Raw genomic sequence first — 53,285 nt, 5'->3', positions numbered from 1 at the left:
TGGGTTTGAACGTTCATCTTCCCTGTTCTTCTTGTCGTTGGTTTTGTCAGCAAAACGCCAGAACCCCGGGTTCTGGCGTTGTCGTCTTCCGATTACACTTCGCGGCGGCTCAGGAACGCCAGCCGCTCGAACAGATGCACGTCCTGCTCGTTCTTCAGGAGCGCGCCGTGCAACGGCGGGATCAGCTTGCGCGGATCGCGCTCCCGCAGCATTTCCGGGGTGATGTCCTCGTTGAGCAGCAGCTTGAGCCAGTCGAGCAGCTCCGACGTCGAGGGCTTCTTCTTCAGCCCCGGCACCTCGCGCACCTCGAAGAAGATCCGCAAGGCTTCCTCGACCAGGCGCTTCTTGATGTTGGGGAAGTGCACGTCGACGATCCGGCCCATGGTGTCGGCGTCGGGGAACTTGATGTAGTGGAAGAAGCAGCGGCGCAGGAACGCGTCCGGCAATTCCTTCTCGTTGTTCGAGGTGATCATCACGATCGGGCGCAGGCTCGCCTTGATGTTCTCGCCGGTCTCGTAGACGAAGAACTCCATGCGATCGAGTTCGAGCAGGAGGTCGTTGGGGAATTCGATGTCGGCCTTGTCGATTTCGTCGATCAGCAGCACCGGGCGCTTGTCATGGGTGAAGGCTTCCCACAGCTTGCCGCGCTTGATGTAGTTGGAGATGTCGGAGACCCTGGCGTCGCCGAGTTGGCTGTCGCGCAGCCGCGATACCGCGTCGTATTCGTAAAGGCCCTGCTGCGCCTTGGTGGTGGACTTGATGTGCCAGGTCAACAGCGGCGCGCCGAGCGCCTTGGCGACTTCCTCGGCCAGCACGGTCTTGCCGGTACCGGGCTCGCCCTTGATCAGCAGCGGGCGCTCGAGCACGATCGAGGCGTTGACCGCGACCTTGAGGTCTTCGGTGGCGACGTAGTCCTTGGTGCCGGTAAATTTCATCTATCTCTTTGCCTTGTTGTTCGTTCTTGCGCCGTTTCCGGCCTGAACAGTAAACGACCGCCGGCTCGGCGGTCGCGATTGGAGGTGATGCGCGCCTCTCAGCGTTTGACCAGCGAGAGGATCACCAGGATGATCACGCCGCCGATGGTGGCGTTGATGATCTCGCGGATCCAGCCGCCGCCGAGGTTGACGCCCAGTTGCGGCAACAGCCAGCCCGCGAGAAGCGCGCCGATGATGCCGATCACGATGTTGCCGATCAGCCCGAAGCCTGCGCCCCGCACGATCTTCCCGGCCAGCCAGCCCGCAATCGCGCCGATGATCAGCGCAGCTATGATCCCCATTGAATTTCCCCTGCCGGAATAAGCCCTTTATGGCTCAATTCTAGAGGAAAAACCCTCCCGGTCTAGGCCTGTCTGGTATGCGCTGGCCTTCCCCGTCGGGAATCCGCCAGCCCTTGACGTCAGCGGCCCGGCGGGCAATCTGTATTCCATGTTCTTGCAATTCTTCACATCGCTGCGCGACGCACAGGTCCCGGTGACCCTGCGCGAATATTTGACGCTGATGGAGGCGCTCGACGCCGACCTCGCCGATCAAACGGTGGAGAATTTCTATTACCTCTCCCGCGCCGCTTTGGTGAAGGACGAACGCAACCTCGACAAGTTCGACCGTGTGTTCGGCTCCGTGTTCAAGGGGCTGGAGAACCTGCTCGACGCCATGGAGAAGGCGGACATTCCCGCCGAATGGCTGAAGAAGCTCGCGGAGAAATACCTCACCGAGGAAGAGAAGAAGCAGATCGAGGCGATGGGCTGGGACAAGCTCATGGAGACGCTTCGCAAGCGGCTTGAGGAACAGAAGGGCCGCCACCAGGGCGGCAGCAAGTGGATCGGCACGGCAGGAACCTCGCCGTTCGGCGCCCACGGCTACAATCCCGAAGGGGTGCGGATCGGCCAGGAAAAGAACCGCAACAACCGCGCCGTGAAAGTGTGGGACAAGCGCGAGTTCAAGGATCTCGACGGCAACGTCGAGCTTGGCATCCGCAACATCAAGATCGCGCTGCGGCGGTTGCGCAAATTCGCCCGCACCGGCGCGCCCGATGAACTCGACCTCGACACCACGATCAAGGAGACCGCCAATCACGGCTATCTCGACGTGCATATGCGCCCCGAGCGGCGCAACGCGGTCAAGGTGCTGGTGTTCTTCGACATCGGCGGGTCGATGGATTCGCATATCGAGCAGGTCGAGGAGTTGTTCTCGGCGGCGAAGACCGAATTCAAGCACATGGAATATTTCTACTTCCACAACTGCCTCTATGAAGGCGTCTGGAAGCAGAACAAGCGGCGCTTCACCGATCGCACGCCGACCTGGGACGTGCTGCATAAGTACCCGCACGACTACAAGGTGGTGTTCGTCGGCGACGCCTCGATGTCGCCTTACGAGATCATGGTCCCCGGCGGCTCGGTCGAGCACGTCAACGAGGAGGCCGGCTCGGTCTGGCTCGATCGCATCACGCGCACCTATCCGCACGCGGTGTGGCTCAATCCGGTGGCGAAGAAGCACTGGGACTATTCGGAATCCACCACCATCATTCGCCGGCTGTTCTCGGAGCGGATGTACCCGATCACGATCGAAGGCCTCGAAGGCGCGATGAAGGAATTGGTGCGGTAAAAGGATGTCGTCGTTCCGGGGCGCGCGTAGCGCGAACCCGGAACCTCGAGATTCCGGGTTCGATGCTTCGCATCGCCCCGGAATGACGGCAGCAAACAACAGCAGTCGGATAACAACAAAGGTGCAATCAATGCCCCAGACCATCCACCGCGGTATCAAATCCCTGATCGACGAAGCCAATGCCGAGATCGAAACTCTGAGCGCTGCGGATTCGATCAAGGCGGCTGCCAGCGACGACGTGGTCATCGTCGATATCCGCGATCCCCGCGAGATCGAGCGCGACGGCCGCATTCCCGGCGCGTTCTCCTGCACCCGCGGCATGCTGGAATTCTGGATCGATCCGGAAAGCCCATACGCCAAGCCGGTGTTCCAGCAGGACAAGAAATTCATCTTCCACTGTGCCGGCGGCATGCGTTCGGCGCTGGCGGCCAAGACCGCGAAAGACATGGGCCTGAAGCCGGTCGCGCACATGGCCGGCGGTTTCGCCGCCTGGCGCGACGCCGGCGGCCCGGTCGAGAAGTGGGAGCCGAAGAAGAAGGGCTGAAGGTCGTCAGCCACAACCACCGCCGTCATGCCCGGGCTTGACCCGGGCATCCACGTCTTACGTAGTTGCAACACCAAAGGCGTGGATGGCCGGGACAAGCCCGGCCATGACGAACACCATAGGGATTTCGTGCATGTCTTCCACCGACGATCCGCTTGTCTCCACCGACTGGCTCGCCGAGCATTCCGACGACCCAACAACCAAGATCATCGACGCGTCGTTCAAGATGCCGGGCATCCTGCCGCTGCCGAAGGACGATTATCTCGCTTCCCACCTTCCGGGGGCGGTCTTCTTCGACGTCGATGCGGTGTCCGATCATTCCAATCCGCTGCCGCACATGTTTCCGAGCGCCGAGCAGTTCGGCCGCGATGTCGGCGGGCTTGGAATAGGCAACGGCGATAAGGTCGTGCTCTACGATTCCGGCGGATGGGTCGCAGCGCCGCGCGTGTGGTGGATGTTCCTGTCGTTCGGACACCAGAACGTCCGGATCCTGAATGGCGGCCTGAAGAAGTGGCGTGCCGAAGGCCGCAAGGTTGAGGGCGGTGAGATCACGCCGAAGCCGGCGACGTTCAAGGCGACCTTCGATGCGCGGTACACGCGCAACATCCAGCAGATGGTCGACAATCTCACCAGCCGCACTGAGCAGGTGCTCGATGCGCGCGCCAACGAACGTTACCAGGGCAAGGTGCCCGAGCCGCGGCCGGGCCTGCGTTCGGGGCATATTCCCGGCAGCCTCAGCGTGCCCTACAACCAGCTGTTCGACGCCTCGACCGGTGCGATGAAGTCGCTCGAGGAGTTGCGCGCGGTGTTTGTCGGCGCCGGCATCAAGCTCGACGCGCCGATCGTGACGAGTTGCGGCTCCGGCGTCTCCGCGCTGGTGCTGACGCTGGCGCTTTATCGCCTCGGCGTCCGCGGCAGTGCGCTATATGACGGCTCATGGACCGAATGGGGTGAGCAGGACGGGCCGCCGGTTGCGACCGGCCCCACCTGAGCGGCGCGGGTTTTATTATCTGCCGCGCGAGGTTAGTTGCGCAAACGGGTCGGCCGCTTGCTGAGCCACCTGCCGCGCCTGCAGCGCGCGTCGCGCCGCGATGATGCGCCGGCGCTCTTTGGCGCGCTGCGCCCGCTTCCGGTTGACGCTGCGCTCTGGTTTCGCGGCCGCCGGTTTCACCGAAGCCGTTTCCTGGATAGCGACGGCAGGACCGCCCAGCGTGGCGATCTTCAGCGCGGCGAGGTTGCCTTCCAGGGAGGGCGTCTCCACCACCGGTGCTGTCACGGTCGACGTGGCTGATGTCGCCGGCGGCGGCGTTTCCGCGATCGCCGCGAGCTTCACTTCCTCATTTGCAGCAGGCATCTTGGCCGCAGGCGCCTCGACCTCTTTGGCAGCAGGCGTCTCGGCGGCCGGCATCTCGGCCTGAACAGCCGGTATTGTTTCTGCCGTCGGGATTTCCGCTTTCACCGTCTCGGCCGGCGCGGCCTCGTTCAGCTTCACGGGCTCGTCCAGTTTCAGCGCAGCCGTCTTTTCCGGTTCAGCCGGCGGCGCTTCCGGAGCTTGAGCCGCAGGGGTAGCCGTCTCGATATTCGTCGCCGCGACATTGTCAGGCACCTTCTCCGCGACATCGGGCTCGACGCGCAGCAGGGCCAGCGTCGGCACCGGTGCCTCGTTCTGCCTGACAAAAACGGGTTCGGGCGGCGGCCGCCGCGACGGGAGGCTGGCAAATTGCTCATGCGAGGCACGCAGCAGCGCTGCCGCTCCAAGCCCAAAGACCAGAACCGACATCGACAGCACGATCGCGGCGAACAGAAAGCGAAAACCGGGGAGCATGGACGCGAGTTCCGCCTTGCCGGGAGCATGCAGGGCTGTTGATGCCAAGGGAACGCGGTGACCACTGGGAAGCGGCTGGATTCGCACCGCGAATCAGGCCGATTCGAGAGTATCTCAACGTCTCTAACCTGTTTGTTACAAAATTGGCGGCCAATGGCGGCACTAGAGCGTTTTCCAGCGAAGTGGGCACCCGGTTCGCGTCAAGAAAACGCGTCAAATCAAGAATCTAGAGCCCGTTCCGATTCAATCGGAACGGAAAAGGCTCTACGCCGGTAATCAATGTTTTTCGCGCCGTGCGGCATCTTTGCCGCAGCGTTCACGGCCCATCACAAAATGACCGATTTGGGCCGAATTTGACGGATTTGTCTTGAATGCGCCGCTATCTTCCGTCATCTGCCGTTAACGGTCCGGTGTGGCTTGGGGACTATACAAGAGCGATGATGATTAACCGTATTCTGACGATCTGCGCTGCCGTCGCTGCTGCCTCGGCAGGAATTTCGCTTGCCCAGGCACAGCAGGGCTATCCCGCTGGCTCGACCTATTCGGCAGCTCCGGGACCGTATGTTCCCGGTGGTTATGGCATCGATCAGCGCCGCGGACCCGGCACGCCCGATTTCGATGCCTTGGACGACGAAGACGACGAGGCGCCGAACGCCCGGAGTTCGACCGCGCTGCCGCCGCCTGGTCCGGTGCTGTCGCCGAACGACCCGCGCTACGGCCGGCCGATGTATTCCGACCGCGGCCCGCCGATGCCCACGGGTCCCGTCCTTTCGCCGGATGATCCGCGTTACGGCCGTCCTGCCGGTCCTCCCCCGGTGATCTACTCCGATCGCGGCGATGGCCGTGTTCCCGCTGCAGGCGTGGTCTATCCGAGCGACGACCGCTTGCGGCCGCCGGAAGCCGTCGGCGGCGGACCCGCCGTCACCGGCGCCGTGCAACCGCAGCAGCAGCCCGCTGTTGGCGCTGACGGCAGGCCGATGGTGCTGTCAGCACTGCCACCGGAAGAACAGCCGGAAGCGGCGCCCGTGCAGCTTCCGCCGCATCTGCGCCGTCAGGAAGTTTCGTTCGCGACCAAGGAGCCCGCCGGCACGCTGGTCGTCGATACGCCGAATACCTACCTCTATTACGTGCTCGGCGGTGGCCGCGCGATCCGCTACGGCGTCCGCGTCGGCCGCGATGGCTTCACCTGGACCGGCGTGCAGAAGGTCAGCCGCAAGGCCGAGTGGCCGGATTGGCATCCGCCGTCGGAGATGATCGAGCGTCAGCCCTACCTGCCGCGCTTCATGGCCGGCGGCCCCGGCAACCCGATGGGTGCCCGCGCGATGTATCTGGGTTCGACTGTCTATCGCATCCACGGCACCAACCAGCCGTCGACGATCGGCAAGTTCGTCTCGTCGGGTTGCATCGGCATGCTGAACGAGGACGTGTCCGACCTGTTCGAACGCGTCAAAGTCGGCACCCGCGTCGTCGTGATGCCCGGTGGTCCGCCGCCTGGAACTGCAACCGCTTCGGCCGCGCCTGCACAAGGCTTGGCACCTGCACAAGGCTTGCCGCCGGCAAGTGCTCAGGGCGCGCCGGCTCAGGCGCAGCTCGCTCCGGTTCCCGGCATGCAGCCGACCGTGGTGCCCCCGCTGCCCGCGCCGGTGACGGTGCGCTAGGGTCAGAGGTTTGCACGACCGTTATTGAAAAAGGCCCGCAACGCGGGCCTTTTTTTCGTCATTGCCTGCGACAAACGCGAAGCGTTTGCGCAAGGGAACGAAGCGACGAAGCAATCCACACTTGCTTTGCCGGACCATGGATTGCTTCGCTTCGCTCGCAATGACGGCTGTGCGTCGTTCGGCGTCGTACGCAAGCTTTCGGCGCCGCGCCTTGTCCGGCTGCCACTTGAATTCACATTTCTTCCGACTATTTGCCGCCGACGTCAGAAGCTGGGCGGCAAGCAGAAGGATCTCAGCATGCGAATTTTCGTTGCGGGCGCCACCGGCGCCGTTGGCCGCGAACTCGTTCCTGCATTGGTTGCGGCCGGTCACTCCGTCACCGGCATGACGCGGACGGCGGCGAAGGCCGATGCCGTCAAACGGCTGGGGGCTGAACCAGTCGTGGCCGACGGCCTCGACGCACCGGCCGTTCATGCCGCCGTGATGTCAGCGAAGCCCGATGTCGTGATCGACGAGATGACCGATCTTGCCGCGGTGACGGATCTGCGCCGTTTCGATCGCGCCTTCGCCACCACCAATCAGCTGCGGACGCGCGGCACCGATTTTCTGCTGATTGCCGCGCGCGATGCCGGCGCGAAACGTTTCATCGCCCAGAGTTTCTGCGGCTGGACCTATGGCAGCGGTGGCGGGCCGGTCAAAACCGAAGCCGACGAACTCGATCCCGATCCGCCGCAGGAATTGCGCCCCACGCTCGAAGCGATCCAGCATCTGGAGCGTGCCGTGACCGCGTCGGCCGCGCCCGAAGGCATCGTGCTGCGCTACGAATCGTTCTACGGACCCGATACCGGCATGCTGTCGTCAGCCATGATCGGCCAGCTGCGCCATCGCCGCGTGCCGCTGATCGGCGACGGCGGCGGCTGGTGGTCGTTCGTGCATGTCGAGGACGCGGCCTCCGCAACCGTTGCCGCTATTGAGCATGGCAGGCCCGGCAGCATCTACAACATCGTCGACGATGAACCGGCGCAAGTCAGGGATTGGCTCCCGGCGCTATCAGGCATTCTCGGTGCCAAGCCGCCATTTCACGTACCGGCCTGGCTCGGCCGGCTGCTGGCGGGTGAGCACATGGTCTCGATGATGACCGAGGTGCGGGCAGGGTCGAACGCCAAGGCGAGGCAGGAGCTGGGCTGGCGGCCGGCCTATTCATCCTGGCGTAACGGATTTGCAATGGTCGCGAGGCAGGTGGCGGAGAGGACTGCGGCGTGACTGAGGCTCGCGTCCTCAGGCCAGCTTCCGCAGCGCCTCGCCCTTGAACCAGGCGTCGATGCCTTCGACCATCTGGCGATAGTGGTTGCGAAAGCTGTCCTCGGTGACGTAGCCGAGATGCGGCGTCAGCACGAGGTTGTCGAGCTTGCGGAAGGGATGCTCGACCGGCAGCGGCTCGACCGAGAACACGTCGATGCCGGCGCCCGCGATCTTGTTCTGCGTCAGTGCTTCCAGCAAAGCGCCTTCATCGACGATCGGCCCTCGCGCCGTGTTGACGAGGTAGGCGGTCGGTTTCATGCGGGCGAGGTCCTCACGTCCGACCAGCCCGCGTGAGCGCGGGCCCAGCACGACATGGATAGTGACGATGTCTGATGTCGCGAACAATTCCTCCTTGGTGGCGTAGCCGACGCCGGCTTCCGCGCACTTCTCGGGCGTCAGGTTCGGGCTCCAGGCGATCACGTTCATGCCGAAGGCCTGCGCCAGCTTTGAGACCTTGCTGCCGAGCTTGCCGAGGCCGATCACGCCCAGGGTGCGGCCCTCGATCTCCATGCCGACGAATTTCTGCAGGGGCTCGCCGGCATGCATGCGCGCATTCTCGCGGCCGATATTGCGGGTCAATTCCAGGATCAGGCCCATGGTCAGGGGCGCGGTGGGATCGCGGCCCCATTGGGTGCCGCACAGCACCACGCCGTGGTCCTTGGCGGCTTCCATGTCGATGGCGGCATTGCGCATGCCCGAGGTGATCAGCAGTTTCAGTTTCGGCAGCGCCGCAAACATCGTGCGCGGAAACGGCGTGCGCTCGCGCATCGCGCAGATGATCTCGAAATCCTTCAGCGCACTGGCGGCGGTTTCCGCGTTCGCAAACGGCTGGTTGAAGACGGTGACATCAACCCGGTCGGCGATTTGGGACCAGTCCGCGACCTTCAGGGCCACATCGAGATAGTCGTCGAGGATTGCACAGCGCAGCCGCGGCATTGGAAAGTCCGATCATGGCGAGGGTGACGGCGGAATTGGGCCGTCAGGGGAGATAGCCATGGTCGCGCGCAATCGAGGGCTGCGCAAGCTGCCTAAAAGCGGGGCCAGGTCAAAATTCCGGGAAGCTCAGTTCGAGCGGGAGAGGTGCTTGGCGCGCCAGGCGGGGCCTGGGCCGCGCATATAGTGCAGTTCCGGACGATAGGGATTGAAGGCCTTGGCCACGAACTGGCGCCAGAAGTTGCGAAGTTCGGCGAGCGGCTTTGCAAGGCCGTGGCCGTGCGCCGGGGTGGAAAGGGATGCCGAACTGGTCGTCGCCATGACGCGGTCTCTGGTTTCCATTCGCGGGGCTTTGCCGCGGAGACGCCTTTTTTCGGCGCCGGGAACGACTTTTGGCCTGATTTATTAAAAGAAGGTTTCAATTGTCGTGATCCAGGGCACACAAGGGTGTGCCTGCGCAGGCATGGTGACCATCCCGTATTCATCCGTGGTGAACGAACAGAAAACGCGTCCCTGCGGTTGCCCTTTGGGGGCCGCGCCGCTACATCAGCGGCAGCAAATTTCCATAAATCCTCTGGTTTCAAGGGATCGCGATGGCTCGCCAGTTCGTCTATTTCATGCAGGGTCTGACCAAGAGCTACCCGACCCGCAAGGTGCTCGATAACGTCCATTTGTCGTTCTACCCGGACGCCAAGATCGGCGTGCTCGGCGTCAACGGCTCCGGCAAATCGACCTTGCTGCGGATCATGGCCGGCCTCGACAAGGAATATAACGGCGAGGCCTGGGTCGCCGAGGGCGCCCGGGTCGGCTACCTCGAGCAGGAGCCGCATCTCGATGAGACCAAGACGGTCCGCGAGAACGTTATGCTGGGCGTCGCCAAGCAGAAGGCGATCCTCGATCGCTACAACGAACTGGCGATGAATTACTCGGAAGAGACCGCCGACGAGATGACCAAGCTGCAGGACGAGATCGAGGCCGCCGGCCTGTGGGATCTCGACAGCAAGGTCGACCAGGCGATGGATGCGCTGCGCTGCCCGCCCGACGATGCCGACGTCACCAAGCTGTCAGGCGGCGAGCGCCGCCGCGTCGCCCTGTGCAAGTTGCTGCTCGACCAGCCGGACCTGCTGCTGCTGGACGAACCGACCAACCATCTCGACGCCGAGTCGGTGTCGTGGCTGGAAGGCCATCTGCGCAACTATCCCGGCGCGATCCTGATCGTGACCCATGACCGCTACTTCCTCGACAACGTCACGAGCTGGATCCTCGAGCTCGATCGCGGCAAGGGCATTCCCTACGAGGGCAATTATTCGTCCTGGCTGGTGCAGAAGCAGAAGCGCCTCTTGCAGGAAGGCCGCGAGGACGCCGCGCACCAGAAGACGCTTGAGCGCGAGCAGGAGTGGATTGCGTCGTCGCCCAAGGCGCGCCAGGCCAAGTCCAAGGCGCGCTACCAGCGCTACGAGGACCTGCTGAAGCAGGCCAGCGAGAAGCAGACCCAGACCGCGCAGATCACGATTCCGGTGGCCGAGCGGCTCGGCCAGAACGTCGTCGACTTCGAAGGCCTCAGCAAGGGCTTTGGCGACCGCATGCTGATCGACGACCTCACCTTCAAGCTGCCGCCGGGCGGCATCGTCGGCGTGATCGGCGCCAACGGCGCCGGCAAGACCACGCTGTTCCGGATGATCACCCAGCAGGAGACGCCGGACAAGGGCACGATCACCGTCGGTGAAAGCGTGCATCTCGGTTACGTCGACCAGTCGCGCGACGACCTCGACGGCAAGAAGAACGTGTGGGAGGAAATTTCGGGCGGCAACGAACTGATCCTGCTCGGCAAGCGTGAGGTCAACTCACGCGGCTATTGCTCGTCGTTCAACTTCAAGGGTGCCGACCAGCAGAAGAAGGTCGGCGCGCTGTCGGGCGGTGAGCGCAACCGCGTGCACCTGGCCAAGATGCTCAAGTCCGGCGCCAACCTGCTGCTGCTCGACGAACCGACCAACGATCTCGATGTCGACACGTTGCGCGCGCTGGAAGAGGCGCTGGAGAATTTCGCCGGCTGCGCCGTCATCATCAGCCATGACCGCTGGTTCCTCGACCGCATCGCCACCCACATCCTGGCCTTCGAAGGCGAAAGCCATGTCGAATGGTTCGAAGGCAACTTCCAGGATTACGAAAAGGACAAGATGCGCCGGCTGGGTCAGGATTCCATCATCCCGCATCGCGTGAAGTACAAGAAGCTGACGCGCTGAGTTGTGGTGTTCGCGCCGAGATGACGAAGCCGTGTCGCAGGCGCTACTCCGCCTGCGCCAAATGGCCGCTCAATTCCGCCCGTCCGGAGGGTGCCATATCCGGCTATTAGATTGGCCGCGATTGCCCCACCTAAGTCCCGCACAGAGAGACCCCCGACCATGTCCATGACGCCGGAAACGCCGTTGCCGCCCCCAGCTGAGAGGAAGGCATTGCGTCCGATCCCGTTCCTGATCTTCAGCTCCCGCTGGCTGCAATTGCCGCTTTATATCGGCCTGATCGTCGCGCAGGGCGTCTATGTCGTGCTGTTTCTGAAAGAGCTGTGGCACCTGTTCGCCCACGCCTTCGATTTCAGCGAGCAGCAGATCATGCTGGCGGTGCTGGGCCTGATCGACGTGGTGATGATTTCGAACCTCCTGGTGATGGTCATCGTCGGCGGCTACGAGACGTTCGTCTCCCGTCTCAATCTGCAAGGACATCCCGACCAGCCGGAATGGCTCAGCCACGTCAACGCCAGCGTGCTCAAGATCAAGCTCGCGATGGCCATCATCGGCATCTCGTCGATCCATCTCTTGCGCACCTTCATCGAGGCCGGGAATCTCGCTTCGGGCAAGGGCTCCTACACCGAAACCGGCGTGATGTGGCAGACCATCATCCATACGGTTTTCATTCTGTCCGCGATCGGCATTGCCTATGTCGACAAGCTGTCGAATGATTCCGCCGAAAACGCCAAACACGCCGCCGCCACGCATTGACGGCGATCGCCTTCGGCAAGCGGTGGACGTCACTTCAGCCGGCGTTTGATATCGCCGAATCTGTCGAGGAAATTGCGTGCTCGAGGCAGAGCATCATGGAGGAACTGCTTTGGTTCTCGCAGCCAGAGCCCCTCGATTTGCCGCGAGCGCTGTTCCGAAACCAGAATGGCGGCTGGCAAGTCCACCAGGCTTGCGTCCCAGCCGGGAAAAAACCGGCGGCCGCGTTTGAAACTGAAGGCGAGCAGGCGCTGTTCCGTCGTGAGGCCGTGATAGTCGAAGGCGTTGATGCCATCCGTCACATAGATGTGGTTGCCGGTGAACCCGGCCGTGGGTTTGATCCAGCGGGCGTGGAAGCCCAGGTCCGGGTATCGTTCCAGAAAAGCGAAGGCCAGCACCTGACAGGCGCCATTGGCGAAGAAGTGCCGATCGGGCCTGTGCCAGTGCTTGGCCGGGTCATTCTTCACATTGATCTTTGGGAAGAACATCGCGTGGATGGTCCCGGCTGGTTAAAATCACTGAGCCGAACGACTCAGTCTGGTAGATTACCGAGCGTCATGGAACAGGTGCGCGCGTGCAATATGCAACTATGATTGGGCGAGCGGGAATTCTGTTATGGGTCGCCCTGTTCGGCTCACAACCCGCCCTTGCCGCCGATGCCGGCTTCACGCAGTTCATTGCCTCGCTGTGGCCGGAGGCGCAGGCCGCCGGCGTGTCGCGGGCGACGTTTGACGCCGAGACCCGCGGCCTCGAGCCGGATTACAAATTGCCCGACCTGATCCTGCCGGGACGGCCCGCCACCGGCGCGCCGTCGCAGGCCGAGTTCGTGCAGGTGCCAGCCGATTATGTGAAGGAGGCCTCGATCGCGCGGCTGGCGGCGGAGGGACAGAAGCTGATGGCAAAGCATCGCGCAGCGCTCAGTCAGATCGAGAGCCGCTTCGGCGTGCCCGCGACGGTCGTGCTCGCGATCTGGGGCCGCGAAACCGATTACGGCCGGTATCGATTGCCTTACGACACCGTGCGCGTGGTGGCGACGCAGGCCTATGTCGGCCGGCGCAAGGATCAGTACCGCGGCGAATTCATTCTGGCGCTGAAGATCCTCGGCGAGGGCGCGGTGACGCGCAAGGACATGCGCTCGTCCTGGGCCGGCGCCACCGGGCTCACGCAATTCCTGCCGGGCGAATATTACAAGCATGGTGTCGATTTCGATGGCGACGGCCGCATCGACATCTGGAATTCGGTGCCGGATGCGCTCGCCTCCGCCGCTCAGCAGCTCGTCAACAAGGGCTGGCAGCCGGGCGTGCGCTGGGCCTATGAAGTGCGCGCGCCTGATAATGCCGACTGCACCACGGGCGTACCCGAGGTGAGCAAGCCGATCGGCGAATGGCTGCGCGCCGGCTTCGTGCCGGTGCGCGGCGCGAAGTTGAGTGCGGCCGAGCAGGCCCAGCCGGCTTCGCTGCTGCAGCCCGAAGGCATCTATGGTCCGGCGTTCCTGACCACCAAGAACTACTTCGTGATCAAGGAATATAACTTTTCTGATTTGTACGTGTTGTTCGTCGGCCATCTCGCCGACCGCATGTCGAACCCGCAGCCATTCGCGACGCCATGGTCGGCATCGACGCAATTGCGCAGCAAGGACGTCGAAGCCATGCAGCGTCATCTGACGCGGATCGGCCTCTACAAGGACAAGCTCGACGGCAAGGCCGGCATGCAGACCCGCGCGGCGCTGGGGGCGTATCAGAAGCAAGCAGGGCTGAAGGTTGATTGCTGGCCGAGCGAAGCGGTGCTGCGTTCGATCAGCTCGTCGCGTTGACGCAAGAGAGATCGGCACCAAGCGAGATCGGCCAAGAAAAAACCCGGCCGAGAGTTTCGGCCGGGCTTGAACTCGCAAGGCGCGTTAGACGCGCCGGTGGTCGGATCAGTGGCAGACCTCGACGCGGCGGTAGGCCCAGCCGTAGCCGTCCCAGAAGCGCTCGCGAACCAGGCGGCAGGCCGGGGGCGCGTCTTCCACATAGACCGGTCCGCCGTAAGCCGGGCGGCTGGAGGCGATGGCGCCACCGATGATCGCGCCGCCGATCAGGCCGCCGACCACGCCAGCTGCCACGCCGCGCTGAGCGTTCGCGGGTGCGGGTGCCGCAGCGAGCGAACCGGCAATCGTTGCGGCCGCGACGAAGGCAGCAAATGTCTTATTCATGTTGGGGACTCTCCTGGAGGTGGCGCCTGATCAGCCGACGCCGGGTTTAGGGTTAGGCAAACACGCCGTACTCGAATTGGCCGCTTCGAAAAGAGCGCACAACGGTCAACCGAAAGTAAACGTGCGGGCTTGATGGCCGAAAAAAGCGGTTTTTTCTGGCCATGGAAGGGCAAAGTCCCGGACAACCCATCGGGTTTCCGGGACTTTGCGTGCGATTTAATGAAGGTGAACGGGTGTTCAGAGCGTTTTCGGGCTTCGGTTCTGATCCGACCAGATCAGAACCGACAATGCCCTAGTCGCAGACCCGGACGCTGCGGACGCGCCAGCCATAGCCGTCCCAGAAGCGCTGCTTCTGCCAGATGCAGTCCGGACCGTAGCCGGGTTCGGCGACATAGGCCGGGCCGCCGTAATAGCCCGGAGCCGGCGCATAATAGCCCGGACCACCGTAATAGCCGTGCTGCGAGGCGATCGCGCCACCGACAATCGCGCCGCCGATCAATCCGGCTGCGACGCCTGCCGCTACGCCACGCTGCGCATGGGCAGGAGCTGGAACGGCTACCGCGGAAACAGCCAAAGCGGTGACGGCAGTCAGCGCCATCAATGTCTTCTTCATGGGCCTCACCTTTCTGATGGAGCAAAGGACGGCGGGAAAGCGGTCCGTCGCGGCGAAAGTTCCATATTTCGCTGAAATGATCAATGAACGGGACCGCCTCTTTTTGCGACGAAGGGGCGTACGGTTGGGCTTCATTGCGGTGCAAAAGGCCGGTTTCCCAACCGCTTTTGAAGAGGATTCCGGGATGAGCGGGATGCCAATATATCTGGTCGCACTCGGCGGCATGGCGGTGATGTTCTATTGGGTGATAGCCCGGACGTACAATATCAGCGCATGGCCCAGCGGCTCGTCGCGCGACAGCGACCGCTATCGCGACCGCAATGATGACAGCTATGGTTCCAGTAGCGGCGGCGGCAGCAGTGGCTCGAGCATCGCCAACCTGTTCAGCAGCGATAATTCCAGTTCGAACTGCTCGTCCGACAATTCCACGCCGACCGATAATTCCAGCTCCAACTGTTCGTCCGACAGTTTCAGCTCGTCCGACGACTCCAGCTCGTCGAGTGATTCCTCCAGCGATGATAGCGGGGGAGGCGACAGCGACAGCGGTAGTGACAGCGACAGCGGCGGTAGTAGCGATGATTGATAGTGGTGGAGTTGGTGGTGATTAAGGTCACGGTGCCCGCGCGGGAAGCCTGCGATTGTGCCTGTAAGACAAGGCTTTTTAGACTCATTCCAAACTGACTTGGGTTCACTTTGGAATTGCTTGAAAGTGTTGTTTTTCCTTTTGCATCGCGACCGCCGCTTCAATATCGAAGTGGGTAAGCATCACCGATGGACCTGCCGTATACATGATCGTCTGTTCCTGTAACGTCCTCAGCGACCATGATGTCCGCAATGCTGTCAGTGCAGCTTCGGACCTGCCGCGCAATCCGAAGCAGATCTATGGATGCTTGGGCTGCAGCGCCGAGTGCGGCCGCTGCGCGCGCACCATCAAGGCCATCATCGACGAAGCGCTGGGTCCCTGCGCCAAGGCCTGCTGCTCGGGCTGCCCGCATAGTCACGCCGTGACCGAAGAGCAGGCCCACGAGTTCGCGCTCGCTGCCTCCTGATACCTCTCAAATCCACGGGATAGTTCGGTTCCCACCGCTTTTTTGCGGGAACGGTTGCTCTTGCCTCCAAACTGATTTAGAAACGTTCTAAATACAGTTTCGGGCCGATTTGGCCTCAAAACCACGGAGTGCACCAATGCAGGGCGACCCAAAAGTCATCGATTATCTCAACAAGGGCCTGCGCAGCGAGCTTACCGCGATCAGCCAGTACTGGCTGCATTACCGGCTCCTGAACAATTGGGGCCTGCTGAATATGGCCAAGGTCTGGCGCAAGGAATCCATCGAGGAGATGGAACACGCCGACAAGTTCACCGATCGGATCCTGTTCCTCGACGGCTTTCCCAATTTGCAGGTTCTCGATCCCTTGCGGATCGGCCAGAACGTCCTGGAAATCATCGAATGCGATCTGGCCTCCGAGATATCCGCGCGCGCGCTCTACCAGGAAGCCGCTACCCACTGCCACGGCGTCAAGGATTACGTCTCACGCGACCTGTTCGAGCAGCTGATGAAGGACGAGGAGCATCACATCGATTTCCTCGAGACCCAGCTCGACCTGATCAAGCGCATCGGGCTTGAGCTCTACACCCAGAAGCATGTCGGCGGGCTCGAGAGCGAGCACTGAGGCGGCCAGCTTCGGCGGTCGCAGGTGACCATCTCGGCATGGCGCCGGGCTAAAGCGCGAAGCGCGTCTTCGCCTTGGATGACCCGGCCATCCACGACTTAGGCGCCGCCAGACCGTGAAGACGTGGATGCCCGGGTCATAGGCGAGCGAAAGCGACGCCGTCCTTTAGACGGCTATGCCCGGGCATGACGGCGAGAGTCGCAGCTTAACTCTTCATCTTACAGCTGAGTCTTGTAGCGCTCGTAAATCACTTCCTGGCTTTCCCGTTCGCCAAGGCCGGTCTGGTCGTGAATGACTTCGCCGATGCTGGGCATCACGGCGCGTTCAACCCGCGTATCGCCCGCCCACAGCTTTGAGCGCATCAGCGCCTTGCCGCAATGGAAATAGGCCTCGTGCACGTCGATGTGCAGCACCGCGCGCGGCGGCTTGCCGAACTCCACCATCGACGCCATCACCTCCGGATCCACCGATACCTTGCCCTTGCCGCCGACGCGTAGCGTCTCGTCGATCCCCGGCACGAAGAAGATCAGCTGCACGAAGCCGCTTCCCTCGATAATGTTGCGAAAACTGTCGATCCGGTTGTTGCCGGAGCGGTCCGGCATCAGCAGCGCCTTCGGTCCGGCGACATGGATGAAGCCGGGATTGCCGCCGCGCGGCGAGGCGTCGACGCTGCCGTCCGAGCCCGACGTAGCCAGCACGCAGAACGGCGACATGCCGATGAATTTCTTCGCATGGACGTCGATTTCGGGGCGCGCCTTCGCGATCACGCGCGGCGAGGGGGCAGGATAGATCGCGGCGAGGTCGCTGGCGGCAAAGTCGGTCAAGGCACATCTCCTGAGTGAATGCGGCGCGATGAGGTGAAGATACCATCGCGGTATTCCGGCGACCACCTATTATCTCTACATCCTGCGATCACGGATGCTGCCGGAATCCTACACCGCGTCCGCAGGCACGAAACAGCTGATGATGATGCTGCCGCGGTGATGCACGTACCACACCACGGCCTCTCCGATCGGATTGCCGTGATCGCGAATGACGGCGCGGTCGGGCACCACCATCCATTGGCCTTCGATCGGCACCCAATAGGCGCCGTCGCGCACGTCGTAGGAGGTGCGATGGCCGTCGGAAATATCGCAGCAGGGCACGCCGTTCGGCGCGATCACACTCTTGAACCAGTTGCGGATATCGGGCGGGACATTTTCGAACTGGCCGCTGTCGACGGCGAGCGTTGCGCTTGCGAGCGCACAGAGACACACGAGTAGAGCGAGCTGCGCGAGTCTTCGCATCCAATCCTCCACCGTGTTGTCTTTCGAATCGTATCGGTGACAATTCAAGCGGAGCAGGCGAACTGATGCACGCTCAAATAATGAGCGATGCGGCGGGTCCAAAATTGATGCGGTGCGAAATCGGGAATTCATGCTGGCCGCTCAGCCGTCGCATCGAACTGATTACTGCCTTGAAATGGGCGCAGCACGAACGTGCTATCTTCTTGCGGTGGACGTGTGGTGAGCTGGCGGGGGCAGCAAGCTGCCTAACATGCGGTCTGACCGCCCGTGGTTGGTGGCAGGAGCCGCTCTGCGGTCATCGTCACGATTGGAAACGCGTTGGGCACGAATCCGAAGATTGCGATAGGCTTGCTTTCACCCGTGGGATTGCTGTTTGCGCTCCCCGTCTTGCTCTGGGCTTTCAGCTTTACCGAACTCCTCGGGCTGGAGAAATGCAGCGTCGGTTCGATTGGCGTTGCTGAATACGAGCGCATCCTGTCTCGGGCGGGTGCGCAACGCTGGACAGTCTGGCCCGGTCTGTCGAATGGGGTGTTTTGGCCGTCGGACAGTGGCTTTCGGGGCCCGACAGTAACCTTCAACAGCAATCTCAATGATCAGCTTCTCTCACACATTAGAGAGCTTGCTGGATCCGATCCGTCCATCAGTCGCCAACTGGCCTCGGCCCATGCCGTCATGCGTAGCATGGGTGCAGAATACGTCCAAACGCACGAGGTGCCGGACATGCGCGGGGACCGCACCAGTTCGCGCGTCCATTTCCAATACTACTTGCCTCAAGTGCGTTTCGCGCCTGTGTGTGTTCTTTGCCTGATATGGTCGTACACAACCATTGACGTGATCTTTTCTCATGATCTTGCCACCGATCGATACGCGTTGCAGGAAGTCAACGTTCTGCACGCCGGGCTGAAAGGAGCCCCCGACAAAAATCGCGCGCGCAACGTCCCATGGGGTAGTTGTCCCGAGTTTCGAATATCCAGGCGGGTCGACGATAGATGATGCAGCAATCGGAAGGAGCTATGGGGTTGCAGCAATCGCTATTGCGGCATCGCGCGTTGCTTGGCGTATGCCCTTGGCGTGACATTCTGCCAGGCCATTGTCAGCGCGCTTTTTAGCGTCGCCGCATTGGCCTTGGCCAGGCGAACATTGGTGTAGCCCTGTTTGCCCCATCCACCTGGCACCGGTTGGAAGATTTCGGGATCCGCCTCTACCAGCATCGATTGCTGCTCGTACGTTAGCTTCACCGTGCCCCAGTTTTCGTCGGGATGGCCCAGCGTAGCGAAGATACGTTTGCCGACGCGGAAATCAGCCTTGCCGTGATGCGCGCTCTCCACCGTATCGGAAAGCGCGAGTGCGGTCCGACGAAAACGGCTGGTTGACATTGTACGCTTTCTTCCGGGCCTACATCGTCCGCTGCGGCGCGGTCTGCAGCAATTCCTGCAATTGCTTCTTGTAGAATGCCGCGTTGCCGGTGGTGAGGTGTCCGCGCGTCTCGGTCGAGGGCGGGATCAGGAACAGGCGGCCATTCTTGACGCGTTTCATCGCTGCATCGGTGACGCCGGTTTCCGGCGGATTGCGCTCATCGTCGGCGGCGTTGATCGCAAGCAGCGTCGCTTCGATCTTGTCGAGCCCTGCGGACGGATTGTAATCGCGCGAAGCTTCCCACTGATAGATGAAGTCGTTGGCATCGGCTGTAATCGGCAGCGCCAGCCGGTCGTCCACCATCTTGTCCGCCTTCGCGCCCGTCGGCGCCAGCATCTGATAGGCCAGCGTGCCGCCGCCGGTGGCGATGCCATAGGCGGCGATGGCGTATTTCATCATGCGCGGCTGGGTGATGTAATTGCCGCGGTTGTAGTCGGGGTCGTTGCGGATGGTCTCCAGCATCATCCGCCGCAGCATCCAGTTGCGCGCCGCCATCTCGGTCGGCTGCGCGGCCATCGGCACCAGCGCGTCCATGTACTGCGGATATTTTCCGCCCCAGATCCAGGTGTGCATGCCGCCCATCGAATTGCCGATCACCAGCCGCAGGTGCTTCACGCCGAGGCCTTCCTTGACCAGGCGGTAATGCGCGTCGACCATGTCCTCGTAATTGTATTTCGGGAATGCCGTCTTCATGCCGTCGGAGGGCTTTGACGATTTGCCGTGGCCGAGCCCGTCCGGGATGATGATGTAGTATTTCGCCGCGTCCAGCGGCTGGCCGGGGCCGAACAATTCGCCGGCAAAGGTCGGCGTCAGCATGTTGGTGGCCGAGCCACCCGATCCATGCAGCACCAGCACCGGCTGGCCGGTCGGCTCGCCGATCGTGGTGTAGTGCAGCCGCAGCTCCATGGTTTCGCCGGAGTGGAATTTGAAATCCTTGGCGATCCAGTCGCCCTGTTTGGGCGCCGGATAATCTGCGGCAGACGCGGCGAAGGAGGTCAAGGCGATGGCAGCCGTTAATGTGATTTGCGAAAAATTCATGCTGATCTCCCTGATGCGGCGCTCTTTTTTAGGGCCACTTGTCAGGGAGCCTATCACAACGGCTGTTTCAGCGCACCAGATTGCCGTACAGCGTGTAATTGGCTTTCGGGCCCTGCATCACCAGCGTCCAGTGCGTAAAGTCGATCGAGGAAGTGCAGGAATTGCCACCGCCCTGCAGGATCAGCGTCAGGATCTGCTGCGTCGCGATACCAGGCTGAAACACGCCGCTGCCTGAGGCGGGCGCTGACAGCTTCCATTCCTTGTAGAGCGTCGGGCCGCGGCCCCTGTCGGGCCGGTCGCGCGGGTCGACCTCGAACACCGAGATCGTTGGGGGACGCGTCAACGCTAACGTGCCGGTGTGGCCGGCGGCGTCGCGGAACGAAAGCACGAGTCTGTCCTCGCGCCATTGCGCCGAAAGCGTGTAGGTGCCGGCGGGCGAGGCGATGCCTTGGATGCCCTCGACGTCGCCTTCGCCCGTGAACAAGGTCGCCCTGCCGCCGAAACGCAGGCTTTCAATCTCCTGCTGCTTGCTGGAATCCAGCGCCACGGTGGCAACGTTGCGTTGGCCTTCATTGGTGCAGCAGGCGCAGGCGAGGGCGGAGGACGTCTGGCCCACGAGATAAATGGCGAGCGCAAGGCCGAGGCGGATCGGGGCGAGCATCGGAAGCCTTTCGCTGTCGCGCTACGTTGGTCGCGGCTTTCACCCCTTGCGTTCACCAGACTTGAGGCGTGCGCCCTAGGCGGCTAGGCGGTGTCCTCGACATCGGTCTCCGGCCGGTCGTTGCCGGCCGCGGTCTCGGTCTGCCACTTGCCGTCAGCGGTTTCGTATTCGATCACCTCGGTGCGACCGGGCACCCGCTGCTCGGCCGCCGCACGCCGCGCGGCCGCGAGCGCCGCGGCATGGGTCCGATACGGTTCGGAAAAAACGCCATTGGCGGTATAGGCCCAGCCGCCGTCATGCTCGACGATCTTGTAGGTCACGTGGCTCATCGGGAACTCGCTATGCCATTGCCGAGAGGGTGAACGCGCCGGTCAATCTATGACAGAATAGTCGAAACTGTCGGATTTTGCATCGGCCGTTCGTCCTTGGAATGGCCAGCCTGCATCCCGAGGAGAGAACCATGTGTCGCAACATCAAGACCCTGTTCAATTTCGAGCCGCCGGCGACGCACGCGGAAATCCATGCCTCGGCGCTGCAATTCGTGCGCAAGCTTTCCGGGTTCAACTCGCCGTCGCAGGCCAATGCGGAGGCCTTCAACCGCGCGGTCTCCGAGGTTTCCGACAGCGCCCGCCGCCTGCTGGCGTCGCTGCAGACCAACGCGCCGGCCCGCGACCGCGAGGTCGAGGCCGAGAAGGCACGGGAACGATCGCGGGCGAGATTCGGGTAAGACGGGCTGCGTTCGCCGCCGGCATTGAATTGGAGGCGTTCCTGATCGCGTTTTCCTGGGTAGCCCACGTGACGTAGCTCACAGTGCGGCCGGTCGCCCGGGCATAGGTTGGCACCATCCGATTGCCGTGGAGGGTGTCATGAAGCCGACGATTCCCCTGAAACTGAGCGCCATCGCTTTCACCGTGCTGTGGTCCGGCTGGATGCTGTGGGTGGGCGGAAGCTACGAGCCCGCCATCATCACCATTCTCGCGATTTCGGGCTCCATTGCGGGTTTTCTCTGGTATCGCGTCATGCGCTGGTGCTTCCGGCTCATGCGCCTGCTGCCGGATATTGGCGCCGGGCCCAGCGCCGCTCATTGAACGTCATGATCGCACGTTTATCGGGCTCGGCGTTGCTGATGCTGTTCACCGGACTGGCGACGGCCTGGTCGATCCCATGATCCCCGCGGGCGAATGGCAATATTCACGCCGGCTCCACGCAGGCGGATGCTGAGTGCCTACAACTTCGCCTTGCGCCAATATCTCATCGACAATCGCCACATGGACACGCTTGGCGTTTCACGCCATTCGGGGGGCGATGATCATCGACAGGTTCGGCTACAGGGAATGTCCGCGGCGCTGAGCGGCGCGCTTACTTCTTGTCCTTGTGTTTGCGCTTGTGCTTCTTCTTTTCCTTTTGGCGATCGTCGTCATCATCAGCGTCGCCATCGTCACCGTGCAGGGCCGTCTCGAGCGCCTCTCGCTCGGCGGCTTCGCGTTCGGTGTCCTCGAGTGCCGCGGCTTCGCGCTCCGCGGCCTCGCGCTCGCGCATTTTCCGGTGATCTTCCCAGGCATCGAAAATCAGATGCAGCCACGGCATGACCTGCTCGATCGAGGGCAACTGGCCGGGCGGTCCGGGTTCGCCGCGGGAGCCTGCCGGACCCTGCGCGCCGGCTTTGCCCTGTGGACCGGTTTCGCCGCGCTTGCCTTGCGGTCCGGCTTTACCTTGCGCGCCGGCCTTGCCGTCCGCTCCAGGCTTGCCGCGCGGGCCTTCCAGGCCCGGCGGTCCGGGATGCCCCTGCGGTCCGGGACGTCCGGGCTCGCCGCGCGGGCCCTGTGGTCCCTGTCGTCCCTGCCGGGTACCTGCTTCGTCCGCCACGTGTGCGCTCCGAATATGATTCCGAAGCGCTTCTTATCAGACGTTTGATGACGGCTTCAATTGAGTTGTCGATTTTGATCAACATCAACGGAATCGTCATGGAGGCGTCGCCGTTGGCGGGCCCCCGATGACGGTTCTGCTACGAACGCAGTACGATCGGCACGAAGCGTGGATTCCTCAATGGCGTGGTTTGTTGGTTCGATCGCAACTTGGCTTCCAGGCGCAGCAAAAAGATTTCCGCAAGCATTGTCGTTCTCCATTGTTAGCGTGTGTGGAGATTGGTCGTCAGCTTGCCGATGTCCGTTCGATTTTTCGGCCCGAACCGGGAGTCTCGCTTTGCTTATGTGATCCAGGTCACGGGCAGATTGAGCAGGCCGCGAAACGCCCAGCCGCCAATCCGCACCGGCTCGCTCTCGTCGAGTTGCAGACCCTTGAGCCGTGTGAAAATGCCGGGCAGCGCGACATCCGCGACCATCGCGCGCGAGGCAAAGGCGCCGGCGCAATAATGCGGGCCGGCGCCGAAGGCGATGCTCTTCGACGTGTTGCGAGTGATGTCGAAGCGATCAGGATCGCCGAAAACGGCCTCGTCACGGTTGGCGGAGCCGAACATGAAGAACACGCGATCCTCCGGCTCGAAATCGACGCCGCCATAGGACCACGGTTTCGCAACGCGGCGCGGCGACATCCCGATCGGGGCGATCCAGCGCGCATACTCCTCGAACACGTCGAGCCACTTCGCCTTGCCCTCGCGAACCAGCGCGAGCTGTTCGGGATGCGTCAGCAGCGCCCAGGTCGCGCCGGCGATGGCGTCGCGCGGTTCGTTCTGGCCGCCCGAGATCGCCAGCTTGATGTTGGCGCGGATGCTTTCCATGTTCTGCCCGGAGGCCAGGAGCACGCTGAGGATCGAGGTGTTGGGATGTTTGGCCACCACCGGGATCATGTCGTCGATCGCGGCATCGATGCCTGACGTCGCGGCGTGGCAGCGCGCCTCGACCTCCTTGTTTCCCGTGTAGTTGGCGATGCCGTCGATCATCGCCTGCGACCAGGCGTCCATGTCCTGGTAGCGCATGTTGGTCAGCCCGGTGACGTCCTTCAGGCATTCGGCCGACAGCGGCAGCGCCAGCGCCTTGCACAGATCGGCTTTGCCCTGCGGCGCGAGCTCGTCGAGGATGCGGTCGGCATGGGCCTGGAACTGGCGCACCCAGGTGTCGCGCACCGTGCGCGGTGACACCGCCGGAAACATCGCCGCGCGTTCCGACATATGCGCATCGCCATCCTTGCGCATCATGTTGTGGCCCATCAGCACGTTCATCAGCCCCGCCGGCTGATGCGAGGAGAACACGTCGATGCGTTTTTCCTGGGTGAAGATATCGTCGCGCCGGGTGAACACGGTCGAGCCCAGCTGCGGCACGAACGCGATCGGCGCCTCCTTCCGCATCCGCGCCAGGGCCGGATAGGGATCGGCCCAGAACGTTGGTACGTCGATGTCGAAATGCGGGGCGTTGGACATGATCGGTTACCGCGGGTGGGAGAGCTAACTAGTTGCCTAGGCAAGTATGTCATTGCCGGGCCTGACCCGGCAATCCGTTTTTCTTGGGTTCCCGCACCAAATCGCGGGTCCCGTCGGCTCAGACCGTCCGGTAGCCGCCATCCACCATCACGATCGACCCCGACACATAGGCGGACAGATCGGACGCCAGGAAGACCGCGGGGCCGACAATGTCTTCGGCGGTGCCGGCGCGGCCGAGCGGGGTGTGGTCGACGAACACTTTTACCAGCGCCGGATTGCTGGCGCGCACCTTTTCGTTCAGCGGCGTCTCGATGAAGCCCGGGCCGATCGCGTTGACGCGGACGCCGTCCTTGCCGAGTTCGGCGGCGAGCGCCTTGGTGAAGCCGAGCACGCCGTGTTTGGAGGCGGTGTAGGCCGGCGAACTTGGCGTCTTCAGATGCACGAACGACTGGATCGAGCCGATATTGACGATGCGCCCCTTGGCGGCGCGCAGCGGTTCGAGGAAGGCATGCGTCACGTTGAAGACGCCGGTGAGGTTGATCGCGATGATGTCTTCCCAATCGTTGATCACGGCTTCGGCCGCGCCCAGCATGCCGTTGCGGCGGGCGATGCCGGCATTGTTGACCAGGATCGAGACCTGCCCGACTTTTTCGGCGACGCGCCTGGCGATCGCGACGCAGTCGTCGCGCCTGGTGACGTCGAGCAGGAAACTTTCGGCCTTGCCGCCGGCGTCGCGGATTTCCTTTGCCACGCTGGCCGCCGCCGCCTCGTTCATGTCGAGCAGCACCACGCGCGCGCCCTCGCTGGCGTAGCCTTTCGCGATCGCGCGCCCGATGCCGGAGCCTGCGCCGGTGATGACAGCGATGTGATTTTGGAGCAGGGGCATGGATGTTTCCTCAACGGTTCTGTTTTTGTGTGAGGATCATACTAGGATGCGGATCGCGGGCCGTCAGCCCCCGGACGGTGCTGGAAGCGCGGGGCAGGTGTGTGCGGAGCATGGAGCCGGCAGCGCGACGCGGCAGGCGTTTTTCAAAGCGGCAAGGCCGGCGGGGCATCACCCACCGGCCTTGATCGACGAAATGATGATGGTCGATAGGCGCAAGCTTAGATCTTGCAGGCGCCCTTCTTGAGCATGCCGTCCTTGATCGCGATCGCGGCGGCGAAGGTCGGGACCGGCTTGCTGACTGTCTTGTAGTTCGAGGGGATCGGCTTGCCCGGAATGCTCTCGTCCCAGATCTGGCAGGCGCCGGTGCCTTCCCAGCGGATCAGGTGAAACGCGGCTTCGGCAGGCGCGGTCGCGGCAAAGGCGGACAGTGCGATAGCGGCGGCGGCACTGAGAGCGGTAACTCGAAGCATGGGCAAAGGTCTCCTGTTGGGAAATGTCTGGCCGGCCCCCGCAATGCGTGCTGGCGGGGTCGGCGCCCGATGGGGATCCGGGCATTCATTGAGTGTGGCGAAAGCGTGATTGGTTCAATTCTTCCGCCACGAAAAAGGCCGGCGGGGCCGGCCTTGATCGAAGCGTCAACGCGCGCTCAGAACGAGCAGGTGCCGTTGTGCAGCAGGCCGTCTTTCAGCACCAGCGCATCGCCGAAGGTCGGCACTTCGCTGCCGACGACGACCGTGTAGTTGCCCGGATACGGCGCGGTCGGCACGCTCTGGTCCCAGATCTGGCAGAAGCCGGAATCCTGCCAGCGGATCAGATGGAAGGAGGCTTCGGCGGGGCTCATGGCGGCAAGCGAAGTGACGGCAACAGCGGCAGCGGCGGCGAGGAGGCAAAGACGGCGCATCGAGGGTCTCCTGAGCATCAAGGGGTTTGCAGCTCTCCCAGCCAATGAAATCCGATCGGGGAGGTGCCCGAGACGTCATGTCCCGGTCATGAATTATGTCCCGCAAGTGCTCGATTGGTTCAAAGCCGCGCGCCCAGAAATGGCCGGGCCTGAAGCGCGGTGGAACCCTGCAAATCGCGCGGCGTGAATAGGCTTTGTCGATCCCGTCAATCGGTTACAATCAGCCAGGCGCGACTCTGATTCACCGTCGCGGCGCTCGCTCTCCACCGCCTAAGGGAACACTCCATGAAGAAGTCATCCGCCATTCGTGTCGCGCTCGTTGCGCTGACGGCTTTCGCCGGCGCCGCGCTGTCCTCCGTCGCCCGTGCCGATGAGGGCACCATCGCGATGACGATCTACAAGGCCGGATGGGTCATCGGCGGCTCCGGCGGCAGCGGCACGCTGAACTTCCGCGGCCGGCGCTACGCGCTCTCCACCGGCGGGCTGGATTACGGCCTGGTGTTCGGCGGCTCGAAGACGGTGCTGCGCGGCCGCGTCAGCAACATCTACCGCCCGTCCGACGTCGCAGGCGTCTATGGCGCGGCGGGCGCGGGCCTTGCGATCGGCCGCGGCGCGCGCGCGATCGTGCTGACCAACCAGAAGGGCGCAGTGCTCGAACTCGCCGGCCAGCAGACCGGCCTGATGGCGAATGCGGATTTGAGCGGGCTCGCGATTACGCTGAGGTAACGCGAGGTGCGTAGGGTGGGCAAAGGCGCGAAGCGCCGTGCCCACCGTCCAGCACTCCGCTCCTGATGGTGGGCACGCTTGCGCTTTGCCCACCCTACGGTCTCCCTGCAAGCTACTTGCTGACCATCGCGTGAACAGCCTCGCAATGGCGCACGAGATTGGGATGATCCGACACGAACGCCTTCAGCGGCGTCGGAATGGGTAGGAAGTGGATGTTGGCGATGAAGCCGTAGATGCCGGCATCGACGCTGGTCGGCTTTCCGCCATGCACATATCCATCCGCCGGAATCAGATCGGCCAGCACCTGTAGATCCGCCAGCCCGCGTGCGTAGGCCTGGTCGGGCGCGTAGCGGCCGATGCCCTGGAAATAATAGCGCTGCGCGTTGTAGTCCCGCGCCTTGTTCAGCCCGGCCGCGTCGATCTGCGAATGCTGCGCCATGAAGCCGTCGCGGAACGCGGGGAAATAGCGATCGTCCTTCCAGCGCGAATACGACATCACCCAATAGAGATCGTCGAGCATGCGTGTGACCAGACGATCGGTCATGCGCTGCGCAGGCGTCAGTGCGGCGTCGATGGTGAGACGATATTTTTGTATCAGATGCGCAATGATGGTCTCGCTGTCGCCGATCGTTTCGCCGTCATCGACGATGTAAGGCAGCTGCCCGCGCGGCGCCGCCGAGGCGTCGAACAGATGCTCATGGACGAACGGCACGTCCGTGAGCTTGAGGAAGGCGAACACTTTCAGCCCATAGCCGTTATTGTCGGCGACGCCGAACAGTTCTGGATAGGAATAAAGCGTCAGCATCGGCTCACCGCGCCTTCAGCGACGCCACGCCCTCGATCTCGATCAGCATCTGCGGGTTAGGCAGCGCCACCACCACGCAGGTGGTGCGCGCCGGATAGGGCGCCGGCCCGAACGCTTCCGCGTAAAGCTTGTTCATGGTGGCGACGTCGGACGCGCGCGTCAGCAGCACGTTGACCTTGACCAGGTCGCGGAACGTCGCGCCGGCCTCAACGAGGATGCGCTTGATGTTGATCACGACGTTGCCGAACTGCGCCTCGAACGTATCTGGCAGAGCGCCTTTTTCGTCGAAGCCGGGAATGCCTGAGATGAACAGCAGATCGCCGACGCGGGCGGCAAACGACAGCGGCGGGGACTTGATGCCGGCGGGAGGGAGGAAGTGCTGGATGGGCATGGGGCGCCTCGATATGTGAATTGTAGCCCGCATGAGCATAGCGACATGCGGGATTTCTGCCAGTCCCGGATGTCGCTCGGTGCATCCGGCCTACGCTACGTCGTCCCGGCGAAGGCTCAGATGCGCAATTGCGCATCGGGGGACCCATAGCCACCAGCGATAATTGTCTTGCGCGCTCATCGTTATCCTTCGTTTCGACAACAGGGGCCGCGGCGTATGGGTCCCGGCCTTCGCCGGGACGACGCGTGGATATGGTTCCACATCCTCGCGGCGCGATACGCCCGAGCTTTGCGTCACTTGCCGCCCTCAAATAGAGAGGGCGCAGGGAATGCCGGATGCGCGCTGCACCCGCGGTCCCGTGTGCGGTTAGTGCTAAGTAGGCCGCACACGAGCATACAGGGCAGCGGAGAACATCCGACATTCCCTGCGCAGTGGCTTTACGGCTTATATCGTGCTCTCCCCGGCGACGAGTTCTTTGTTGTCACCGTCGCTGACGGATTAAGGCTGATCGAACCCGGTTGGGCCAACTTCACCTCCGCCAGCTTGACATCAGCAACGGATGCCAGGACCACACGGTTTTGCCGTACGCATTGGCGCCGTTCGTCTGCGTGCCGATGACCGCTCACGGCAAAACCGCCCTGCGATCTCGTTTCACGCCTGACGCCAACGCGTCCACCGCTCCCCGCCCAACGTCCGTGACGACGGCCGACGCCCTTCTGATCAGGGCGGGATGGACATACAGGAGCACTGATTTCAGATTCGGTAAAAGCGAAATATTTTTTATTCCGGGGCTTGACATGATTTCCGTAAATCAGAACTGATTTGCCCGTCGGGTTACTTTGTCGCACGCGGGATTGAAGATTGCGCTTGCGCGCGAGGCGACGCAGTTCGTGCTTCTACCGCGTTCCACCCCGAGCGCGCCTGGCCGCTATCGCCTTCATCAGTTCCGGAAACGGCGAAAGGTCCGAGCAGCTTTCCATTCCCATCGCGATCGGCTTGATCTCTCCACCTTGGTAGCTGACAATCCAATTGTCGCGAACGACGATGCCGAACGAATTATCACGAAACACGGCCACACACACCGCCGTAAATGTGCCGCCCCTGATCAGGCCACCCCATCGTTCGTAGGGCTTGGTGATCTTCGCGTCGCGGACGACATAGTAGTTGCGCGCACCGATATAGGCGGCGATCAATTGCCGGTAATTGGCTGGCAGGGGCGTCGCAGAGGACGGCGCCTGCTTCGGTGCGCCGGCAGTCAGATTTTGCGCTTCGGCCGCAGCAACGCCGAGGAGCAGGATGGCAAGAGAGAGAGCAAGCGCAGGCGCCACGATTGTTCGCATCGTTCGATCTCGTCAGGGGTGGCCGAGCGAGCGGGGCCGCTGTTCGCCGGCATAGGATGGGCGAAAAGCTAGCGGAGAGTCGCAACGATTGCGATAAGCAGGATAATTTTATCCCGTGATCGCGAGAGTGGCGGATTACGCTCCGCTAATCCGCCCTACAACCCTCTACTCCGGCCCGGGAACGTCGAGCCCGTCGGTGGTGTACTGGCGGATCTTGTTGCGCAGCGTGCGCACGGAAAAGCCGAGCACCCGCGCGGCGCGCGTGCGATTGCCGTCGCACCGGACCAGCGTCTGCACCACGAGCTCGCGCTCGACCGCCTCGACGGTGGAGCCGATCAGCATCGGAACGATTTCATGGGGCGTAAGTTCGTGGGGTACAAGATCTTGGGGCGCAAGGCTTTGCGGATCCGGCGATGAAAACTCCGGCGCGCCGGAAAAGCGCTCAAGGGACTCTTGGGTCATCAACACCTCCCGATCAACGCTAGCCCCCAAACACGGAGCAGAAGCATCAGGAATCAACGGCCCCCAAGCCGCTGAGGGGAAGGTGGGCGGAAATGGTTAACGAAATGCTAACGGGAGAAAAAGAAGACCTGCGCTACTCCTGGTTGGAGCGCGAAGTTCTGGAGTTCCTGGTCTATAGCCCGCATGAGCGCAGCGATATGCGGGATTCCCACCATCCCCGGACGTCGCTGCGCTCATCGGGGCTACGCTCGTTTCCTACGTCGGCTGGCGCACCGGCTCCTTTGTCCGTTCTTCGGTTGCAGTCGTTTCCGCCGTCTTGCTCGATCGGACCATCAAAAATGTCCCCGAGAGCGTGGCGCCCGGCAGTCGCCAGCGGCCGCTAATCTCCGTGGCGTCGGAATTGACCGCGCCTTCATAGAAGACCTTGTCATAGCCGTAGCCCGGCGGTTCGTACGTCTTGACGAACGACACCGCGCTGCCGGAGCGCTGACCCGCGATCGAAGCGTTGTGGCTGCTCACCGGGCAGCCTGATGTCATGCAAGGTTCGGTCACGCTTCCTCCGAACGCGCCACCGGACTCGATGAGCGTCACCAGAAACGTGACCATGCCAACGGACGGCTGGATGTAGGTGCCGTCCCAGACATCGGTCAGATCGTCGGTCATTTTTGGTCCTGCTCGTGTAGCCCGCATGAGCGCAGCGATATGCGGGATTCCCACCATCCCCGGATGTCGCTGCGCTCATCCGGGCTACGCTGGCTACGCCAATCCACCTTACGGGCTCAAGATCAGGGTGCCCTTACATAGGTCAATTTGCCGAACGCCGCAGGCGGGCCGTCCGACTGTATTGCGAAGCTAGCATGTCCAACGGCGGTCCGGTGAGGGACGGCTACCGATCCAACCATGGACACTCTATAGCCAGCATCCTCGTACCACTGGGTCGGCAACGCGTAATAGGTCTTTCCAGATTCGGTTGAAAAATCTGCCGCGTGGGGCGTGCCTGAAATCGCTCGGTTCCAAGCTCCGTCAGGAACGCCAATGCTGTGCTTCCCCGGGGCGATCTCGATAGTTGTGTACTGGCCCGGTGACAGCGAGGCCGCCGGCTTGCCGTCAACATGAATTGCGAGCGGAAAGATACTCACATTTCCACCTGTCGGGCGCCCGATATGCAGAGACGCATAACCGGCCCTCGGCGGAGCTGGCGCTATCGTCGCCTCGGTTTGATTCGGGATTGATGAGCAGGCCGCGAGCAGGTTGATAGTTGCGACACCGCCAGCCAGCAGACATAGCAACCGGCTGGCATTCGTCCACAATAGTCTCGTTCCCACGCGCACTTCCATTCCATCGCTAGTCAGACATAGCTGTTATAGAGTTTGCGCGACGGATGCAAAAGATACGACTTTGAGTGGTGTGGCGGATATCTAAAAAAAGCCGGGCTGTTGCCCGGCCTTTCGCATTCCTGATGGATGCCCGGGTCAAGCCCGGGCATGACGAGGAGAGGCTACAATACCCGATTGCTCTCCTTCACCTTCTCCGCGTCCAGATAAACCTGTCCGCCCATATCCTTGAACTTCTGCGACATGGACGCCATGCCGTCCTCGATCACGCCCGTCATCGACATGCCGACGCTGCCGGCGACCGCGCGCTTGTCGGGGTCGTTCAGCGTTGCCGCGTAGTCGCGCACGTCCTGCGTGATCTTCATCGAGCAGAACTTTGGGCCGCACATCGAGCAGAAATGGGCGACCTTGTGGGCTTCCTTCGGCAGCGTCTCGTCGTGATAGGCGCGGGCGGTTTCCGGGTCGAGGCCGAGGTTGAACTGGTCTTCCCAGCGGAAGTCGAAGCGGGCGCGGGACAGGGCGTCGTCGCGCAGCTGGGCGGCCGGATGGCCCTTGCCGAGATCGCTGGCGTGGGCCGCGATCTTGTAGGTGATGACGCCGACCTTGACGTCGTCGCGGTTGGGTAGGCCGAGATGCTCCTTCGGCGTCACGTAGCACAGCATCGCGCAGCCGAACCAGCCGATCATGGCGGCGCCGATGCCTGACGTGATGTGGTCGTAGCCCGGCGCGATGTCGGTCGTCAGCGGGCCCAAGGTGTAGAACGGCGCCTCGCCGCATTCCTTGAGCTGCTTGTCCATGTTGATCTTGATCTTGTGCAGCGGCACATGGCCGGGGCCTTCGATCATGACCTGGCAGCCCTTCTTCCAGGCGATCTGCGTCAGCTCGCCGAGCGTTTCCAGTTCGGCGAATTGCGCGCGGTCGTTGGCGTCGGCGATCGAGCCGGGACGGAGGCCGTCGCCGAGCGAGAACGAGACGTCATACTTGCGCATCAAATCGCAGATCTCTTCGAAATGGGTGTAGAGGAAGCTTTCCTTGTGATGCGCCAGGCACCACTTCGCCATGATCGAGCCGCCGCGCGACACGATGCCGGTGACGCGGTTGGCGGTGAGGTGGATGTAGGGCAGGCGCACGCCGGCGTGGATGGTGAAATAGTCGACGCCCTGTTCGCACTGCTCGATCAGCGTGTCCTTGTAGAGCTCCCAGGTCAGCTTGACGGGATCGCCGTCGCACTTTTCGAGCGCCTGGTAGATCGGAACCGTGCCGATCGGGATCGGCGCATTTCGAAGGATCCATTCCCGCGTCGTGTGGATGTTGCGGCCGGTGGAAAGGTCCATCACGGTGTCGGCGCCCCAGCGGATCGCCCACACCATCTTGTCGACTTCCTCTTCGACCGACGAGGTCACGGCGGAGTTGCCGATATTGGCGTTGATCTTGGTCAGGAAATTGCGGCCGATGATCATCGGCTCGAGTTCGCCATGGTTGATGTTGCAGGGAATGATGGCGCGGCCGCGCGCGATTTCGCTGCGGACGAATTCCGGCGTCACGAATGCGGGCACCGCGGCGCCGAAGCTCTCGCCGTCGGCCAATGCGGCTTCCGCGCGCTCGAGTTGCACCTTGCGGCCGAGGTTTTCGCGGGTCGCGACGTAGATCATCTCCTTGGTGATGATGCCGGCGCGGGCGAATTCGAGCTGCGTGATCATGTGGTCACCTGTCCCGCGCAGCGGCTTGTGGTGCGCGGTGAAGGCCTTTGCGGCATAGGAAGCGCCGACATTGCCATTGTCTTCCGGCTTGATGTCGCGGCCTTCATACTCCTCGACGCCGCCGCGCTCCTTCACCCATTCGATGCGCGCGCGCTTGAGGCCGGCGTTGACGTCGATGGTGACATCAGGATCGGTGTAGGGACCGGAGGTGTCGTACACCGGCAGGTTAGGCTCGCCGGCGCCGTCGCTCAAAATGATCTCGCGCAGGGGAACGCGCACATCCGGCGCCTCGTCGGGCGTGACCCAGATCTTGCGCGAGGCGGGCAGCGGCCCGGTGGTGACGGCGGGCAGGGTGGTGTCGGGGTTGGAGCGGATGTTCATGTTATCCTCCGTTGAATTTGTTGTCAGTTTGTCCGGCCCGCTACGCGGTCCGATCCAGGAATAGAGTTCGTGGCGCGAGCCCCCACCCGTCGCGCGCTGACGCGCGCGCCACCCTCCCCCGCAAGAGCGGGAGAGGGAAGACAAGGGCGAGGTCCGCTCCCTCTCCCGCTCTTGCGGGGGAGGGTTGGGGTGGGGGTGTCTCCGCGGGCGATATACATCACGCAGCCTTCGACTGTTCGCCGAGCCATTGCCTCACCCGCGCGTCGGGGTCGGTGTTCTGGGTGACGTCTGAGACCACCGCGATCGAGTCGGCGCCGGCGGCAAAGATCTCGGCTGCCTGCTCGAACTTGATGCCGCCGATCGCGACCAGCGGGATGTCGCCGATGCGCTTTTTCCATTCGGTGATCTTTGGAATGCCCTGCGGGGCGAAGCGCATCGATTTCAGCGTGGTCGGGAAGATCGGCCCGAGGGCGATGTAATCCGGCGCTGCGCGCAGCGCGGTCGCCAGTTCCTCGTCGTCATGGGTGGAGATGCCGAGCGTCAGCTTTGCTTTGCGGATTTCGTCGAGATCGGCGTCGGCAAGATCTTCCTGGCCGAGATGCAGATGCTCCGCGCCGGCCACAATCGCCGCGCGCCAGTAATCATTGACCACGAGTTTTGTGGACGTGCCCTTGGTGACCGCGAGCGCGTCGCTGACGATCTGCAGCGCCTCGGAGTCATTCAAGTCCTTGGCGCGCAGCTGGATAGTGCCGACGCCGAGGGCGGTCAGCCGGGCTACCCATTTCACGCTGTCGACGACAGGATAGAATTTATCAGGATACGGCATGCCAGAACGGTGTCCCGATGACAGGGGTTGAAGGGGAGGCGAAATCGCGAGCTTCCATCAGCCCGGCCTCATAAGCGGTACGTCCAGCCTCGACGCCGAGACGAAACGCATTCGCCATCGCGACGGGGTCGGCGGCTTTTGCAATGGCGGTGTTGAGCAGCACCGCGTCGTAGCCGAGTTCGAGGGCGTGGGCCGCATGCGACGGCGCGCCCAAACCGGCGTCGACCACCAGCGTGATGTCAGGCAGGCGGTCGCGCAGCAGTTTTAAGGCATCGCGGTTGGTGATGCCCTTGGCGCTGCCGATCGGGGCTGCCCATGGCATCACGACCTTGCAGCCGGCGTCGACCAGCCGCATCGCAACGCCGAGGTCTTCGGTGCAGTAGGGAAATACTTCAAAGCCGTCCTTGATCAGGATGCCGGCGGCCTCGACGAGGCCAACCACGTCGGGCTGCAGCGTGTCGTTGTCGGCGATCACTTCCAGCTTGATCCAGGGCGTGCCGAACAATTCGCGCGCCAGCTTTGCGGTGGTGACGGCTTCCTTGACGCTGCGGCAGCCCGCGGTGTTCGGCAGCACTGACACGTCGAGCTCGCGGATCAGCGACCAGAACGCATCCCCGGTCTTGCCGCCGGCGGCTTCCCGCCGCAGCGACACGGTGACGATGCCAGCGCCGGACGCGCGGATAGCGCCTTGCATGATCGCAGGCGAGGGGTAGAGCGCGCTGCCGATCAGGAGGCGGGAGGAAAAGGTTTTGCCGTAGAAGTTCAGCATGGCGATAACATTCCGTTGTCGTCCCGGCGAAGGCCGGGACCCATACGCCGTGACATCTCGTTAAGGCACGGTGTCAGAGACCTTTCGTAACCACGCAGGCCGGTGGTTATGGGTCCCGGCCTTCGCCGGGACGACGGGTGGAGAGAGGTTGCGATCATCAACTCACCCTCCCTGCCTTGGCGTGATGATCTCGATCTCGTCGCCGCTCTTGATCGGCGTCTCGGACCAGCGGCTCTTCGGCAGCACGTCGTAATTCAGCGCGATTGCGAAATGCGTGCCTTCGTATTCGAGCTCGCGCAGCAGCGCATCGACGCTTGACGCGTTGATCTCGCGCGCCTCGCCATTGATGGTCACACGCATTGCATCACCTCATTGTCGATCACGCCGCGCTTGATGTAGCCAAGCGTCAGCTCTGCCAGCGCCGGGGCCAGCAGGAAGCCGTGGCGATAGAGTCCGTTGACGGCGATCTTTTCATTATTGATGGCGATCCGCGGCAGATTGTCGGGAAAGGCCGGGCGCAGCCCCGAGCCGAATTCGACGATGCGCGCTTCGGCGAATGCCGGATGCACGGCGTAGGCGGCGCCCAATAGCTCCAGCGCCGAGCGCACGCTGACGCCGGTGTCCTCGGCCTCGATCGAGGTCGCGCCCAGCATGAACCTGCCGTCGCCGCGCGGGATCACATAGAGCGGCCAGCGCGGATGGATCAGCCGGATCGGACGCGCCAGTTCGACCTCTGATGTCTCGACGATGATCATCTCGCCCTTGACGCCGCGGAGCTCCGGCTGCGCGTCGCGCGCGGCGAGGCCGCGGCAGTCGATCACGAGGCCGTCGAGATCGTTGGTATCGGCATCGCTCTCGAATTTGATTTTTCCGCCGGCCGCGGCGATCCGCGCGTGCAGTTCCGGCAGCACGCGCCGCGGCTCGACATGGCCCTCGTCGGCGTAAAACAGCCCATCGCGAAAACGGCCCTCAAGCGATGGCTCGAGTTCGCGCAAACCTTGCGCGTCGAGCCTGACATGGCCTGACGTGAGCTTGGCAAAGCGTTCGAAATCGGCGCGGTCGCGCGGATGCGCCACGACCAGCGATCCGTTGAACGGCGTTTCCGGGAAATGCTCGCGCCAGAGGTCGAGCGAGCGGATGCCGAGCCGGCCGATCACGGGTTCGGACGCTTCGGCCTCGCACCAGGGCGCCAGCATGCCGCCGGCCCAATGGCTGGTGGACAGCGTCATCGCGGCGTCACTGCGCTCGTACAAGGTGACGGCGTGGCCGGCCTGCGCGAAAAGCAACGCCTGCCACGCGCCGGCAATGCCGGCGCCGATAATAGATACAGGGGAATCCCCCCGCGGCTTGAAACCCTGAAACATCCCTGTCCCTTCGCCGGCATGACCCGGATCAGGTTCAAAGGGTCACCGCGGTCCCAAACCGTGCCATTTGGCAGGTCCAAGCTTGCGGTATCTCAGCTCCTCATCGGAGCTCCCCTCGGAACAGGTCTAATGTAGGCCGATGTGGGGGCGTGTCAACGCGGCTTGGCGCCGTTTGCACCTGATAAGGCGTCTGGCGGGTGCGGAACTTGCGGCTTCGCCTCGGCGAGTTTCTTCGGACGCTTCTTCGGGATCGGGACCAGCGTCGCCGCCGCTTTCGGCTTTTCGACCGCTTCGGCCGGTTTCAAAGCTTGTTTCGGCTCAATAGCGGCTTCCGTCGCCTCCACCGGGGCGTCGCTGGCCGGCGCGATGTTCCTTGGCAGGGCGCTCGCCAGCACCGGTCCGGGCTGGTTCAGCCGTTCCAGCCGCTGGCGCTTTGCGACGTAATAATAGCCGCCGGCATAAAGGCGCACGGCGCGGTCCTGGTTGCCGTTGGCAGCGCGCCAGGCGCCAGCGAGGTATTTCACGCCATAGGCGAGGTTGGTGGCGGGATCGCGCAGGCCGGCCGCGTCGCCGGTGTAACCGACGCCGCGCGCGGTCGCGAGCTTGATCTGCATCAGCCCGATGGTGCCGCCGCGTCCGACCAGATCCGGATGATATTTGCTTTCGCGAACGATTACGCGATGCACCAGCGCTTCCGGCACATTGTTGGCGCTGGCATGGGCGGCGACCAGGCTTTCATATTGCGCGCGCTGTTGCGCTGCAGCTGGTGGCGCAACCAAACAAGCTGCCACGACGGCGAACGAGGCCAGGTTCAGCAAAGCTTTCATCAAACAATCAAAGCCTTCATCAAAAATCTCGGTCGCAACCTGCGCGTTAACGATTTGCGTAACACGATTATTGCGGAGGAGCGACCGGCAATAGAGGAAAAATTCGACGCCATTGCGGCGATTGGTTCGAACAGCATTGCGGCGATTCGTCCGAGCATGAATGTCGTGCAAATGATTCGAGGAAGGTTTAAAAGACTTCGCGACAGCGTGTTCAGTTTCGACAGCAAAGCTGTCTATTTCAAATACAAAACAAGAATATCAGCGAGGGGAGATGCGCCATGGCTCGACTGGATTCCAGCTATTTGCCCCGTGAGAATCCCTGTGCCCAATGCGGAACGCCGATCTCGAGACCCGACTGGATCGAAAGCAACGCGGGCCGTACGTCCTTCCTGTGGTATTGCCGCGCCTGCGACTATCAGTTCGAGGCGGTCGCGATCTACGAGGAATCGCATCCGGATTCATTGGCGGCTTAACCAGCCATAGCGTTTTCGAGCGAAGTGGATTCCGGTTCGCGTAAACAAAACGCGTCAAAACTGGAATCTACGCCGCGACGCTCTGCTGGTGAACCGGCAACTGTATCCGCACCACCAATCCGCGCGGCTGCCGGTCGTGCAGTGACAGCGTGCCGCTATGGGCGAGCACGATGGCGTTGGCGATGGAAAGGCCGAGGCCGAAGCCCGCGGCTTCATCCATGTTGCGGGCGTCGTCGCCGCGCACGAACGGCTCCAGCATGTTCTGCTTCTGCGCGTCCGAAATGCCGGGGCCGTCGTCTTCGACGTCGATGGTGATCCGGTCGTCAGACACGCGAAGACGGATGACGGCCTCGGCGCCGAACCGCACGGCATTTTCCACGAGGTTGGTGACGCTGCGGTGCAGATCGTCGGGCCGCACCGTCGCCATCGCATGCGCGGGGCCGTCGTAGGCGACCTTGCGCCCCATGTCGCCGAATTGATCGGTGATCAGCTGCAGCGTGCTGGCGACGTCGGCCAGCGTCATCGATTCAAGCCTGCGGTCGTTGCGCAGGAACGACAGCACGGATTCCAGCATCGAACGCATCTGGTCGAGATCGTCGAGCATGCGGCTGCGATGGGTTTCGTCCTCGATGAACTCGGAGCGCAGCCGCATTCTTGTGATAGGCGTGCGCAGATCGTGGCTGATGGCGGCGAGCATTTTGGTGCGGTCGTCGATCAGGCCGGTGATGCGCGCACGCATCCGGTTCAGGGCCCGTGCGACCGAGCGGATTTCCTCCGGTCCGCGCTCGGGCAGCGGCGCCGCCGCGCCATTGAGGCTGAAGCTTTCGGCGGCCTTTGCGAACGACGACAATGGCGCGGTCAGCGCGCGAGCCGCCCAAAGGCCGAGCAGGGTGACGCTGATGACCGCAAACAGCAGCGTCATCATCCACGGCCCGCCCAGGAAGGGTGGTGGCCGGTGCTGCTCCGGCATCACATTCGCCGAAATCATCGCGCCGTCCGGCAAGGCCACGCCGATCTTGCGGACGTCTCCGTCCGGCGGCGGCGCAAAAATGCGATAATCGCGGCCGAGCCGCCGCTGCAGGCCGCGCAGATTGCCCTCGGGTTCGCGCGCCTCCGGCGTCAAGCCCGGCGGCAGGATCTGGAGGCCGAGTTGCGGAAAGGCGCGCGCGATGTCGCCTGACAGCCGCGGCCGTTCGGAGGCAGGCGCCGCGCCGAGCAGTTGGACGGCGCTGGCGAGCTGGCCGTGCCCGCGGTCGAATGAGGGATCCGGCTGGTCGGGCCGGTGCAGCCAGAAACCCGCCGTGATGATCAGATGCAGCGCTGCGATCGAGACGATGACGAGGGCCGCGATCTGGCCGCTGATGCCGCGAAGATTCAGAAAGCCCAAAAGCTTCATGATCACTTGCCGCCGGCGGTCACCGCCTCGACTCCTGTCGCGTCAACTCTCGGCGTGAACATGTAGCCCCCCGAGCGCACCGTCTTGATCATGGTGGCTTCCAGCGGATCCGGTTCGATCTTGCGGCGGATGCGGCTGACCAGCACGTCGATAGAGCGCTCGAACGAGCCGGCGTTGCGGCCCTGGGTGAGGTCGAGCAGGCTGTCGCGCGACAGCACGCGGCCGGGCCGCTCGCAGAAGGTCCGCAGCAGGTCGAATTCGGCGCTGGTCATGGCGACGCGCGCGCCCTCGGGATTGCGCAGCTCGCGCAGCCGGCAGTCGATCCGCCAACCCAGAAATGTCAGCACGCTCGCGCCTTCGACCGCGCTGGCGGTTTGCGCGGCCGCCTGCCGGCGCAGCACCGCGTTGATCCGCGCCAGCAATTCGCGCGGGTTGAACGGCTTGGGCAGATAATCGTCGGCGCCCATCTCCAGGCCGAGGATGCGGTCGACGTCCTCGCCGCGCGCGGTGAGCATGATGATCGGGGTCTGCGACGTCGCGCGCACCTTGCGGCACAGGCTGAGACCGTCCTCGCCCGGCAGCATGACGTCGAGGATCAAGAGGTCGACGCGATGGTCGGTCATGGCGCGGGCCATCTCCCGGCCGTCGCTTGCCGTGGTGACGTTGCAGGAATTGTTGCGCAGATATTTCGCGATCAGCGTGCGCGTCTCGCGGTCGTCCTCGACGACGAGGATGTTGGGCTGTGCCTGGGCCATGTCGACCTTTTGTCGGTGATTCGGGGGTGCGGGCGAAGGATTTTTGTTTCCCAATGTTTCCAGATGGAGTCGGGCAATACGGGGCAACAGGTCAGGGGGCGGCTGCAAAGACCTCGTTAAGACCGTTAACCCTACGGTCGTGACGTCTCTTACCACCGCTTGCTACGAAACTTTGGAGCCATCATGACCTCGATTTCGGCGGCCTCGGCCCAGTCCTACCAGTCGCCCCTTCAGAAGTTGCAGAACGAGTTGCTGTCGGAAGTCAATTCCGGCGTCATCAGCTCGTCGGACAAGGATGCGCTGTCGGCGGCGCTGACCGATATCGACTCGGCGATGCAGTCCAGCCGGGCCAGCGACCAGGCCAGCGGCGTTCGGCCCTCGCCCGAGGAGATGAAGTCGAAGATCGACGATCTGATCAGCAGCCAGGTTTCCAGCGGCAAGCTGACCAGCGAGCAGGCCACCGAATTGCAGGGCGTCTTCAAGGCCGCGTTCGCCAATGGCCCCGGCGGGGCTGGTGGCCCCGGCGGACCGGGGGGTCCCGGCGGCGCCGGTGGTCCGCCTCCCGGCGGTCCGCCGCCCGCTGACGGCGTGTCCTCGAGTGACGACACTTCTTCGAGCACCACTTCGCTCGACGACATCCTCAAGCAGTTTTTGCAGACGCTGCAGGAATCACTGTCGGCGTCGTCATCCACGAGCTACAGCGCGACCGGCAGCTCGAGCACATCGAGCACCAGTGCCTCGTTCTCGGCGCTGCTGATCGACTACCAAAGCTGATCTAGCCAACGCAGCGATACGTCGCAGCCATCCTTCCTTGCTGAAAGGGAAGGGTGGCTGTCTCATTTTGCGGTGCGGGAACCGGCCACCGGCTGGAGCGTTAGATCATTGATTTTATGTGTGGAGGGTCCGATGGCAATCGACGTCATGACCAAGCCGCATCAGTTGATCGCGAGCGATCGTGTCGAAGGCACCGCGGTGCGACGACCGAACGGCGACATGATCGGGCATATCGAACGGCTGATGATCGACAAGATCTCCGGCAAAGTATCTTACGCCGTGTTGAGCTTCGGCGGGTTCCTGGGCATGGGCACCAACCTGCTTCCGTTGCCCTGGGGCCGGCTCAGCTACAACACCAAGTTCGAAGCTTACGAACTCGACATCGACGATGAAGAATTGAAGCGCGCGCCGTCGTTCCGCGCCGACAAGGATTTCGATTGGGGCGATCGCGCGCAGGAAGCGGAACTGCATCGCTACTATGGCATGCCGCCATACTGGAGCGGCTTCTAGCGCGCTTTCGAGCGAAGTGGGTACCGGGTTCGCGGTGAAGAAAGCGCGTCCAAAGAGAACTGTTGTCGCATGTTCCATTGGAACACTTGTTCATGTCACGGGTTTTCTCAGCACGATTTCGAAACTGAGGAGAACCGATATGTTAGCCAAATATACCATCGCCGGCCTGGCCGGTTCTGCGTTGCTTGCGACTGTCGCGTTCGCGCAAGCACCGACGGCTCCCGCTGAAACCAGCAAGGCACCTGCGCCCGCCGCTGAAATGAGCAAGGCGCCAGCGCCTGCGACAGCGTCGGACATGTCTTCGTCGTTCCAGGGCACCTGGCGCGCCTCGAAGATGGTCGGCCTGAGCGTGTACAACGACAAGAATGAAAGCCTTGGCTCGATCAACGACCTGCTCACCGACAAGAGCGGTGACATCAAGGCCGTCGTGATCGGCGTTGGCGGCTTCCTCGGCGTAGGCGAGCATCTGGTTGCGGTGCCGCTCGACAAGGTCAAGTTCGTGATGGAGCCCGTCGCCTATACCGGCGCCGCAAATACGCCCGCCAGCGGCGGCGCACGGCCGGGATCGACCACGACCACGGGTGCGGCCACGGCGCCTGCGGCAAAGCCGAATCCGTGGTATCCGGATCACGCCGTACTCAGCGCGACCAAGGATGAACTGAAGGCGATGAGCGAGTTCAAATATACGACCAACTAGGCTCGCGAGCTTAAGTTACGACTGATCTGGAAAGGCCGGTCGGCATCATTGCCGCCCGGCCTTTTGTTTTGCTGAAGCTCGCTCTGCGTGCAATTGCTGCACCGCATCCTATCAGGTCTGAAATCCCGATGTTAGGCTGAGGCGCGGCAGGAGCACCTTAAGTCCTGCCTGTAACATCAACGGGAGGACGACATGGCTGAGAGCGTCTACAAGGTGATTGAGCTGATCGGTACCAGCAAGGACTCCTGGGAAAAGGCCGCGACCGCGGCCGTCGCGAGGGCCGGAAAGTCCTTGCGCGATCTTCGCGTCGCCGAAATCGTGCAACTCGATCTGCAACTGGACGCCAAAGGCAAGGTCGAAGCCTACCGCGCCAAGGTGAAAGTCTCGTTCAAATTCGAAGGCTAGAATGTAGGGTGGGCAAAGACGCGCAAGCGTCGTGCCCACCATTTTCTTCTCGGCAAAGATCTGGTGGGCACGGCGTAAGGACGCCTTGCCCACCCTACGATCTGTCAGCAAGGACGGCGCTACAATCCCGGCAGCGTGGTCACAAACACATTGATGGCGCCTTCGGCTTCCGCGATCACGCGCAGCGTTTTCGAATCGAAGGCGATGTCGGCCAATCTCAGCTTGGTGATCTCGGCGGCGACGCGAATGCCGTCCTCATTCTTCTGGAAGTCCGCGATCACGGCGGCGATCTTTTTCTGCGCATTGCTGGCGAACGGCTTGAGGTCGACGGTGGCCTTGTCCGCCAGCGCCTTCTGCAGATGTGGCATCGCCGCGCGCGCCGCGGCGCCGAGCAGGCCGAACGCCGCTTCCGACTCGACCGCGAGTTCGACATCGGCCAACCGCAGGGTCTGCTGTGCCTGATCGAGCACCGGCTTGCCCCAGATATGAACAATGGCCTCGCCGCCGAAGCCGAAGAAACTCTTCTTCTCCTTGGCGTTCACCAACAGCGAAATCAGCAGGCGATTGCCGGATGCCGCCACCGTGGCGCGCTTCACGGTGACGTCGACTGAACCCGAACCGTCCTCGGGAAAGGTCTTTCCGGCGAACTGCGCCTCGACGATCTTGTTGATGTCGGTGAACGGCATGTCGACGGGGACGCCGATCGCAACCCGGCCCGGCGTCGGCGGCACGATCGAGATGGTGGCGGGGAACGGGCAACTGGGCTTGGTCTCGACCGGGGTAATGCGGGTCTCCGCCTCGATGCCTAGCGTCAGTATCAGCGCCTGCGCGTCGACGCGCGGTTGGGCCGCGATCGCCCTTGTTGGCCGCAGCTCCAGCCACAGCGCCGGCAGCGATGAGCTGGCGCTGGTACCCTGCAGCAAGATCGAGCGGCAGGCCTTGGCCCATTGCACCTTCGCGTTGTTTTCAAACGCGGGATCGTTACGCATCCGCGCCTGCACCAGGTTGATCTGATCGGCGACCGTCTTGTCGATCAGCGGCTTGACCTGGGCCGGCACGTTGATGCGGGCACCGGCCATTGTAACGCTGGTGTCGCCCAGATTCACCTGCGCGGCAAGATTGGGCTCGATGCGCCAGGCGGCGGCGATCTTCGGCCGCGCGGTGATGACGACATTGCCCTTGATCTCGGCTGACGCGTTGAGGTTCTTGATGTTCACGCTGCCGATCTGTTTGGCGACGTTGCCGCCGAGCAGGCCGCCGAGCGCGTCGCCGACCGCCCCCGTTGCCTTTGCCGACAGCGAACCGGTGACGTTAAGCGTCCCGGTCAGCGGCGTCGTCAGCGTCAGCAGGTCCTGCCCGCCGGTCGCGGCGATTGGGCCGCGCGAGGCGGTCCAGCCGATATCGGCGTTCTGCAGGATCTGCGAGATGGGATTTTCCGCCTTGCCGTTGAAGGCGCGCGGCGAACCGCGATCGGCGGCGTCGCGGATCGCCGTCAGCGCCACCGCGATCGGCGCCATCACGGTGGAGCTGCGCGGGGCGGGAGCGAGCGGCGGCAATTCGACAAGCACCGGCGGCTTGACCGTGCCGCTCGGCGCCAGCCAATCCATAGCTTTCAGGCTGATCAGAAACGAGACCGCGATTACCGCGGCCCCGATCAGGATCGTTTTGGAATGCATCGGCAGACGCATCGTCCCCCCGGACCGATTGAACTACTTCTCTTACAGGGGCGGCGAGGGGGGCGCCAGAGTGGGCCGGAACTCATCACGTTAATCCGTTAATCCGTTAATCCGTTAACACCGGGCACGCCGTAGCGGCGTGCGGACAAGGCAACAAGGCTTGGCGAGATGGCGGATTAACGGCACGATGGCGGCAGACGCCATGCGATTTGCGGCGCTCACTAATAATTGCGATTGCTTGATCGGACCGGGCGAGGGTTGGCGGATTGCCTAGCCGAAGAAATCGAGGCGCCGAGAAAAAAGCGCCCACATGCAAATTGCGTGGGCAGCGACGGATGTGTAGATTCAATGAAGTCAGCGAGCCGACGTTGACGAAGGCCTCAGCAACGCTGAGGTTGATCCTGTCCGTGAGGCTGGATTGGGCGACGGCTCGCTGGCGTCCGGCTTCGCCAAGGCAACGCGAAGCCTCCGCGCGATCATCCTCATCAAAATCTCCGCACATCGATCTCGGACGACGATCGTTCGTCGTCGGCGCAGGATGGAGTTACGAGTGGCGCCCAACGGGCCGCGCTTTGCGCGCGCCCGTTGGGCTCTTCTGCGGACTAGCCGCCGGGCGGCGTGTATGAGGCACGAAGCTGGACCGCCTTTTGGCGAACCAGCATGATTTCATCCTGCGTCCACAAACGAGTCAGGTGTACATTGTGGATGGCACCGGATGCCACCACCGTGCCTGAAATGGCCGGTGCTGCATTGGGGTCAGGTACATCGAAGATTACCAGAACGCCGGGACCATCGGCAGCGGTGCTATACATCGAGAGTAATTTGCCACCAGCTGCTTCGATCAGCTTTTTCGCCGCTTCATGGCGATTGGTCTTGGGATTTTCCATGATTTTGTTGAGAGCCTGAGGCGTGTATTGTGCTGTCATACAAAAATGCATGATGTTCTCCTGTTGGGTGTGTTTGATCAACGAGGCGCACGCCTCCCTGCCGACTCCATCGAAAACGGATCGGCCCCCCAAAACGTGAGATGAACATTGCAAGCCCGCCGTGGGCAAAATACCGCTAGCACTCCAACGGGCTTTCGGCACTGCCCGCTTGCGGCTGTCGATTAGCCTACATCAATCGCGCGTCATGCGGAAGAGCGCTTGGGCCGGGACCGTTCGGCTCAATCCTAAATCGAAGCCGAAGAGCCCTGCTCGCGTCGAAGGGTCGGTCCGGCGCAGGAAGAAGCGCGCGATGAAAATCGCCAACGCGCCGCAGCCGTATGGGCTTATGGAATCGTCGGCGAAGTGCCGACTGAGTCATTCCGCCTTGATGTTTGCCGTGCGGATCACCTTGCCCCACTTCTCGGTTTCATCGGCGATGAAGGTGCCGAAGTCGGCAGACGAACCTGAAAGCATCGTGCCGCCAAGATCGGTAAGTCGCGCCCTTGCCACAGGGCTGGCGAGGATCGCGTTGATTTCCTTGTTGAGCAGGGCAACAATTTCGGCCGGCGTTTCCTTCGGGGCGCCAACGCCGAAAAACGCACTCGCCTCAAAGCCCGGCACGCTATCGCCTACCGTCGGGATATCAGGCAAGCCATGCCAGCGTGTTGCGGTTGTGACCGCCAACGCCCGCAGTCGGCCAGCCCTGATATGTTCGATCGAGTTGGAGACGTTATCGAAGGCGACCTGTATTCGGCCACTCAGCAGGTCGGTCAGCACACCTGGCATGCCGCGATACGGCACATGAACCATGTCGACACCGGTCATTTGCTTGAACAACTCGGCGCAGACATGGACGGAGGTTCCGATGCCGGCCGACCCGTAGCTGATGCTGCCGGGATTGGCCTTGGCATAGGCAATAAGCTCGGGAACGGTCTTAACCGGCAATGAAGGGGTCACCTCCATGACGTTCGGCACACGCATGATGGCCGCGACCGGCGAGATGTCGCGGATGAAATTGAAACTGAGATTGTCGTAAAGCGCCGGACTGATTGCGTTCCCGACGCTGATCAGGAGCAGCGTATGGCCATCGGGAGACGCGCGAACCACGGCTTCGGTGGCGATGTTGCTGCCGGCGCCCAGACGGTTCTCGACGATGAATTGTTGCCCGAGGCGCTCCGACAAGGCCTGGCCAATGATGCGCGCCAGGATGTCGACGATGCCGCCGGCAGCGAACCCGGCGATGATCCGAACCGGCCGCGAGGGATAGGTCTGCGCCCGCGCCATCCGCGAAGCGGCCGGGAACGCGGCAGCACCCGCTGCCAGATTCAGAAATCGACGGCGCTGAAGCTTCATGAATCCTCCCTACAATCGACGGCGGCGTCATTCCGCCTTTTTTGACCGCTGAACACAGCCGGCTGTTGCTGGTGCTGATTGTGCCAGCCGACGGCGTCGTTGCTTTTTATTGCCGAATTCTCAAGGAACATATCGCACTTCGGCCGTGCGCGAAGATGTTTTTGGAGGATCGGACTGGCGGTAGCGAACTCCGCAACGCAAAAACGGCCCCGGCGAACGCCGGAGCCGTTTTTGGATTTCGAAGATTGGGTCTTAGCGGATGGTGCGGCCGAGGTCGGCGCGGCGATCCGTCATTGGCAGCACGATCACCTTGGTGCCGACGCTGACCCGCGAATAGAGGTCGCTGACGTCTTCATTGGTGAGGCGCAGGCAACCGGATGAAACGCGGGTGCCGATCGTCTCCGGAGCATTGGTGCCGTGGATGCGATAGATGGTGCCGCCGAGATACATCGCGCGCGCGCCGAGCGGGTTACCCGGGCCACCGGTCATGTGGCGCGGCAGGTAGGGCTGGCGGGCGATCATTTCCGGGGGCGGCGTCCATGCCGGCCATTCCGCCTTCTTGGTGATCGTCTGGGTGCCGGACCAGGTGAAGCCGTCGCGGCCGATGCCGATGCCGTAGCGCATCGCCTGGCCGTTGCCCATCACCAGATAAAGATAGGTGTTGGGGGTGTCGATGATGATGGTGCCCGGAGCTTCGCGGGTGTTGTAGTTCACGACCTGGCGGCGCAGGCGGGCGGGCAGCTCGAAGCGCTCTTCGTCCTGCGAGGGAGCAACCGCAACCGGCGGCGGAGCGGCTTCGACCGGGGGCGCCATGAAGAAGGGAAACAGCGGCAGCGGGGCTGCGGCGGCGGGTGCGGAAAATGCGGTAGCGCCAATCGCGATTGCGCCGAAAGCGGCGGCGGCGAGGCGGGTATTCAATTTGAATGAGCTGAACATCGGTCGTCCCCTTCAGTTTGCGCCCTGTCGCGCCAGTTCCAGCGCGTCGTTGAGGCAAACCAGTACAGGCCAACCGTTTCAGGACATTTGCACAATGCCGCCAAAATGGTTTCGTCGCGTTAGGGAATTGTTTCAGGACGGCTTCGTCGCAGGGTCTTGGGGGACGGCAGCGGGGCGCCGTTCGTGCGCAAAGCATTAAAAAAATAGAGAAAAAGCCGCCGTTCCTTAGAACCTCGGTTCTGATTGGATCAGAACCGAAGTTCTCCGGAAAACGCTTTAGCTCTGCAGCGCCCGCAGCCGCTGCATGTCGGGTTCGGCCGTGCCGATCATGGCGCGGCGGTCCGCCACCGCATGGTGGAATTGTTCGAGCGCCAGACCGATCGCGGCCAAATCCCCGTCCTCAATCGCACCGTCCTCGTGACAGTCGAGCGCCTCGCGCAACAGCGCATCCGCCGTGCCCTGCATCTCGGACAATTCTTCGGGCGTTTCAGCCATGCGCGCCTTCGAAATCAGGTCGAGCAGATTGTCGCGATGCTCGGAATATTGCTCGCGCTCTTCCCGCTTCCAGTAATGCTGCAGCCATGCCCATGCCGAGCCGATGCCCGAGAACACCATGATCGCGAACCAGAGATAGTCGGTATTTCTTTCGAGGAACGTGCGCTCGTTGCCGTCGATATAGGCGGCGGCGCCCTGATGCGCCGGCAAGGCGGCGTCCTTGTCGGTGTCGGGCTTCTCGATTTGCGCGGCGCTCGGCAATTCGCGTGCGAGCTGCTGGCGGTGGGTAAAGATCTGGCGGGCGAGCGCGCCGACCGCGGTGTCGGACAGCGTCTTCGGCGCGATGATCAAATGGTTGACGCTGACGGTATCGATCTTGTCTTCGGGGCGCGCCGGCGACGATGCGAAGATGCTGCCGGGAATTTCCTCGGCTTCATAGACCGGGTGCTTCTTCGCAATCGTCTCCGACACCTCGATCGGGAGAAATTTCGGTTCGCCCCGGACCGCTACGGTGGCGTTGATCGCGTCGACGGTGATCTTGCTGTTGAGCGGGCCGACCGTCATGAACGCGTCGACGGCCTGGTCGCGCGCCATCTCGGCGAGCTGATTGACGCCGAACTGGGTGATCGTCACCTTGTCGACCTTGATTCCGGCCTCGGTCAGGATCGTGCGCAGCAGCTTGACGTTGGCCTCCGTTCGTCCGACGACGCCGACGCGATGTCCGGCGAGTTCGTCGAGGCTCTTGATCTTGGCCACCGGCGTTTTCTTCGAGCCCTTCGGCGCGATGCCTGACGGCGCCCACAGCACGACGACGTTCTTGCGCAGGATGGCGACCGACTCGGCGTTGGCCGGCAGGTTCAGATCGCCGCGCGCCACCGCAAGGTCGGCCTTGCCGGTATTGAACAGCGCGATGCTCTCGGCCGCGCCCGGGGTCGAAACGAGCGACAGCCGAACCGAGCTGTGATCGCGCGCGAAGGTCTGCGCCATCAGCTGGATCAGTTTCTGATCGTCGCTTCCGGGAGGGCCAACCGCGATCCGCAAGGTGGTCGGCTGCAACAGATAATAAAGCGTGGCGGCGGCGGCGCCGAAAACGAAAATTCCGGCGGCGAGGACCAGCAGCGCATAGTTCTTTCGCTTCCGACGCGGGCGGGATGGAGCGGAATTTGCGTTCGGGTTTGACATCGTACTGTCACGTTACACGAAAAAGCGCCGGGGCGACGGGAAAAACATCCTTACAGATCGATGACGTCATACGCTTGAAATATCCATGAACCAACGTCGGGAAGTGAGAATCATGGATAACCCCGGGGTCCCGACATGCGGGTATTGATAGCAACCGACGCCTGGCATCCGCAGGTGAATGGTGTGGTCCGGACGTTAACCTCGCTGGCGCGCAGTGCGTCCAAGCTTGACGCCGAGATCAGCTTCCTGACCCCCGACGGATTTCCGTCCGTCGGCGTTCCCACCTATCCCGGCTTGCGCATCGCGCTGCCGAACCGCCGCGAGATCGCGCGCCGGATCGAGGCGGCGGCGCCCGAGGCTATACATATCGCGACCGAAGGCCCGATCGGCTGGGCGGTGCGCGGCTATTGCCGCCGCCACAAGCTCGCGTTCACCACGTCCTACACCACGCGCTTCCCGGAATATGTCGCGGTCCGCACCATGATCCCGGCCAGCGTCGGCTACGCTTTGCTGCGGCATTTTCATGCGGCGGCGTCGACCACGATGGTCGCGACCGCCTCATTGCGGCAGGAGCTGAGCGAGCGCGGCTTTCGCAAGCTTGGCTTCTGGACCCGCGGCGTCGACACCGATTTGTTCTCGCCTGAAAGTCCGGCCACGATCGACCTGCCGCGGCCGATCTTCATGACCATGGGCCGCGTTGCCGTTGAAAAGAATCTCGAGGCGTTTCTCGCGCTCGATCTGCCGGGAACGAAAGTCGTGGTCGGCGACGGGCCGCAGCGGGCGCAGCTGGCGCAGAAATATCCACACGCCGTCTTCCTCGGTGAGAAGAAGGGCGAGGATCTCAGGTCGCATCTCGCCGCCGCCGATGTCTTTGTGTTTCCGAGCCTCACCGACACCTTTGGCGTGGTGCAACTGGAAGCGCTCGCCTGCGGCACGCCGGTTGCGGCGTTTCCGGTCACCGGGCCTTTGGACGTCATCGCCGATCATCCGATCGGCGCGCTGGACGGGGATCTGCGCAGCGCCTGTCTGCGCGCGCTGACGATGTCGCGCGAGGCCTGCCGGAACTTTGCGCTCGGGCGTTCCTGGGAAAACAGCGCCCGTCAATTCATCGGCAATCTGGCCGCGCTGCAGCCCAGCCGCGCCACGCTGCCGGCGCGCCGCATCCCCGGCACCAGCGCCGTACAGGGTTAGTTCAATGTACTTTTTGAAGAGAGACGAGAAGGCAGACCATGGCAGACATCATCAAGCTTGACGGCACCAGGGCGTTGGACTTCGACCGCGAGACGGTCGAGCAGGCCTACGACCGCTGGGCGCCGGTATACGACCTCGTGTTCGGCGGCGTGTTCAGCAAGGGCCGCAAGGCAGCGATTCAGGCCACCAACAAGATCGGCGGCCGCGTGCTCGAGGTCGGTGTCGGCACCGGCATCTCGCTGCCGCAATACGCATCCCATCTGCGCATCTTCGGCACCGACATTTCGGAAGCGATGCTGCAGAAGGCCAAGAAGCGCGTCGACGAGCTCAACCTGAAGAACGTCGAGGGCCTGGCTGTCATGGACGCCGAGAAGCTCGAATTCCCGGACAACTCCTTCGACGTCGTGATGGCGCAATACGTCGTCACGGCGGTTCCGAACCCGGAAGCGGCGCTCGACGAATTCGCCCGCGTGCTGCGCCCGGGCGGCGAACTCATCATCCTGACCCGCGTCAGTGCGGATGCCGGCGTGCGCCGCTTCATCGAGCAGCGCCTGCAGCCGGTGGTTCGCCCGCTCGGCTTCCGCACCGCCGAGTTCGCCTGGTCGCGCTACGCGCAATGGCTGGCCGGCGCGCCCGGCATGGAGCTGGCGGAGCGCCGCCTGGTGCCGCCGCTCGGTCACTTCTCGCTGGTGCGTTTCCGGAAACTCGACGTCGCGAAAGCTGCGTAGCGCCCCGTAGCGGCGCTGCGTGAACGCATCGCCGCGAAGCTTCATATGACATTTAGGTGATGTCATACGCTGGACATCGAATCCCGTTAATCCTTAACCCGAAAGAATTTGGGGGAGATCATGATCAAGAACTTCATGCAGGAACTGCGAACCCAGCGCTGGGACGACCATCGCTATTATCACCACAGCCGCATCAACCAGTCGCTGCACTTCGTCAGCGCCATGAGCTTCCTGTTCGCCTATGTCATGCTGTTCATCGATCCGATGGTATCGGCGCTGGTCGGCTGGCTGGTCTCGATGACGTCGCGCCAGGCCGGTCACTTCTTCTTCGAGCCGAAGGGCTATGACCACGTCAACCACGCCACCCACGAGCACAAGGAAGATATCAAGGTCGGCTACAATCTTCAGCGCAAGGTCGTGCTGATGGTGATCTGGGCACTGTCGCCGCTGGTGCTGTATGTCGATCCGACCCTGTTCGGCATGTTCGCGCCGTGGGAGACGACGGCGGACTTCATGCGTCAGGTCGCCAAGATCTGGCTGGCGATCGGTATCGGCGGGCTTCTGTTCCGCACCATCCACCTGTTCTTCATCCGCGACGTCGAGACCGGCCTCGTCTGGATGACCAAGATCGTGACCGACCCGTTCAGCGACCTCAAGCTCTACTACAAGGCGCCGATCGCCCTGATGAAGGGCGAACTGATCGACCCGGGCCTCGAGAAGCACGTCAAGCACGCCTGATCGTTGATCTTGAATCTATCAAATGCGCGTCATGCCCGGCCTCGTGCCGGGCATCCACGTCTTGGCGACAGACAAAGGAAGACGTGGATGGCCGGGACAAGCCCGGCCATGACGAGAAATGAGAGAGCGGAGTTACCGCATCCACTTTCGCGTGAACATCTCTTTCAGGATCTGCCGCTTGATGTTCTTGTTGGTGAGGCCTGCATCATGCCACCACCAGCCGTCGCGCTTCATTTTCTCGGTGGCGGCGACGAAGCGGTCGGCGACTGCGGCAAAGTCGTCATCGGTATAGTTCAGGCTGAAGATCAGCCGGCCTGTGCCGACCCAGCTCAGCGCCAGCCCCTCGGCGCGCAGATAGTATTGCAGCATCCAGTTGTAACGGGACGGCTCGGTATAATGCACCATCCAGATCGACGACAGATTGCTGACGCGCACCGGAAGGTCCTGCGCGGCGAGCCGGTCGTTGAGCGTCTTGGCGCGCGCGTTCCAGGTCTCGTCGAGCCCGCTATAGACCGAATTGAAATTCGGGCTGGCGAGCCGGCCGAGGAATTCGTCCATCGCGGTCATGACGTAGGGATGCGAATTGAAGGTGCCGCGGGCAAAGCAGATGTCGGCGGGGCGATCGTCGCGAAAACGCCGCATCAGATCCTTGCGGCCGCAGACCACGCCGACCGGAAGTCCGCCGGCAAGACTTTTCCCATATGTCACCATGTCGGCGCGGACGCCGAAATATTCCTGCGCGCCGCCGGCGGCGAGGCGGAAGCCGACAAAGACCTCGTCGAGGATCAGCACGATGCCGCGTTCGGTGCAGACTTCGCGCAGCTTCTTCAGCCATTCGGTATAGGCGTCGCGGTCGAAATTGCCGGAACGCGAACTGTCGACCAATGCGGAATCGCCGGGCGCGTTGGCGTTCGGGTGCAGCGCCTGCAGCGGATTGACCAGCACGCAGGCGATGTCGCGGCGCGTGTTCAAAACATGCAGCGTCCGCTCCGACATGTCGGCGAGCGTATAGGTCTCGTGCGGCGACACGGGATTGCCGACGCCGGGCTGCACGTCGCCCCACCAGCCGTGATAGGCGCCGGCAAAGCGAACCAGATGCGTGCGTTTGGTGTGGTAGCGCGCCAGCCGGACCGCCTGCATCACGGCTTCGGTGCCGGACATGTGGAACGAGACTTCGTCGAGGCCGGAAATCTCGCAGAGACGCTTGACGTTGTCGGTGATGACGGGGTGATAGGGGCCGAGCACCGGTCCGAGCGCATGCGCGCGCTTTTCCGACTCGGTGATGCAGTCCTTGTAGAAGTCGTTGCCGAAGATGTTGACGCCGTACGAGCCGGTCAGGTCGTAGGAAACATTGCCGTCGACATCGGTGACGGTGACGCCGGCCGACGACGCCACGAAGGCGCTGGTGGAAAGATGCTCGCGCACCAGGCGGCTGTACTGGAACGGCACCCGGTAGGCTTCGGTGAATTGCAGGTCGGAAATGTGCTCGGCCGCCTCGGCGGTCATCTGCCGGCCCTTGGCGTAACGATCCTGATAGACACCGGCGAGCCGGAAGAAGCCGTCCTGGCGTTGCATCGCGACATCGGCCGGCGCGCCGTCGGAACAGAAGAAGTCGCCGATTTCGAATTCGTAATGCGGCACCAGCCGCGCGACCATCTTGGACATCTTGGAATGTCCGGTCAGCGAGCGGTGTTTGGCGCGCGAAAGCGCCAGCCGCGCCTGCAATTTGGGGAAGGTCACCGCGGCGCCGGCAATCGCAACGGCGGACAGCGACAGAATCGAAAGGGGCGAATCCATGCCACCAGCGCTAGCTAATCCTGCTAACAGATTCATGACAGTCAAAGGCCTGATTTCGGCCTTTACCCAGCAGGAAGACCTCAATTTCCTGCTGACCAACCGGATTCCCCGGGCGGCCATCACCCGTTTCATGGGGTGGTTCAGCAAGATCGAGAACCCGCTGGTGCGGGACGCCTCGATCGCCTGCTGGCGGCTGTTCTCCGATCTCGACCTGTCGGAGGCGAAGAAGACCGAGTTCAAGAGCCTGCATGATTGCTTTACCCGCGAGCTACGCCCGGGCCTGCGCCCCGCCGACCCGGATCCGAACGTTGTCGCCAGTCCCTCCGACGGCATCATCGGCGCGTTCGGCCGGATGGAGGACACAAGACTGTTCCAGATCAAGGGCGCGCCGTATTCGCTGCTGGATCTGCTCGGCGATCCCGCTTTGGTGG

The 53,285-nt window shown here is 62.8% G+C and carries 62 protein-coding genes, 1 pseudogene and 1 riboswitch (2 of these 64 cut by a window edge); of the genes and pseudogenes, 24 read left to right on the top strand and 39 right to left on the bottom strand.

The window, feature by feature from the left end; translation table 11 throughout:
* The 3 genes from JQ611_RS00550 to JQ611_RS00540 form a co-directional block, all read right to left on the bottom strand.
* Nucleotides 1–17, bottom strand: the 5' end (the start) of a protein-coding gene (locus tag JQ611_RS00550) for an NAD(P)/FAD-dependent oxidoreductase (RefSeq protein WP_212266823.1). 1,489 nt of this gene lie to the left of the window's left edge; only the first 17 of its 1,506 coding nucleotides appear in the window; the start codon lies at nt 15–17; its stop codon lies beyond the left edge, outside the window.
* Between the two features lie 75 nt (nt 18–92).
* Nucleotides 93–935 carry a MoxR family ATPase gene (locus JQ611_RS00545; RefSeq protein ID WP_211997282.1) on the bottom strand — a complete coding sequence of 281 codons (843 nt, stop codon included), beginning with the start codon at nt 933–935 and terminating at the stop codon, nt 93–95.
* Nucleotides 936–1,033: 98 nt separating this feature from the next.
* Nucleotides 1,034–1,276: a GlsB/YeaQ/YmgE family stress response membrane protein gene (locus JQ611_RS00540; protein ID WP_212033892.1), complete on the bottom strand. Its 243-nt coding sequence runs from the start codon at nt 1,274–1,276 to the stop codon at nt 1,034–1,036.
* 148 nt (nt 1,277–1,424) lie between these two features.
* Here JQ611_RS00540 and JQ611_RS00535 point away from each other — a divergent pair, with 148 nt between their 5' ends.
* The 3 genes from JQ611_RS00535 (at nt 1,425) to sseA (ending at nt 4,135) form a co-directional block, all read left to right on the top strand.
* Nucleotides 1,425–2,600: a VWA domain-containing protein gene (locus JQ611_RS00535; protein ID WP_192740051.1), complete on the top strand. Its 1,176-nt coding sequence runs from the start codon at nt 1,425–1,427 to the stop codon at nt 2,598–2,600.
* Nucleotides 2,601–2,730: 130 nt separating this feature from the next.
* Nucleotides 2,731–3,144, top strand: coding sequence for a rhodanese-like domain-containing protein (locus tag JQ611_RS00530; protein ID WP_212389824.1), 414 nt, complete (start codon nt 2,731–2,733; stop codon nt 3,142–3,144).
* Nucleotides 3,145–3,277: 133 nt separating this feature from the next.
* A complete protein-coding gene (gene sseA, locus JQ611_RS00525; RefSeq protein WP_212464195.1) occupies nt 3,278–4,135 on the top strand; it encodes a 3-mercaptopyruvate sulfurtransferase in 858 nt (285 codons plus the stop codon).
* A gap of 15 nt (nt 4,136–4,150) precedes the next feature.
* Here sseA and JQ611_RS00520 read toward each other — a convergent pair whose 3' ends face one another.
* Nucleotides 4,151–4,969, bottom strand: coding sequence for a hypothetical protein (locus JQ611_RS00520; RefSeq protein ID WP_212464194.1), 819 nt, complete (start codon nt 4,967–4,969; stop codon nt 4,151–4,153).
* Between the two features lie 437 nt (nt 4,970–5,406).
* Here JQ611_RS00520 and JQ611_RS00515 point away from each other — a divergent pair, with 437 nt between their 5' ends.
* Both JQ611_RS00515 and JQ611_RS00510 read left to right on the top strand, forming a co-directional pair.
* On the top strand, nt 5,407–6,627 hold the full coding sequence (locus JQ611_RS00515; protein WP_212464193.1) for a L,D-transpeptidase: 1,221 nt from the start codon (nt 5,407–5,409) through the stop codon (nt 6,625–6,627).
* Between the two features lie 297 nt (nt 6,628–6,924).
* Nucleotides 6,925–7,890: an NAD(P)-dependent oxidoreductase gene (locus tag JQ611_RS00510; RefSeq protein ID WP_212464192.1), complete on the top strand. Its 966-nt coding sequence runs from the start codon at nt 6,925–6,927 to the stop codon at nt 7,888–7,890.
* Nucleotides 7,891–7,905: 15 nt separating this feature from the next.
* Here the strand turns inward: JQ611_RS00510 and JQ611_RS00505 are convergent, their stop codons facing one another.
* The gene (locus JQ611_RS00505) at nt 7,906–8,865 is read right to left on the bottom strand and encodes a D-2-hydroxyacid dehydrogenase family protein (protein WP_212464189.1); all 960 of its coding nucleotides are present in this window, start codon (nt 8,863–8,865) and stop codon (nt 7,906–7,908) included.
* 126 nt (nt 8,866–8,991) lie between these two features.
* Nucleotides 8,992–9,183 (bottom strand): hypothetical protein, encoded by a 192-nt coding sequence (locus JQ611_RS00500; RefSeq protein WP_212411300.1) that lies wholly within the window; start codon nt 9,181–9,183, stop codon nt 8,992–8,994.
* Nucleotides 9,184–9,455: 272 nt separating this feature from the next.
* On the opposite strand from JQ611_RS00500, the gene ettA reads away from it, so the two are divergent.
* Together ettA and JQ611_RS00490 are read left to right on the top strand one after the other, a co-directional pair.
* On the top strand, nt 9,456–11,105 hold the full coding sequence (gene ettA, locus JQ611_RS00495) for an energy-dependent translational throttle protein EttA (RefSeq protein ID WP_212266802.1): 1,650 nt from the start codon (nt 9,456–9,458) through the stop codon (nt 11,103–11,105).
* 159 nt (nt 11,106–11,264) lie between these two features.
* The gene (locus JQ611_RS00490; RefSeq protein WP_192740043.1) at nt 11,265–11,858 is read left to right on the top strand and encodes a TIGR00645 family protein; all 594 of its coding nucleotides are present in this window, start codon (nt 11,265–11,267) and stop codon (nt 11,856–11,858) included.
* A gap of 29 nt (nt 11,859–11,887) precedes the next feature.
* Here the strand turns inward: JQ611_RS00490 and JQ611_RS00485 are convergent, their stop codons facing one another.
* Nucleotides 11,888–12,343, bottom strand: a complete 456-nt coding sequence (locus tag JQ611_RS00485) for a hypothetical protein (RefSeq protein ID WP_212464187.1) — start codon at nt 12,341–12,343, stop codon at nt 11,888–11,890.
* Between the two features lie 101 nt (nt 12,344–12,444).
* Here JQ611_RS00485 and JQ611_RS00480 point away from each other — a divergent pair, with 101 nt between their 5' ends.
* The gene (locus JQ611_RS00480) at nt 12,445–13,668 is read left to right on the top strand and encodes a lytic murein transglycosylase (protein WP_212464392.1); all 1,224 of its coding nucleotides are present in this window, start codon (nt 12,445–12,447) and stop codon (nt 13,666–13,668) included.
* A 105-nt stretch (nt 13,669–13,773) separates the two neighbouring features.
* Here JQ611_RS00480 and JQ611_RS00475 read toward each other — a convergent pair whose 3' ends face one another.
* Together JQ611_RS00475 and JQ611_RS00470 are read right to left on the bottom strand one after the other, a co-directional pair.
* Nucleotides 13,774–14,049, bottom strand: coding sequence for a hypothetical protein (locus tag JQ611_RS00475; RefSeq protein WP_212464185.1), 276 nt, complete (start codon nt 14,047–14,049; stop codon nt 13,774–13,776).
* A gap of 292 nt (nt 14,050–14,341) precedes the next feature.
* The gene (locus JQ611_RS00470) at nt 14,342–14,662 is read right to left on the bottom strand and encodes a hypothetical protein (RefSeq protein WP_211997293.1); all 321 of its coding nucleotides are present in this window, start codon (nt 14,660–14,662) and stop codon (nt 14,342–14,344) included.
* Here JQ611_RS00470 and JQ611_RS00465 point away from each other — a divergent pair.
* From JQ611_RS00465 to bfr, 3 genes are all read left to right on the top strand, one after another.
* Complete coding sequence (locus JQ611_RS00465) at nt 14,628–15,245, top strand: hypothetical protein (protein WP_212464184.1); 618 nt, start codon at nt 14,628–14,630, stop codon at nt 15,243–15,245. The genes JQ611_RS00470 and JQ611_RS00465 overlap by 35 nt on opposite strands.
* Nucleotides 15,246–15,450: 205 nt before the next feature.
* A complete protein-coding gene (locus JQ611_RS00460; protein ID WP_212206892.1) occupies nt 15,451–15,711 on the top strand; it encodes a bacterioferritin-associated ferredoxin in 261 nt (86 codons plus the stop codon).
* A gap of 136 nt (nt 15,712–15,847) precedes the next feature.
* Nucleotides 15,848–16,333, top strand: a complete 486-nt coding sequence (gene bfr / locus JQ611_RS00455; protein ID WP_192740037.1) for a bacterioferritin — start codon at nt 15,848–15,850, stop codon at nt 16,331–16,333.
* 218 nt (nt 16,334–16,551) lie between these two features.
* Here the strand turns inward: bfr and JQ611_RS00450 are convergent, their stop codons facing one another.
* Nucleotides 16,552–17,157, bottom strand: a complete 606-nt coding sequence (locus tag JQ611_RS00450; RefSeq protein ID WP_212266793.1) for a pyridoxamine 5'-phosphate oxidase family protein — start codon at nt 17,155–17,157, stop codon at nt 16,552–16,554.
* Between the two features lie 108 nt (nt 17,158–17,265).
* Nucleotides 17,266–17,619, bottom strand: coding sequence for a hypothetical protein (locus JQ611_RS00445; RefSeq protein WP_212464182.1), 354 nt, complete (start codon nt 17,617–17,619; stop codon nt 17,266–17,268).
* 318 nt (nt 17,620–17,937) lie between these two features.
* On the opposite strand from JQ611_RS00445, the gene JQ611_RS00440 reads away from it, so the two are divergent.
* Nucleotides 17,938–18,612 carry a hypothetical protein gene (locus tag JQ611_RS00440; protein ID WP_212464180.1) on the top strand — a complete coding sequence of 225 codons (675 nt, stop codon included), beginning with the start codon at nt 17,938–17,940 and terminating at the stop codon, nt 18,610–18,612.
* A gap of 38 nt (nt 18,613–18,650) precedes the next feature.
* Here the strand turns inward: JQ611_RS00440 and JQ611_RS00435 are convergent, their stop codons facing one another.
* The 4 genes from JQ611_RS00435 to JQ611_RS00420 all read right to left on the bottom strand — a co-directional run bounded on the left by JQ611_RS00435 (nt 18,651) and on the right by JQ611_RS00420 (nt 21,063).
* Nucleotides 18,651–18,995, bottom strand: a complete 345-nt coding sequence (locus JQ611_RS00435; RefSeq protein ID WP_212266784.1) for an MmcQ/YjbR family DNA-binding protein — start codon at nt 18,993–18,995, stop codon at nt 18,651–18,653.
* A 19-nt stretch (nt 18,996–19,014) separates the two neighbouring features.
* The gene (locus tag JQ611_RS00430) at nt 19,015–20,073 is read right to left on the bottom strand and encodes an alpha/beta fold hydrolase (RefSeq protein WP_212266782.1); all 1,059 of its coding nucleotides are present in this window, start codon (nt 20,071–20,073) and stop codon (nt 19,015–19,017) included.
* 67 nt (nt 20,074–20,140) lie between these two features.
* Entirely contained in the window at nt 20,141–20,734 is a 594-nt protein-coding gene (locus tag JQ611_RS00425) for a hypothetical protein (protein WP_212266779.1), read from the bottom strand.
* Between the two features lie 83 nt (nt 20,735–20,817).
* Entirely contained in the window at nt 20,818–21,063 is a 246-nt protein-coding gene (locus tag JQ611_RS00420) for a DUF2188 domain-containing protein (RefSeq protein WP_212266777.1), read from the bottom strand.
* Between the two features lie 131 nt (nt 21,064–21,194).
* Between JQ611_RS00420 and JQ611_RS00415 the strand changes: the two genes are divergently transcribed.
* Nucleotides 21,195–21,461 carry a DUF2277 domain-containing protein gene (locus JQ611_RS00415; protein ID WP_211997302.1) on the top strand — a complete coding sequence of 89 codons (267 nt, stop codon included), beginning with the start codon at nt 21,195–21,197 and terminating at the stop codon, nt 21,459–21,461.
* A gap of 139 nt (nt 21,462–21,600) precedes the next feature.
* On the top strand, nt 21,601–21,822 hold the full coding sequence (locus JQ611_RS00410) for a hypothetical protein (RefSeq protein ID WP_212277134.1): 222 nt from the start codon (nt 21,601–21,603) through the stop codon (nt 21,820–21,822).
* A gap of 271 nt (nt 21,823–22,093) precedes the next feature.
* On the opposite strand, the gene JQ611_RS00405 is transcribed toward JQ611_RS00410, so the two are convergent.
* The 5 genes from JQ611_RS00405 to JQ611_RS00385 all read right to left on the bottom strand — a co-directional run bounded on the left by JQ611_RS00405 (nt 22,094) and on the right by JQ611_RS00385 (nt 25,897).
* A complete protein-coding gene (locus tag JQ611_RS00405) occupies nt 22,094–22,600 on the bottom strand; it encodes a collagen-like protein (protein WP_212464179.1) in 507 nt (168 codons plus the stop codon).
* Nucleotides 22,601–22,940: 340 nt separating this feature from the next.
* Complete coding sequence (locus JQ611_RS00400; RefSeq protein ID WP_212464178.1) at nt 22,941–24,110, bottom strand: cytochrome P450; 1,170 nt, start codon at nt 24,108–24,110, stop codon at nt 22,941–22,943.
* Between the two features lie 118 nt (nt 24,111–24,228).
* Nucleotides 24,229–24,996: an SDR family NAD(P)-dependent oxidoreductase gene (locus JQ611_RS00395; RefSeq protein WP_212266769.1), complete on the bottom strand. Its 768-nt coding sequence runs from the start codon at nt 24,994–24,996 to the stop codon at nt 24,229–24,231.
* 218 nt (nt 24,997–25,214) lie between these two features.
* Nucleotides 25,215–25,466 (bottom strand): hypothetical protein, encoded by a 252-nt coding sequence (locus tag JQ611_RS00390; RefSeq protein ID WP_212266766.1) that lies wholly within the window; start codon nt 25,464–25,466, stop codon nt 25,215–25,217.
* Between the two features lie 176 nt (nt 25,467–25,642).
* The gene (locus tag JQ611_RS00385; RefSeq protein WP_212266763.1) at nt 25,643–25,897 is read right to left on the bottom strand and encodes a hypothetical protein; all 255 of its coding nucleotides are present in this window, start codon (nt 25,895–25,897) and stop codon (nt 25,643–25,645) included.
* 285 nt (nt 25,898–26,182) lie between these two features.
* On the opposite strand from JQ611_RS00385, the gene JQ611_RS00380 reads away from it, so the two are divergent.
* Nucleotides 26,183–26,623: a hypothetical protein gene (locus JQ611_RS00380; RefSeq protein ID WP_212033840.1), complete on the top strand. Its 441-nt coding sequence runs from the start codon at nt 26,183–26,185 to the stop codon at nt 26,621–26,623.
* 112 nt (nt 26,624–26,735) lie between these two features.
* Here JQ611_RS00380 and JQ611_RS00375 read toward each other — a convergent pair whose 3' ends face one another.
* From JQ611_RS00375 to JQ611_RS41510, 11 genes and pseudogenes are all read right to left on the bottom strand, one after another.
* Complete coding sequence (locus JQ611_RS00375; protein WP_212464177.1) at nt 26,736–27,428, bottom strand: glutathione S-transferase family protein; 693 nt, start codon at nt 27,426–27,428, stop codon at nt 26,736–26,738.
* 4 nt (nt 27,429–27,432) lie between these two features.
* A complete protein-coding gene (locus tag JQ611_RS00370; protein WP_212389806.1) occupies nt 27,433–27,819 on the bottom strand; it encodes a RidA family protein in 387 nt (128 codons plus the stop codon).
* 896 nt (nt 27,820–28,715) lie between these two features.
* Nucleotides 28,716–29,159, bottom strand: a complete 444-nt coding sequence (locus JQ611_RS00365; RefSeq protein ID WP_212464176.1) for a hypothetical protein — start codon at nt 29,157–29,159, stop codon at nt 28,716–28,718.
* 165 nt (nt 29,160–29,324) lie between these two features.
* Nucleotides 29,325–29,621: a helix-turn-helix domain-containing protein gene (locus JQ611_RS00360; protein ID WP_212266757.1), complete on the bottom strand. Its 297-nt coding sequence runs from the start codon at nt 29,619–29,621 to the stop codon at nt 29,325–29,327.
* Nucleotides 29,622–29,876: 255 nt separating this feature from the next.
* Nucleotides 29,877–30,284: a hypothetical protein gene (locus JQ611_RS00355; RefSeq protein ID WP_212464175.1), complete on the bottom strand. Its 408-nt coding sequence runs from the start codon at nt 30,282–30,284 to the stop codon at nt 29,877–29,879.
* Between the two features lie 835 nt (nt 30,285–31,119).
* Nucleotides 31,120–33,036 (bottom strand): phosphomethylpyrimidine synthase ThiC, encoded by a 1,917-nt coding sequence (gene thiC / locus JQ611_RS00350; protein ID WP_212464174.1) that lies wholly within the window; start codon nt 33,034–33,036, stop codon nt 31,120–31,122.
* 217 nt (nt 33,037–33,253) lie between these two features.
* A complete protein-coding gene (locus JQ611_RS00345; protein WP_212464173.1) occupies nt 33,254–33,862 on the bottom strand; it encodes a thiamine phosphate synthase in 609 nt (202 codons plus the stop codon).
* Entirely contained in the window at nt 33,849–34,631 is a 783-nt protein-coding gene (locus tag JQ611_RS00340) for a thiazole synthase (RefSeq protein ID WP_212266748.1), read from the bottom strand. Before JQ611_RS00340 ends, JQ611_RS00345 begins: the two co-directional genes overlap by 14 nt.
* Before the next feature lie 162 nt (nt 34,632–34,793).
* Complete coding sequence (gene thiS / locus JQ611_RS00335; RefSeq protein ID WP_212464172.1) at nt 34,794–34,991, bottom strand: sulfur carrier protein ThiS; 198 nt, start codon at nt 34,989–34,991, stop codon at nt 34,794–34,796.
* Nucleotides 34,982–35,995 (bottom strand): FAD-dependent oxidoreductase, encoded by a 1,014-nt coding sequence (locus JQ611_RS00330; RefSeq protein WP_212464171.1) that lies wholly within the window; start codon nt 35,993–35,995, stop codon nt 34,982–34,984. Before JQ611_RS00330 ends, thiS begins: the two co-directional genes overlap by 10 nt.
* A riboswitch (TPP riboswitch) is annotated at nt 35,983–36,121 on the bottom strand. It overlaps the preceding gene by 13 nt.
* A gap of 290 nt (nt 36,122–36,411) precedes the next feature.
* A pseudogene (locus JQ611_RS41510) lies at nt 36,412–36,822 on the bottom strand (transglycosylase SLT domain-containing protein); the annotation flags it as partial.
* Between the two features lie 278 nt (nt 36,823–37,100).
* Between JQ611_RS41510 and JQ611_RS00320 the strand changes: the two are divergent.
* Nucleotides 37,101–37,295 (top strand): hypothetical protein, encoded by a 195-nt coding sequence (locus tag JQ611_RS00320; protein ID WP_192738155.1) that lies wholly within the window; start codon nt 37,101–37,103, stop codon nt 37,293–37,295.
* A gap of 67 nt (nt 37,296–37,362) precedes the next feature.
* Here JQ611_RS00320 and JQ611_RS00315 read toward each other — a convergent pair whose 3' ends face one another.
* Nucleotides 37,363–38,691, bottom strand: a complete 1,329-nt coding sequence (locus JQ611_RS00315) for an ATP-binding protein (RefSeq protein WP_212464170.1) — start codon at nt 38,689–38,691, stop codon at nt 37,363–37,365.
* 2 nt (nt 38,692–38,693) lie between these two features.
* On the bottom strand, nt 38,694–39,446 hold the full coding sequence (locus JQ611_RS00310) for a response regulator (protein ID WP_212464169.1): 753 nt from the start codon (nt 39,444–39,446) through the stop codon (nt 38,694–38,696).
* Nucleotides 39,447–39,629: 183 nt separating this feature from the next.
* Here JQ611_RS00310 and JQ611_RS00305 point away from each other — a divergent pair, with 183 nt between their 5' ends.
* The 4 genes from JQ611_RS00305 (at nt 39,630) to JQ611_RS00290 (ending at nt 41,832) form a co-directional block, all read left to right on the top strand.
* On the top strand, nt 39,630–40,220 hold the full coding sequence (locus JQ611_RS00305; protein ID WP_212464168.1) for a hypothetical protein: 591 nt from the start codon (nt 39,630–39,632) through the stop codon (nt 40,218–40,220).
* Nucleotides 40,221–40,352: 132 nt separating this feature from the next.
* Nucleotides 40,353–40,730: a PRC-barrel domain-containing protein gene (locus JQ611_RS00300; protein ID WP_212266734.1), complete on the top strand. Its 378-nt coding sequence runs from the start codon at nt 40,353–40,355 to the stop codon at nt 40,728–40,730.
* A gap of 139 nt (nt 40,731–40,869) precedes the next feature.
* Nucleotides 40,870–41,427 carry a PRC-barrel domain-containing protein gene (locus tag JQ611_RS00295; protein WP_212464167.1) on the top strand — a complete coding sequence of 186 codons (558 nt, stop codon included), beginning with the start codon at nt 40,870–40,872 and terminating at the stop codon, nt 41,425–41,427.
* A 192-nt stretch (nt 41,428–41,619) separates the two neighbouring features.
* On the top strand, nt 41,620–41,832 hold the full coding sequence (locus JQ611_RS00290; RefSeq protein ID WP_212266730.1) for a dodecin family protein: 213 nt from the start codon (nt 41,620–41,622) through the stop codon (nt 41,830–41,832).
* Between the two features lie 119 nt (nt 41,833–41,951).
* On the opposite strand, the gene JQ611_RS00285 is transcribed toward JQ611_RS00290, so the two are convergent.
* The 5 genes from JQ611_RS00285 to JQ611_RS00265 all read right to left on the bottom strand — a co-directional run bounded on the left by JQ611_RS00285 (nt 41,952) and on the right by JQ611_RS00265 (nt 48,400).
* A complete protein-coding gene (locus tag JQ611_RS00285) occupies nt 41,952–43,520 on the bottom strand; it encodes a DUF4403 family protein (RefSeq protein ID WP_212464165.1) in 1,569 nt (522 codons plus the stop codon).
* Between the two features lie 590 nt (nt 43,521–44,110).
* A complete protein-coding gene (locus tag JQ611_RS00280; protein ID WP_249132819.1) occupies nt 44,111–44,476 on the bottom strand; it encodes a GYD domain-containing protein in 366 nt (121 codons plus the stop codon).
* Between the two features lie 333 nt (nt 44,477–44,809).
* Complete coding sequence (locus tag JQ611_RS00275; RefSeq protein ID WP_212464163.1) at nt 44,810–45,787, bottom strand: tripartite tricarboxylate transporter substrate binding protein; 978 nt, start codon at nt 45,785–45,787, stop codon at nt 44,810–44,812.
* Between the two features lie 252 nt (nt 45,788–46,039).
* A complete protein-coding gene (locus JQ611_RS00270; protein WP_212464161.1) occupies nt 46,040–46,723 on the bottom strand; it encodes a L,D-transpeptidase in 684 nt (227 codons plus the stop codon).
* A 276-nt stretch (nt 46,724–46,999) separates the two neighbouring features.
* Nucleotides 47,000–48,400 (bottom strand): TAXI family TRAP transporter solute-binding subunit, encoded by a 1,401-nt coding sequence (locus tag JQ611_RS00265; RefSeq protein ID WP_212464160.1) that lies wholly within the window; start codon nt 48,398–48,400, stop codon nt 47,000–47,002.
* A 135-nt stretch (nt 48,401–48,535) separates the two neighbouring features.
* Here JQ611_RS00265 and JQ611_RS00260 point away from each other — a divergent pair, with 135 nt between their 5' ends.
* The 3 genes from JQ611_RS00260 to JQ611_RS00250 all read left to right on the top strand — a co-directional run bounded on the left by JQ611_RS00260 (nt 48,536) and on the right by JQ611_RS00250 (nt 51,057).
* A complete protein-coding gene (locus tag JQ611_RS00260) occupies nt 48,536–49,591 on the top strand; it encodes a glycosyltransferase family 1 protein (RefSeq protein WP_212266719.1) in 1,056 nt (351 codons plus the stop codon).
* 38 nt (nt 49,592–49,629) lie between these two features.
* Complete coding sequence (locus JQ611_RS00255) at nt 49,630–50,319, top strand: class I SAM-dependent methyltransferase (RefSeq protein ID WP_212464158.1); 690 nt, start codon at nt 49,630–49,632, stop codon at nt 50,317–50,319.
* 120 nt (nt 50,320–50,439) lie between these two features.
* Complete coding sequence (locus JQ611_RS00250) at nt 50,440–51,057, top strand: hypothetical protein (protein ID WP_212266717.1); 618 nt, start codon at nt 50,440–50,442, stop codon at nt 51,055–51,057.
* Nucleotides 51,058–51,189: 132 nt separating this feature from the next.
* Here the strand turns inward: JQ611_RS00250 and JQ611_RS00245 are convergent, their stop codons facing one another.
* On the bottom strand, nt 51,190–52,854 hold the full coding sequence (locus JQ611_RS00245) for an aminotransferase class III-fold pyridoxal phosphate-dependent enzyme (protein ID WP_212464156.1): 1,665 nt from the start codon (nt 52,852–52,854) through the stop codon (nt 51,190–51,192).
* A gap of 34 nt (nt 52,855–52,888) precedes the next feature.
* Between JQ611_RS00245 and asd the strand changes: the two genes are divergently transcribed.
* Nucleotides 52,889–53,285, top strand: the 5' portion of a protein-coding gene (asd, locus tag JQ611_RS00240) for an archaetidylserine decarboxylase (RefSeq protein WP_212464154.1). 473 nt of this gene lie beyond the right edge of the window; the window shows 397 of its 870 coding nt (coding positions 1–397); the start codon lies at nt 52,889–52,891; its stop codon lies off the right edge, out of view.

This window comes from Bradyrhizobium sp. AUGA SZCCT0182, from assembly GCF_018130185.1.
Classification (GTDB): domain Bacteria; phylum Pseudomonadota; class Alphaproteobacteria; order Rhizobiales; family Xanthobacteraceae; genus Bradyrhizobium.
Note: the sequence above shows the minus strand (reverse complement) of the source record. Positions and strands in the feature narration are given on the sequence as shown.

Bases quoted from the DNA above. Each gene is read 5' to 3' on its own strand.
- JQ611_RS00545 (WP_211997282.1), bottom strand. From the start codon at position 935: ATGAAATTTACCGGCACCAAGGACTACGTCGCCACCGAAGACCTCAAG.
- JQ611_RS00540 (WP_212033892.1), bottom strand. From the start codon at position 1,276: ATGGGGATCATAGCTGCGCTGATCATCGGCGCGATTGCGGGCTGGCTG.
- JQ611_RS00535 (WP_192740051.1), top strand. From the start codon at position 1,425: ATGTTCTTGCAATTCTTCACATCGCTGCGCGACGCACAGGTCCCGGTG.
- JQ611_RS00530 (WP_212389824.1), top strand. From the start codon at position 2,731: ATGCCCCAGACCATCCACCGCGGTATCAAATCCCTGATCGACGAAGCC.
- sseA (WP_212464195.1), top strand. From the start codon at position 3,278: ATGTCTTCCACCGACGATCCGCTTGTCTCCACCGACTGGCTCGCCGAG.
- JQ611_RS00520 (WP_212464194.1), bottom strand. From the start codon at position 4,969: ATGCTCCCCGGTTTTCGCTTTCTGTTCGCCGCGATCGTGCTGTCGATG.
- JQ611_RS00515 (WP_212464193.1), top strand. From the start codon at position 5,407: ATGATGATTAACCGTATTCTGACGATCTGCGCTGCCGTCGCTGCTGCC.
- JQ611_RS00510 (WP_212464192.1), top strand. From the start codon at position 6,925: ATGCGAATTTTCGTTGCGGGCGCCACCGGCGCCGTTGGCCGCGAACTC.
- JQ611_RS00505 (WP_212464189.1), bottom strand. From the start codon at position 8,865: ATGCCGCGGCTGCGCTGTGCAATCCTCGACGACTATCTCGATGTGGCC.
- JQ611_RS00500 (WP_212411300.1), bottom strand. From the start codon at position 9,183: ATGGCGACGACCAGTTCGGCATCCCTTTCCACCCCGGCGCACGGCCAC.
- ettA (WP_212266802.1), top strand. From the start codon at position 9,456: ATGGCTCGCCAGTTCGTCTATTTCATGCAGGGTCTGACCAAGAGCTAC.
- JQ611_RS00490 (WP_192740043.1), top strand. From the start codon at position 11,265: ATGTCCATGACGCCGGAAACGCCGTTGCCGCCCCCAGCTGAGAGGAAG.
- JQ611_RS00485 (WP_212464187.1), bottom strand. From the start codon at position 12,343: ATGTTCTTCCCAAAGATCAATGTGAAGAATGACCCGGCCAAGCACTGG.
- JQ611_RS00480 (WP_212464392.1), top strand. From the start codon at position 12,445: ATGATTGGGCGAGCGGGAATTCTGTTATGGGTCGCCCTGTTCGGCTCA.
- JQ611_RS00475 (WP_212464185.1), bottom strand. From the start codon at position 14,049: ATGAATAAGACATTTGCTGCCTTCGTCGCGGCCGCAACGATTGCCGGT.
- JQ611_RS00470 (WP_211997293.1), bottom strand. From the start codon at position 14,662: ATGAAGAAGACATTGATGGCGCTGACTGCCGTCACCGCTTTGGCTGTT.
- JQ611_RS00460 (WP_212206892.1), top strand. From the start codon at position 15,451: ATGATCGTCTGTTCCTGTAACGTCCTCAGCGACCATGATGTCCGCAAT.
- bfr (WP_192740037.1), top strand. From the start codon at position 15,848: ATGCAGGGCGACCCAAAAGTCATCGATTATCTCAACAAGGGCCTGCGC.
- JQ611_RS00445 (WP_212464182.1), bottom strand. From the start codon at position 17,619: ATGCGAAGACTCGCGCAGCTCGCTCTACTCGTGTGTCTCTGTGCGCTC.
- JQ611_RS00435 (WP_212266784.1), bottom strand. From the start codon at position 18,995: ATGTCAACCAGCCGTTTTCGTCGGACCGCACTCGCGCTTTCCGATACG.
- JQ611_RS00430 (WP_212266782.1), bottom strand. From the start codon at position 20,073: ATGAATTTTTCGCAAATCACATTAACGGCTGCCATCGCCTTGACCTCC.
- JQ611_RS00425 (WP_212266779.1), bottom strand. From the start codon at position 20,734: ATGCTCGCCCCGATCCGCCTCGGCCTTGCGCTCGCCATTTATCTCGTG.
- JQ611_RS00420 (WP_212266777.1), bottom strand. From the start codon at position 21,063: ATGAGCCACGTGACCTACAAGATCGTCGAGCATGACGGCGGCTGGGCC.
- JQ611_RS00415 (WP_211997302.1), top strand. From the start codon at position 21,195: ATGTGTCGCAACATCAAGACCCTGTTCAATTTCGAGCCGCCGGCGACG.
- JQ611_RS00410 (WP_212277134.1), top strand. From the start codon at position 21,601: ATGAAGCCGACGATTCCCCTGAAACTGAGCGCCATCGCTTTCACCGTG.
- JQ611_RS00400 (WP_212464178.1), bottom strand. From the start codon at position 24,110: ATGTCCAACGCCCCGCATTTCGACATCGACGTACCAACGTTCTGGGCC.
- JQ611_RS00395 (WP_212266769.1), bottom strand. From the start codon at position 24,996: ATGCCCCTGCTCCAAAATCACATCGCTGTCATCACCGGCGCAGGCTCC.
- JQ611_RS00390 (WP_212266766.1), bottom strand. From the start codon at position 25,466: ATGCTTCGAGTTACCGCTCTCAGTGCCGCCGCCGCTATCGCACTGTCC.
- JQ611_RS00385 (WP_212266763.1), bottom strand. From the start codon at position 25,897: ATGCGCCGTCTTTGCCTCCTCGCCGCCGCTGCCGCTGTTGCCGTCACT.
- JQ611_RS00380 (WP_212033840.1), top strand. From the start codon at position 26,183: ATGAAGAAGTCATCCGCCATTCGTGTCGCGCTCGTTGCGCTGACGGCT.
- JQ611_RS00375 (WP_212464177.1), bottom strand. From the start codon at position 27,428: ATGCTGACGCTTTATTCCTATCCAGAACTGTTCGGCGTCGCCGACAAT.
- JQ611_RS00370 (WP_212389806.1), bottom strand. From the start codon at position 27,819: ATGCCCATCCAGCACTTCCTCCCTCCCGCCGGCATCAAGTCCCCGCCG.
- JQ611_RS00365 (WP_212464176.1), bottom strand. From the start codon at position 29,159: ATGCGAACAATCGTGGCGCCTGCGCTTGCTCTCTCTCTTGCCATCCTG.
- JQ611_RS00360 (WP_212266757.1), bottom strand. From the start codon at position 29,621: ATGACCCAAGAGTCCCTTGAGCGCTTTTCCGGCGCGCCGGAGTTTTCA.
- JQ611_RS00355 (WP_212464175.1), bottom strand. From the start codon at position 30,284: ATGACCGACGATCTGACCGATGTCTGGGACGGCACCTACATCCAGCCG.
- thiC (WP_212464174.1), bottom strand. From the start codon at position 33,036: ATGAACATCCGCTCCAACCCCGACACCACCCTGCCCGCCGTCACCACC.
- JQ611_RS00345 (WP_212464173.1), bottom strand. From the start codon at position 33,862: ATGCCGTATCCTGATAAATTCTATCCTGTCGTCGACAGCGTGAAATGG.
- JQ611_RS00340 (WP_212266748.1), bottom strand. From the start codon at position 34,631: ATGCTGAACTTCTACGGCAAAACCTTTTCCTCCCGCCTCCTGATCGGC.
- thiS (WP_212464172.1), bottom strand. From the start codon at position 34,991: ATGCGTGTGACCATCAATGGCGAGGCGCGCGAGATCAACGCGTCAAGC.
- JQ611_RS00330 (WP_212464171.1), bottom strand. From the start codon at position 35,995: ATGTTTCAGGGTTTCAAGCCGCGGGGGGATTCCCCTGTATCTATTATC.
- JQ611_RS00320 (WP_192738155.1), top strand. From the start codon at position 37,101: ATGGCTCGACTGGATTCCAGCTATTTGCCCCGTGAGAATCCCTGTGCC.
- JQ611_RS00315 (WP_212464170.1), bottom strand. From the start codon at position 38,691: ATGAAGCTTTTGGGCTTTCTGAATCTTCGCGGCATCAGCGGCCAGATC.
- JQ611_RS00310 (WP_212464169.1), bottom strand. From the start codon at position 39,446: ATGGCCCAGGCACAGCCCAACATCCTCGTCGTCGAGGACGACCGCGAG.
- JQ611_RS00305 (WP_212464168.1), top strand. From the start codon at position 39,630: ATGACCTCGATTTCGGCGGCCTCGGCCCAGTCCTACCAGTCGCCCCTT.
- JQ611_RS00300 (WP_212266734.1), top strand. From the start codon at position 40,353: ATGGCAATCGACGTCATGACCAAGCCGCATCAGTTGATCGCGAGCGAT.
- JQ611_RS00295 (WP_212464167.1), top strand. From the start codon at position 40,870: ATGTTAGCCAAATATACCATCGCCGGCCTGGCCGGTTCTGCGTTGCTT.
- JQ611_RS00290 (WP_212266730.1), top strand. From the start codon at position 41,620: ATGGCTGAGAGCGTCTACAAGGTGATTGAGCTGATCGGTACCAGCAAG.
- JQ611_RS00285 (WP_212464165.1), bottom strand. From the start codon at position 43,520: ATGCGTCTGCCGATGCATTCCAAAACGATCCTGATCGGGGCCGCGGTA.
- JQ611_RS00275 (WP_212464163.1), bottom strand. From the start codon at position 45,787: ATGAAGCTTCAGCGCCGTCGATTTCTGAATCTGGCAGCGGGTGCTGCC.
- JQ611_RS00270 (WP_212464161.1), bottom strand. From the start codon at position 46,723: ATGTTCAGCTCATTCAAATTGAATACCCGCCTCGCCGCCGCCGCTTTC.
- JQ611_RS00265 (WP_212464160.1), bottom strand. From the start codon at position 48,400: ATGTCAAACCCGAACGCAAATTCCGCTCCATCCCGCCCGCGTCGGAAG.
- JQ611_RS00260 (WP_212266719.1), top strand. From the start codon at position 48,536: ATGCGGGTATTGATAGCAACCGACGCCTGGCATCCGCAGGTGAATGGT.
- JQ611_RS00255 (WP_212464158.1), top strand. From the start codon at position 49,630: ATGGCAGACATCATCAAGCTTGACGGCACCAGGGCGTTGGACTTCGAC.
- JQ611_RS00250 (WP_212266717.1), top strand. From the start codon at position 50,440: ATGATCAAGAACTTCATGCAGGAACTGCGAACCCAGCGCTGGGACGAC.
- JQ611_RS00245 (WP_212464156.1), bottom strand. From the start codon at position 52,854: ATGGATTCGCCCCTTTCGATTCTGTCGCTGTCCGCCGTTGCGATTGCC.